Here is a 57,671-nt window from a genome sequence, read left to right on the forward strand (position 1 = left end):
GATGAAATGGTTGAAGCTGTGCCAGATGACCAATTGTTTTCTCATTATAAAGGCGGCGGCAGAAGTTCCTATCATCCGAAAATGATGCTTAAAATTATTCTCTATGCTTATTCCCAAAAGGTTTACTCTTGTCGCGGCTTCGAAAAATTGACAAGAGAAAATATCCCTGCCATGTGGTTGGCGGCGGTGCAGCAACCAGACTTTCGCACGATCAATGAATTCCGTGGCGAACGGATGAAAGTCTTAGTAGTCTTATCATGTACCAAACTATTCCCGCGGAAATAATGATAAAACCACTGATGATTGTAAAAGCTATGATGAATATTTTGCGTTTTTTCATGCTAAATCTCCTATATTACTTTGCATTAACTCTTTTATATTTAGAAAATTAAAGAAAGACTTTTAAATTTATTAAGGGGACCCTAAATTTTACTATTAAGCAGATATATTGCACCTACTGTTAAAAAGGATATTATCAGTCACAAACGTTCTTCATCGCTAGCATTTATACGCAAAGAATTATCTTTATCTAATTTGTGCTTTCTTTATATCCTCTGGCTTATGGTATGGATTAGTTTCTGGACTATCATATTCTATGTCAAAGATTTTATTGTTATTTAGGTACTGTATTCTTAAAAATAAATTTTTGCCAATACCTCTTTTATCAATATCTTTTAATAAGGAAAGTATTTTACCATTTTCCTCCAATTGGCTTTTTTTATCTTCGGGATACTTTTTTTGAAGATGAACTTGTATGTCATTGGATTCAAACTTTTGTCCATATTTTTTCCTTATCTCTTGGATGGTTGGAAATTTACTAACATCAATTGGCAAATTATCTGGTACATCAGCCGTTGCTACAGAAAATTTGATCTTACCAAAACCATTTTCTTTAAACATTTTTTTAACCTCTTGATTAAATTGCTCATCCCATGCCTCATCAATAATGTCATATCTTTCAAGACCGTAAAATGAAGTGCTTGGTCTGCTTAATAAAATAGTTTTATTTATTCCCTCAACCTTCAATTTAACATCGGCATAATAGCCGTTTTCTGTCCAGCGCTGCTCGACACTTGTTACTGTCGTATGACGATGAAATCTGTCCTCAACCTGTTTTGTAACAAGCGATTTGATTTCTTTACTTGATATTGGCGGTTTTATCATGTACCAAACTATTCCCGCGGAAATAATGATGAAAATACAAATGATAATAGAAACTATGATAAAGACCTTGTGTTTTTTCATGGTAATCTCCATTAATTCTAACAATGTCACAAAGAGTTCTATTTACTTCATTAATGCTTTATTTAAATCTTCTGGTTTGTGATATGGGTTTTTCTTTGAACTATCGAATTCTATGTCGTAAATTTGTTCATTGTTCTTGTATTCTATTAATAAAAACAAATTGCGGGCCATTCCCCTCTTTTCCATTTCTTTTAATAGCGCAAAGACCTTTTTATTCTCCTCCATTTGTCCTTCTTTATCTTTAGGATACTTTGCTTGAAGCATTATTTGTATATTGTTAGAGCTAAAATTGTTGCCATATTTCTTTCTTACCTCTTGAAATGATGGGAACTTTGAAAGATTTATAGGTAAATTCTCAGGGACTCCTGAATAAGCTACTATATTATCAACTTTCCCAAAGTCATATTTTTTAATAAACCCTTTACTTCTTGAGCGAATTGTTTACTCCATATATCATCTATCACTTCGTATCTCCAAAGGTTGTAAAACTCCCCAGTATAACCCTCAATTTCAAATGTACCATTTATTCCTTGTAATTTTACTTTAACGTCATACATACTACCATTTTCTGTCCAGCGCTTATCTACGTTTGTCACTGTTACTCGCCTATGAAACCTTTGCTCAAGCTGCTCTTTTGTTGTTTCTTTAATTTCCTTTTCTTCCATATAATCTTTAAGTAAAAACCATCCGATTATCGCTGCAATGATAATTAAGACAGTACCTATGCTTGAAAGAATTATTATCTTTATTTTACGTTTCTTCATGCTTTCTCCATACTTTGTCCGGTCGGTTTTTTATTTTGACCATGTTTTATTTAAATCCTCTGGTCTCTGAAAAGGTATAATGCCGGCTTGTCCAAGGTCACCTAATTGAAAGGCCTATTATCAAAGTGGTATTTTCTTCATTTCTTTTATTACATCTCATTTTCCTAAGAAAATTTTATTTAGTCTTTGCTTTATTTAAATCTTCAGGTTTGTGGTATGGATTTGTCTTTGGATCTTTGACTCCAATTACATAGATTTGCTTAAAATCACTATATTCTATTACTAAATAAAGATTCCTTGCTATTCCTCGTTTCTCCATCTCTTTTAATAAAGTAAATATTTTCTTATTCTCTTCTAATTGACCTTTTTTAGTTTCAGGGTACTTTGTTTGGAGCGTTACTTGGATATCATTTGACACAAATTTTTGTCCGTACTCTTTCCTTACTTCTTGAATAGTTGGTAGTTTCGAAATATCTATAGGTATATTTTCTGGAACTGTAGCATCAGCATCAATATATTTTAATTTAAAACCTTTAGTATTAAACATTTTTTTCATTTCTTTTGTAAATTGTTTATGCCATATATCATCTATTACTTCGTATTTCCAAAGGTTGTAAAACTCTCCTGTATAGCCTCCGATTTCATAGGTACCATTTACTCCTTGTAATTTTACTTTAACGTCATACATACTACCATTTTCTGTCCATTGCTTATCCACATTTGTTACTGTAACAGGCCTATGAAACCTTTGCTCAAGCTGCTCTTTTGTTATATCTTTAATTTCGTTAGCTTCCATTAATTGTTTTAACATAAACCAAACCACCCCTATTATTATAATAAGAACAATAAAACCTAATATAATTAATAGTACTTTATGTTTCTTCATTTCTGACTCCTTTGTAACAATTGTTCAAGTTCATGTTTGTATCCTTTTAATTCATTAAGAATTTTTTCATCATTTGTGTGATAATTGTGTTTTAAATCATCAATTTTAGCTTCTATTTCAGTAATTTCTTTTTCAAATGAATGGATTTTATTAATCTCGAGATTTTTTATATATTCATGATTAATAAAAGGATCCTGATCATAAAGGTTAGAATTAACCTCTTTCTCGAGTTGTTTTTTATTTAACTGAAGCTTTATAAGCTTTTTAGCGTAATTTCCGATTTCCTCCTTATTTAACTCCTCTGGAATGTATCTGTCCCCCATATTTTGGAATTTATCCATTTTTTCTAAATTAGATATCATTTGATTAACTTTTGACAATAAATCATTTGTGTATTTTTCATCAACTCGATTATGATTGCTATAAATTCGGTTATTTATTACCCGATTTTCTATGTTTTCTAATTGTTTTTTTGATATTAAATCATCTTTTACTTTTGCAGTATCGGTAAGTTTAATGTCATTTGATATTTCCCTTTGCTTTGAATCAATTAATATGTTACCCCTTTTATCAAAACGGAAACTTCTATTAATTTCATGCGGTTTTAAACCACTTTCAAGTGCCACGTTTGGAACGGAAATATTTATTCCAGGAGAATATTTCATATTAATAGGCTTTTTGTGCTTTTCGGAAATAAGATCACCTTCAACCCTAAAGTTAACCATTTTTTGATTATTATTTTTAAGAAATTCTTTTTTCGAACCTGGCGTATATCTGGGAGCATTGAAGGTGACTGCTGTTGTATTATATTTATCAGCTTGATTGTCAGCAAGCCACCCACCTAGAGAATGACCAGTAAATGTTAAATTTATATTATCTCCTAATTGTCTTTTTACCTTTTTTATAAATTTATCGGCATCTCTATCCTGTGATGAAGAATATCCTCTTTTTACCCCTGTAATTGCTAAATCAGGTGAACCCCAAACATTTCCTGTCAGTGATAAAGCAGGGATTCCTAAAACTCCAGTAGTATCGTTCTTGACATCCCTATATGCATCTTTAAAAGATGTTATAAAATTACTCTCAGTTCCCCTAAATGCAATAATATAATTATTTGATGTTCCAATTTGAAATATTACCGCATCTAAACCACTCTTATAGTGATGGACAATCTCTCCACTTATTTTTCTCAACCTCACCTTCCCTATTTTAAATTTTTTCAGTTCTTTATTAATTTTATTTTCATCTTGATAAGCCAACGATGATAACTTCGCATATTCCTCCGGCGTCACTTTACCAAATATCTCCGCCATCAGCTTCTCCTGTGATATCTTCTCCGCATCCGCCATCATTTGGAAATCGTTAAATTTACCAAATTTATCATACATATTTAGTATACCTGCGGAAAATCCTGTTAGCAGTGAGATTGGAGCCATATCAGCCATTTCAGCGGTTAGGATAAATCGTGAAAGTTCATCAGCTGCTTCTATATAAGACTTTCCTAATTGTCCTGAAGAAGTGATAATTTGTTCACTTTTCTGATAGACTGAAGAAGTATACGGGGTAGATCCGCAGCGGCTCAAGACCTCATTAATATGGGTATTGAGCGATTCTAAACTTTTATATAATGTTGACATTTCTTTGAAACTATTTTCTAATGAGCAGGCAGCCTTCTTGAGGGGTTCGGGTTCGACTTTAAATAATGGCACGTTCTCTTAGTCTCCTTTCATCATTTTTAGTCTTTCTTTCTTTTCCCTTTGTTCTTTTTCTTCGATTTGATGAGCAAGTTGACTTTCTTTTTGAATTAAATACTGAATGCTGTTTTGAACCAATTGGATTTGTTCATCTATCGTTTGCAACAGTACAGTTCCTTGCTGTGTCGTACGCTCGAATTCGTTCATGAAATGCTCTTTTTTCTTGCCTTGCCAATATTGATCAGATGTCCCTCTATGAACAGCCGATTGAGTTTGGTGTATGACATGATTCGCTTGCTGATTAAGCATTCTTAGCTGGGTTAAGGCTGTTTTTAATTCTTCTATATGATGTTTGAGTTGCTGTAAGGCCTCCCTGGAAACCTCCATATTATCTATCTCCTTACTATATGCCTAGTATGATACTCCTAAAAATAACTCTATATATAAATTATACCATTTTATTGGCATTACTTTTATATATACCAAACAAATCATGAAAAATATAGAAAAAATCCGGTTTACCTTATAAGATAAACCGGATTGTTCAACTATTTATTGAGTTCAGCAAGGAAGTTTCCAATGAGTTCCTCTGAATTATCTTCTTGAGGCTCTTCATTTTTATCTGCTTCTTTAGCTTCATTAAAATCGTCAAGTGTAAAGTCATCAAGATCCATTTTCTGAAGGTCATCGGAGGCAGCTTCTTCAGAGAGATTTAAAGACTTGCCTACAGGCTCTGAATGAACATTAACAGAAGAAATCATAGAAAAAGGATCAGCTAATATTTGATAAACAATCTTTCCAATAATCGCCTCAGATTGTTCGTGTTTCAGCCAGTCCCTTTGCTCCTTATTTAACTTCTTAGGGAGAGGAATGGTGATTGTTTCCTTGTCATCAGATAGTGAAGCTTCTATCCCCTTAAACACATAATTTGCTATTTGACTCGAAAAATTTCTTCTCTCTCTTTGTTTTAATTCATTCAAGTGCTGCAAAATATAGTCCGGGGTATCAGAAGGAATGCGAAAAGCAATGGATTGCCCTCGTGTAATAGCCTTCGGTGCGGCTTTTACCATATCATCACCTTATTTTTTTACTGGTTGCTTTTCTTTTTGTTTTTCTTGATGCTTTTGCTCCGAACCCTTCTTCTGCTTTTGAATGTATTCAGTAATTAATTTATAGTAGGCATTTGCCATCATCCAGATACTTTCTTTTTCATCTTCAAAGAAATCAATATTGTAGCCGTCTAAACTATTATTTAAGTTTTTAATATAATCTTTTAAGATGATCGATCCGCCGCCTATAAAATAAGCAATCTCGGTTTGTGAGTTTTTCTGCCAAACATTGCGTAAATGACGGTATTGCTTTTTAGCCAAGTCCAGTAAAATACGATCCACGATGTCATGAACGCTTGTCCGGCTGCCTTTAACCATAATATGGTTTCGGTCATTTTTCTTAGTAATAATTTCAACCACATCTCTGCGGCTGTCCAATTCAACACCGTGTTTCATTCTAATTTCTTCTCTGATCTGCTCAAGCGCTTCAGAAACGCCAAGATTAAATCCTTGCGCCTTATCATCATCAACATGGCTGTCTTTTACAACAGCGATATCAGTTGAGAGCCCGCCAATATCTTGGATTAGGAGCCGTTTATGAATCAAGTCTTTATTTACAATATTCAAATGGTTGTCCATGACAAGGTTTATAAAGGCAGCGAATCCTTCAGGATAGACTTTCACATCGCTAAATCTTATATTTACTTTTAATCCCCGGTGCTTAGGTGTGACAAGAAATTCAACTTGATGAACAGAACCCAGCAGCTTAGCCCTAAAGCTCACATCTTTTCCTTGTTTTACCTCACGCAAAGGAAGACCGGTGCCCAGCGTATAATTCGCATCAACAATATCGTTTGACCGGTTAAAAACTTTTTTATTTTCGTCACTGACAGCATCCAGAGCCAATGCTGTAAATAGCATAACCAACGTTTGATCTTCTTCAGATTTATTGCTTCCTGGATCCAGTTCAGTCGCATTTGGCACTTTAGAAGCTAATTTCCCAACCCGATAAATAGCATTGTTTTCTTGTAATGCTGGAGAATGCACCTTAACATGGAGTTCATCTATTGGATTTTTACTATCTAAATCTTCTATACCGATAATTGGACGGTCAGCCTTATCTCTCGCAACTACATTTGGTATGTACAATTCTGACTCTAAGCGTCCAAACAGCCCTTTTAATGAATCGTTTCCAACATCTATCGCTGCTGTTCTGCTAAAATTACCCATTTTACACCATTCCTTTCAGTTAATAGGAATTATTTATAAAGAATTTTCTTGATTATATGTTAAGCGTACATTCGCTTACACTTTTCGTCAATAACTTTCATTGAATCTTAATTTTGTTTTCAAATGCGTAAACATATTTACATATTCGAAAACTCGTAAACAAAAACGTGAACATTACTCCCGACATCAAGTAAACAATTATGTTCACTTGAAAACATTTTTGTATACTCGTAAACACTTTTGTATATATTTTTTTCGCTCTTTCTATTAAACTCTTATCTTCGTACACCAAAATATAGCAGGAATCATAAAACGGTTCGTTAAAGTTATTCGTTTTTTGTGTGTTTAGGTGTAAGCGATCTGGAATAAACATTTTACCGCCTTCTTAAAATAAACAAAAACTTGAAGGCCATTTTTTAACAGGAAAAAATGTGAGGTAATTTCCCACTCTAAAATAGCTTTGATGCTGCCGAGTTTCGTTTTCAAAATCGTAAACATGTATACAAATAAGAAAACTTGCAAACAAAAACGCTAACTCGATGAACTCAGGAGGTCATCATCTCTTTGTTTACAAGTATGCTTTTAAGCAAACAAGTAAACTTATTTGTTTACGTTATTTTTGATGAAAATGGGAGCTGTATCATTTATCTGTACATCCTCCTAAGATATTTAAAAATCTCGATTGTTATTTCGATCAACAAAAAACATCTTTAAAAGCATAGGATATATAACATTTAATTAGGATCAAGCGTTTTCTAATCTGTTTACACGTTTACATATATGTATGGACGTAAACAAAAACGCTAACAACTTGACGCGGAATATGTTCACAATATCGTTTACACGAAAACGTTTTTATAAACATGCAAACTTGTTTGTTTGTATTAAAAGCTGTCTGTCATTCAAATGATTTTTTTCCTTTCTTGCCTCCTATTTAAGACTTGAAGTGAACCGGCATCATTTAAACCGATGCAAGCGTTCGACTCTGACATATGCCTTAAATTCCGATAAGCTTTGATTTTGCTTCTTTAAAATCTTATGTTGTATTGGGTCCCCTCCCCTAAGAATTGAAACTTAACTCTCTCATTTCGAAAAAATGCAAAGCAAGTGGAGAAAAAGACTATTTTTCCTCACTTGCTTTATTTATAGGGACTTAGCCAACAGTCACGTTCATATATCAAACATAAAATACGTTTAACCTTTTCCTGGTGACCATGGCTTATCTGTTAATATATTGTTTCAAGTGATGCACATAGCGCGAGCGTATCACGATAAAAAAGATCACCTCAATGACAGTGAATATCGCTAAAACACTGCATACTTCTGTTCTTAAAGAGGTGCCCATCATGCTTTCTAAAACACCAAGGGCAAACATTGTATGAATAGCAGCCAAAACAAAAGGCGCAAATAATAAAATTGCTATTTGAATGGTTGACGTCTTTTTCATTTCTTTCTCTGAAAGGCCAACCTTTGACAGATTATAATATTTTTCTTGTTCTTTATTTAGATCCGTATACAAACGGAAATACAAGAAGCTTGCCGCTGCGATAAAGAATATCACACCGATAAAGAAGCCGATATACAGCATCAAATTTTTCGTCAATTTTTCAGCATGGTACAAATCCGATGAAGCGAAGTAATAGAATGAAGGGGCGGTACTGTTTCGCTCAAACTTTTTTTGAAGATATTGGGCAATTGGATAAGTTTTTTCCCAGTTCTTCACTTGATACCCGTAGTAAGTCATTTTGTCATCAATAGGAGTTATACTATTCATAATCTTATCATTCACGATAATAGTGTTGCCCAAACCGCTAGGCAAAATATTCCCTTCAGCTCTGTCTATCACACTTAGTTTTAAATGCCCCTTGTTCAATGACACTGTCTTTTGACTTAGAAATGGATTTTTATCAACACTTACATTTGGGTAATTTGGAATGAGATAAGCTTCAGTTTTTCCCAAATGAATCGTTTTTCTGTGCAAAATGTGAGCGTTTTTATTATAATCAGATTCGCTCATAACAAAGTAAAAGGAGCCATTAATCTCCTGTTTTATAAAATGTGTAACATGCTTTTTATAAGAAAAATGGTGCTTATTCAGCTGCCGCTCTAACGCCTTAATATGGGTTCCCTCTTGGCGATCCTTGGATGTTGCGATATACGTAAAATGATATGGAAAGACTTTTGTCGTTTGACTCTTCACGTTTTGACTTAAAATATATAGAGAAGAAATCGCTGTAAAGGCTATCGCTGAGAGGATCGTCACGATAAATAGCATACGGGCATTATCCCTTATCCGATAAGCCAAGTCGGAAATCCATAGCATATTCGTTTTCTTCATGTAAAAGCTTTGTTTCTTCTTAAAAAGATCAATCATTAAGATGCTTAGCTGCGAAAAGAAAAAATATGTTCCTATCGACACGATTATGGTTATAACCAGCATGGGATTGCCTAAGTTCTCTGCTAAATCATTTAAAAATGTATTTGCTCCTCCAAAGGATAGCGCCAATCCATAACCGCCGATTAGGCAGACAAAGCCTAGAACAGATAATAACCAGGAAAATTTAATCTCCCTGTTTGGCTCCTTCCCCCTCTTCAGCAATTCAATGATTTTTGTTGACCTTATGAGTATTGGAGTCAAAGCTGAAATAATCATAAATAAAATGAAGAAACCAACAATCGTAAGAATAATGGCTTTAACAGGGAAGTAAAAGTTAAAATGATTAACTGACAAAATCTTTTCTCCGATTAATAAGAAAAACTTAGAGAATACAAGGCCGATAATAATGCCTGCAACAATCGAACAAGATCCAATCATCATATTTTCAAGGAAAATTAGCCGGTTAAACTGTTTTTTTGACATACCCAAAACCATAAGCATGCCGAATTCCTTCATTCTCACTTTCAAAAAGGAGTTAACCGAGTAAAGAATGAACAGGAAAGAGAAACAGAAAATAATGATTTCCGCCGTTTGCATCGTTAACCCCATTGTTGATCCTTCAGCGACAACACTTAAATTAGGATGGAATAAAGTGACTGCAAACGAGAAAAAAATCATCACAGAAAAAGCACTGCTGAGGAAGTACGCTAAATAAGTCCGAGCATTTCTCGTCACATTGTTAAAAGCAAACTGACGAAAATTCACTTTGCTGCTCCCCCAATCAAAGAAAGAACATCAATAATTTGCTGATAAAATTGTTTTCGGCTCTCCCCGCGATGCAATTCGTTATATAATTGTCCGTCTTTAATAAAAATGACACGATGACAATAGCTGGCAGCTTGGGCATCATGCGTTACCATAAGTGTCGTCACTTGCTCATTTTGATTAATGGTTTCAAAAAGTTCCATAACATCGCTTGCTGCTTTGGAATCAAGATTTCCCGTCGGTTCATCGGCCAACAAAAGCGATGGCGAATGAATAATGGCCCGGGCAACAGCAGCACGTTGGGCCTGTCCGCCGGAAACTTCATATGTCCTTTTATTTAAAATCTTTTCAATGCCCAACTTAGACGCAGCTTCCTTTAGCCTCTTATTCATTTTATCGACTGGAACCGCATCTAAAGTTAACGGCAGAACAATATTTTCGCCGATTGTAAGGGTGTCAAGCAAATTAAAGTTTTGAAAAACGAAGCCCAGCTCACGGCGCCTAAATTTTGCAAGCTGCTCCTTTTCCAAAGTATGAGGCATTTGTCCATTTAAAATAACTTCACCGGAGGTAGGAAAATCGATTGTAGAAATAACATTCAACAAAGTAGATTTTCCGCTGCCGGACGGGCCCATAATGGCTGCAAATTCTCCTTTGTCAACGGAAAGGTTAATATCTTTCAGTGCTGTATAAGCAACTTTGCCTTCATATACCTTCGAAACGTCATTTATTTTCAATACTTCCAAGATGATGCCTCCTCAATTTCTGGCGAGATGCTTTATAATTGCACCTTAAATGATCTAAGCATTGACTGCTATCGCTTTTTATTTCATCAACCTTACATTTCTGTAAGATTTGACGGCAAGAAGCTGTTTTTGGCAGCATGAAAGACAATCTTTACTGTTGTACCTTTACCGACGGCTGATTCAATTTGCACCTCGTGGCCAAGTTTGTCACACACCTTTTTTAGGATATACAAGCCCATGCCTGTTGATTCTCTGAATTGCCGGCCGTTTTCCCCTGTATAGAAGGGATCAAATACTCTGCGTATATCTTTCTTCGGGATGCCGACTCCCTCGTCTTTTACCTCTAAAATGGTGTTATGGTTTTGCACATAGCCTGAAATATAAACTCTTTTATTCGGTTCACCGGAGTAGCGAATCGCATTGCTTAATAACTGCTGCAACATAAAGGAAAGCCACTTCTCATCAGATTGAACAATTGCCGCTTTGTCTACATTTACGGCCGGAAAAACGCCTTTGCGTATAAAAAATTCCTTTAAGCTGTTAACGCTTTGATTAACCAATGAATGAAGCTGAATGACTTCCGGACGGAAATCATGCTCGAATGTATCTAATCTAGCCATATACAAAGCCATGTTAAGTCCGCCGTTCAATTTATCTAACTGCTCTTTCATCTTTGGGGCAAACGGTTCATCTTCATAATCTTGAGCCATTAGCTGTAATACAGAAAGCGGTGTTTTCATCTGGTGAACCCATTGATTCATAAATAAAACATGCTCTTTAAGTGCTTTTTCCTTTTTATGCATCTCTTTTTGAAATAGCCGATATTGTTCTTTTAATAACTTTTGGATGCTTCTCGACAGAACGGTATGTTGATCATCAACCATAATCTCTTCCAAATTTTTTGGTTCAGCAGTCAATTTTTTATACAGCATCCGATGACTTAAATATCTATAAACGAGAAAACAAACCAATACGAATAAGCTTATAAAAACAAAATATATTTTATTGCTTTCAAAACCGCCGGCAAAGCTGTACATAAAAAATAAAAAAACAAAGTTAAAAACATATATCAGCAAGAAGGGTAAATGGTCATAGAAAAATACCTTCATCTTATTCCCTCCATGATATGTTCAAACGGTAACCCAGCCCGCGAACTGTCTCAACGGCATTTTTGATGTTCAAATCCTCAAATTTCTTTCTCAGCCTGGCGATATTAACATTTAATGTATTTTCTTCAACGAAGCTTTCATCATCCCACAGCTTTGACAGCATCATTTCCCGGCTGACCGCCTTAGGATGCTTCGACAGCAGCAAATCTGCTAAAATGGATTCTTTTTTGGTTAACGTCACACATTCATCATTAAAGCAAAGCTCCAGCCGTTCAGGATATAGACTAAGCCCCTCTACTTCCAGGATCCTTTCTTCCGCATTCGGCGCATAGCTGCCGTATGCCCGCCTTAATTGCCCTTTAATTTTCGCTTTAACAACATCATAGTAAAACGGCTTTGTAATGTAATCATCAGCACCGCTTTCAATTGCCATAACTTGATCCATCTCTCCCAAACGAGCGGAAATAAAAATAATCGGACAAGTCGATATCTGCCTGATTTTTCGGCACCAATAGTAACCATCAAACATGGGTAAGTTAACATCCATCAAAACAATATGCGGCTTGGATTTCTTAAATAAACTTAAAATATCCTCAAAGTCTTCAGCTATTGTTACTTCATATCCATACTTTTCTATATGGGTGCTTAACAGCTCTGAAATATTTAAATCATCTTCTACGATCATGACCCTATACATTTATATCTTCCCCTTTATAGATAATGTCTGATGATTGCGAAGTTCTTATTATTTATATTAGCAAAAAGTTCATTGATCTCGGGCCGTTTCACTAAATTCATGCCGCTTTAAGATACGACCCACATAGAGTTTAATGTCCACTTCCTGCAAAGTTTGTACTCAGATCATTTTTTAATATCGTACCCGTTTATTTTATAGTTTAGGCAATACTGTTTCTGCTGCTGATACCCTTTTATCCTAATTTCCTCATTATACCTGTAAAAAGTCCCTGCGCATAAAATATAAACGCACCTGTAATCCAGAGGTTACAGATGCGTTTATTATCAAAATATCCCATATTTATTCAACCGAACTTGCTTCATTCAATGTTTGGTTCTTAGTTTCTTCGGCCATAAAGATACAAACAAGTAATCCGGCAAAGGTAACAATGGCTCCGATAATCATGGTTGGTCCAATCCCGAGATCTTGCAGCCCAATCGGGAATAAGTAAGTACCGAAGAACGCCCCGACACGGCTCATAGAAGTAGCTACGCCAACAGCGGTCCCCCGCACTTCCGTAGGGAATAATTCATTTGGCGCAAGCCAGTCCATGACATTGGGCCCTCCGGAAAAGATAGCGTAGAGGACAAAGCCGATAACAATGAAAGCGACTGGTCCGCGCGGGAACAAGCCGAGCAGCAAGATACCTGCCGTCATGCCTGCGAAGCTTGTTATCATCATCGGGCGGCGGCCCATTTTATTAACAAGCAATAATGCCGGCACACAGCCAAGCAGGAATAGGAAGCTGATGATTGCCGATCCTAAGCCGGTAGAACCTTCAAATAGATGATATGACTTCAGCATCTCAGGTCCGAATGTCAACATCGCAAATAACGGGGCCACTTGAAACGTCTCAAAAAGGCCAATATACATAATTCGTTTGAAATAACCAGGAGAAAATAGTTTTTTGAAACTGGTTTCCTCGACTTCAGAACCCGGCGGAACAATTTCGTCAATCGAAGCCTTTTCACCATAAACTTGCTTAACAACTTTATCCGCTTCTTTCTTCCGCCCCTGATTTAATAGCCAGCGAGGAGACTCCGGTGTACCGAGCCTTAAAAGGACAAGAATGATCGCCGGAATGGCACTGCTGGCAAGCATCCAACGCCAAGCATCCGGTCCAAACCGCAGCATCCATTCACCGACAAGATAACTTACTGTCGAACCAACGTAATATCCAAAAAGTGTGACGCCGAGCATAGCTCCGCGGTGTTTACGCGGTGCAAATTCAGCTAACAGCGATGTCGCAATCGGATAGTCAGCACCGACAGCTATACCTAAAATGAGCCTTAAGATGAATAATTCCGCGCCGTTTTGAACCCAGAATTGTAAAATAGAAGCAACGATTAAAACGATAAAGTCGAGGGTGTACATGAGTTGTCTGCCAATTTTATCGGTAAGATACCCGAAAAATCCGCCGATGAATATACCTAATAAAGCAGAAGCGCCGATTAATCCGCTCCATACCGCATTTAAATGGAGCTGAGGTGTAATTTGTGTAAGGGCGATTCCAATGATACTTAAGATATATCCATCTAAAAAAGGACCGCCTGAGGAATATAATGTAAGCCGAGCATGAAAGGGCGTAAACCCGGCGTCCTCAACATAATTCTTTTTCTTTCTTTTTTTCGAATGCAAATGAACCATCTCCTTTCTAGCCATAGGACACGCTGATTAGATGAATAATTCAACGCATTCTTGTCAAAAATTTGCATTCGGCTCCTGCTAAATAACGTTTATTACCTTAACATACTTTTCTTGTCCATGTCATGCGATCAGCATTATTTTTTCTAAAATATCAAATATTCTTTCCTGCAATTTTTTTGCTGCTCATTACACTTCACTGTTTTTATTGCTCCTATAGTTTATCTTATAAATCTCTATCTTATTCTGTGTCTATAAACAGTGAAAGTTTCATTCATATTGAACGCTTTTGCGCCGTATATTGTATGTATTGAAGCCTATGGCGGATGGGCATGCAGGCATAGCCTAAAATGCCATGGAACGGCGTCATAAGATCCCATGGATGTGTTGGCGTGTTTTGGTTTGTTTTCCATTACATATCTCCTGGTGCTGAATTTTCCTACGTACTTCTATACCCTTATCATCACATTAATTAAACTTAATCATTTGGCGGTTATCGAATCCCTATGGGGTTTATGGTCTTAACTTTTCCTTAACACTTCAAATCAGAGGATGTTAAGTATGATTAATCATGTAAAGGAATATATGCATCGTGTTTCGTAAACCTTATGCATTTATTTTCGACCTTGATGGTACACTTTACTTAGGAAACAAGATTAAATTAAATCATTTGGGCATACCTGCGCTGAAGATGAAGCCCTTGCCTCGGCAAACCTTACCGCTGCTTATTTAAAACAATCAACGCATAGGCCTGAAGCAATTTATATCATCGGTGAACAGGAGCCAAAAACGAAGTCCCTTGCCGCCACAGGCAGAAAATTAGAACTCATTTTGGCAAGCCATCCTCTATTCATAAAAAGTGGAGGGCCTGTACCCTCCACCTTTACTTTTTATAAACGATGTTGTTAAAACGGATAAAAAAGGACGTCCCCTTATCGCTCGATTTCAGATCTATATCAGCATGATGCCGATTCGCTACGCTGTAACAGATAGCTAACCCTAACCCCGTCCCCATCTCCTTTGTCGTAAAGAAAGGGGTGCCGATCTTATCAATAATTTCTTGATCTACTCCAGACCCTTGATCACTTACTTCTAATATAACAGACTGTTTTTCCGCATACGTCCTGATCGTCAGCATTCCTCCAGGAGACATCGATTCCAAACCATTCATGGATAAGTTGAGAATTAACTGGCGAATCTCCTTTTCATCCAAATAAAGCTCAGGACAGTCGTTTAAATCAAGAGTGACTGACATGTCGGCAAGAACAGCTTCTGCTTGAATCAATGGGTATAATGCTTTAACAATGTCATTGAGCTGTTTGGGCATTTTATTTGTCGCCTTATTTTTAGCCAAATTAAGAAACTCTGAAATAATGGCATTGGCCCTTTTTAACTCGTCTAACATCAAATCAATATATTGTATAGATATATTTTCGGGGTCGCCTTTTGATAATTCCAAAAAACCTTGAACTGTTGTCATAGGATTTCTTATTTCATGGGCAATGCCGGCAGCCATTTCTCCGATTAAATTCAGACGATCCAGGCGCGCCATTTCTTTTTCCAATTGCATACGCTCTGTTATATCCGTTATCGTACTCAGTATGCACCTTTCGCCGTCTATGTCGATAGCTTCTGTGGACAGAAGCCCTTCCTTTAATTCACCGGATTTGGTCAGATAATGAATCTTTTTATTATGAATAGACTCCTCTGTATCTAAGCTACGGTTCCCATGCGGCCTGCCGCTCTGATCTTCTTCTTCAATCTTCAAAATATGGGATGTTTGATTTTTGACTTCGCTGTAATCATAGCCTGTATATTGAAGCCAGCTCTTATTAACATCTATGTATCTGCCGTCTTCTTTTGAACGGATGGCGATCATACAAGGACTAGACTGAAATATCTTATAAAATAGTTCCCGGGAAATACGGAGATGCTCTGCTGTTTTCTTTCTTTCTAGAATTTCACTCTGAAGCTTTTTATTAGTTCGCATAAGTTCCCGAGTTCGCTCTTCTACCAGCCCTTCCAAAATCTTATATTGGTGTTTCCGTTCCTTTTCTAATTCTTTCCGTTCAGTGATGTCTCGAATAGAACATACAAAAATATGCTCATCCTCTACCGTTGCTTCTCCGATCTGAATATCGACGGGAAATCTTTGCCCGGCTTTGCTAAGGGCTTCAGTCTCAATCACTTTATTCTTCATATTTTTAAAACGGTCTTTCATGATTAAGCGCTGATCTCCATTAATATCCTTGATATCCGGAAGAAGGTTAATCACATGGTGCCCCGGCAATTCATTCATTTTATAGCCGAACATATGCTTTACAGAAGGGTTAACAGATAAAATATAACCTTGGCTGTCAAAGGTGACAATGGCATCTAACAGCGTTTCGCCAATAACCTTTGATAAAACCTCATTCTTGCGCAAATCAAAATTTTTCCGATTTAACTCTTCATTGATTTCCTTAATCTTAAGAAGGCTGTTCTGTTTTTCCCGCTTCATGCTTTGGTGGATTTTCACAAACTCTTGAACCTTTAATTTTAATTCTTCGGGATGAAACGGCTTGAAAATATAGTCAATAGCGCCAACGTTATAACCTTGCAAAACAGACTCTATTGTTTGGTTAATAGCTGTGATGAATATAATAGGTATGTGCTTTGACTTTTCCCTTTTCTTAATGAGCCGGGCTGTTTCAAACCCATTGAGGCCCGGCATTTGCACATCTAATAAAATCACGGCAAATTCTTGTTTCAAAACGTATTTTAATGCTTCTTCCCCAGAATAAGCCTTGACTAAACGATAATTTTCAGATTTAAGCACAGCTTCTAAAGCTAACAGATTTTCCGGATGATCATCAACAATTAAAATATTATTTTCTTCATGATTGGCCTCTGACCGTGTGGCTCCCTTAGCGGAAATATGTTCATTGATTTGACTTGAAATATATTCATTTGATTTTTCTGTAAATTTTTTCAACTGAATCAACTTCCTCATAATAATTTGCAATGCCGCTGAATTGTATGCTTTCTTTGCTTCCCAAGCCAAGAATCCCCGATAAGGATAAGCTGTCATAGAGCAGCTGATGGACACGGCTTTGCAATAACTTATTAAAATAAATCAAGGCGTTTCTGCAGATGATCACATGAAATTCATTAAAGGATTGATCCGAAACCAAATTATGCTGGGCAAAGGCAATATTTTTTGCTAAAAATGGATGAAACGAAGCGTGCTCATGTTTGACAATATAATATTCTGAGAAGGACCTTGTTCCGCCCGCTTCAAGGTAATTTTTCGTATATTTTTTCATTCTGTTTAAAGGGAATAGCCCTTTTTGAGCGCTTTTTATGACGCTTCCATTTATATCGGTCGCGTATATTCTTGTTTTTTCGTATAGCCCCTCTTCATATAAGAGAATGGCCATTGAATAAACTTCTTCTCCTGTCGAACAGCCTGCATGCCAAATTCTTATAAAAGGATAGTCTCTAAGAATCGGAACAACTTTGGTTCTAAATGAAGAAAAAAAGCTCGGATCCCGGAACATCTCAGTCACATTAATAGAAAGGTCAGACAGCAATTTTTCCATCATTTTGGGATCATGAAACACCCTTTCCTGCAATCCTGAAATGTTTTCTATATTGTCCGTACGCATGCGATGCCAAATTCTTCTTTTTATAAACTGAATGGAATAGTTTCTAAAATCAAATCCGTAATAGCGGTATATCCCTTCAAGCAGCAATGCAATTTCAATATTTTCTAAGTTGTCGACAGGTCTTAAGAAACTGGTATATTCATTACCTAAATACTCCATAACCATAACACCTATTTCTGCTGGTAAAGCCATACCCGGATGATAGATAACAGCTGTTCTATATTTACTGGCTTGCTGATATAATCAGAGGCTCCAGCCTCAATGCAATGCTGTTTGTCATGCTTCATAGCCTTCGCAGTTAAGGCAATGATCGGGATATTGCAGCATTCAGGAATTTGACGTATGATGCGCATGGCCTCAAATCCATCCATTTCAGGCATCATAATATCCATTAGAATCAGGTCAATATCCGGATGTTCTTTCAGTACGTCGATGCCGCCCTTGCCATTTTCTGCGAAAACAACTTTTACTTGATAATTCTCAAGCACTGTTGTTAAGGCAAATATATTGCGCATATCATCATCAACGATCAATATTTTTTTATCTTTAAGCAGGTTTTTCTCTTCTTTAGGATAATGTGATATTTCATCCACTTGTACTGGCGCTTCCGGCGATTGGCTGGCATCCGGCAAAAGTGTTGCAGCCGCTTCATGCTTGGATATTGATAATTCTGTCACGGCTTTATCATGTATAGAGTCTGGAAGATATAGAGTGAAAGTGCTTCCCTTTCCTTCAATGCTTTTAACGTCAATATATCCCCCCAATAACCGGGCAATCTCTAAACTGATAGACAGGCCCAAACCTGTCCCGCCGTATTTTCGGCTGGTTGTTCCATCTGCTTGCTTAAATGCCTCAAAAATAATCCGCTGCTTGTCTTTTGGAATCCCGATGCCTGTATCGTTTACAGAAAAGGCGAGCAGCGGGCTTGAAGCATAGTCATCGTCTTTCCTAATACTCAATTGATTGTCGGCCCTTTTAATCCGCAAAGTTATTTCACCCTCTTCAGTAAATTTAAAAGCATTTGACAGCAGATTATTCAAAATTTGGCACAAACGCTGGCTGTCCGTATACATCACTTTTGGCAAATCAGACGCCAGCTCCACGTAAAATCGGATACCTTTCTTTTTGGCATAATGAATAAAGCGCCTCTCCGCAAATGCCTTTATTTCTGTTAACTCAAACGCCTCTGGATTAACCTCAATTTTTCCTTGTTGAACTTTTGTTAAATCTAAAATGTCATTGATTAAATGCAAAAGGTCGTTGCCGGATGAAAGAATCGTTTTCGCGTATTCTACTTGTTTCTCAGTTAAGTTCTTCTCAGGATTATCAGCGAGCATTTGAGCCAGAATTAATAGACTGTTAAGCGGCGTTCTTAACTCGTGGGACATATTAGCCAAAAATTCCGACTTGTATTGCGAGCTCAGTGACAGCTGCTTTGCCTTATCCTCAAGGATCTCTCTTACTTCTTCCAGTTCCTTCGTCTTTTGTTCAGATTGCCTAAATTGCTCTTCCAATTGCTCATTAACGGTTCTTAATTCTTCGTGCTGCATCTGCAATTCTTCCGACTGAGTCTGCAATTCTTCTGTTAAAGCTTGTGAGTCTTGCAATAATTGCTCTACCTGCATTTGCCTCAAAATACTTTTGATTGTTATGCCAATATTGCCCATAACCTCTTCGAGCAGCATTTTTTGCAATGGCGTAAATTGTTTTAGCGAGGCTAATTCAACAACGGCCAGCACTTCACCTTCAAATTCCGCAGGCATAACAATAATAGTTTTCGGGGATGCCATGCCTAAACCGGTAGTGACTTTCATATAATTTTCAGGAATATCATTAAGAACAAGCATTTTTTTATCAATAGCGCATTGTCCGATAATCCCTTCTCCGAGGCGAAATTTCTCTATACCGATATCATGGGGCTTATTTGAGGCATAGGCGGCTGCCTTTTTAAGATATTGTTCGTCCCCGCTGCCTTCCTTAATATAAAAAACGCCGTAGCTTGCTTCTACCATTGGAGCGATCTTCATAATAAAACGATGAGCCAGAGTATCTAAATGATCTATGCCGGGGTACATGTTGGAAACTTCTGAGACCTTTGTTTTTAACCAGCTTTGTTCCTCGGCAGAATGTTTAAGTTTCTTTTCCTGCATCGCCTGCATTTCAATAGACTCCGCCATTTTATTAAAAGCCTCTCCTATGATCCCGATCTCATCTTTTGTATTAACCTTAATGCGCGGAAGCCTGCCGCTTTCGCCTAAGCTGACTCTTGACATAACAGAAGTCACTTTATTAAGGTTGAACGTTATGCTTCTTAGAATCCAGACAGCTATGAAAAGCCCTGCCAGCAAACCGGCGATGATATAGATAGATACCATCTTCAGAGCAAGATTGTATGTTTTTTTTGACTGATCGATCTTATTGTTCACTGCTTTCACTTGAATATTTTGCAGTTCATCGGCCTTTTCAGTCATTTGCTCTCTGACTTTGCTGCTTTTATACCAGTATAATTTGGTCAGCTCCTCTGTATCGCCAGTCGCAAAAAGTTCATCGGATTTTTTTTCCATTTTGGTTAAAGTCTTATTCATCATTCTTAAGTCTTTAATGAGCTTTTGGGACTTTTCCTCTCTATCCAGTTTTCTCAGAGATTCTATGGCTGAATTTGCCCTTTTTAAAGCATTATATTTCCCATTCATTAACTCCGATCTGAATTTTTCAGGGGGATTGGCAATCAAACCTCTGGAATCCATGCTGAAAATGCTCAATTCCTCCTGAATCGTGTTTGCCAGCTTCACCATTTGATAATTCTTAGAAATCCCATCCATATTTTCATCAAGCTTATCCAGCATCATGGTTAAAATAACCTGTAGGATAATAAATAACCCGAATAAAATGCCAAATCCTAAGTATAATTTTGTTTTGAATGTCATAGTCTTTTTATCCTGCCTATTTTGTTTTACTTTAAATATAGAATAAAACTATAAAGTTATCAAACTATTTTAAACAAATAACTTTTCAGTTCCCCTGAAATAAAAGTTAAGGCCGCAGCACTTCATGCTGAACGGCCCTATCAATCATTCATCATTCAACTTTCGCATCTAAAAATCAAAACACCTAGCATCGGCTGTTCTCAATCTCTTCCACTAGCAGAGACAGTTCTGCCCAACGTTCCATCGCTTGTTCCAATTCTTGTTCTGCGTCCTGCTGTTTTTGATAAAGTTCTTGGACCTTATCAAAATCATTGCCCGCCTCTTCAATTTGCTTCTGCAAAGCGGCAAGCTGTTCCTCAAGCCCTGCAATGCGATCTTCAATTTGCTGCCATTCCTGCTGATCTTTATACGATAATTTCTTAGGGCGATCTTTCTTGTCTTTCGATTTCTGCGGTTCTTCTTTTGCTTTAGAACGTTCCGCTTTCAAAGCCTTTTCCTTTTCTCTGTTTCTAACTTGCAAATACTCCGTATAATTCCCTTCAAAGCGGCGGATAACGCCATTGCCTTCAAAAGCAATCAGATGATCAACGACCCGATCCAAGAAATAGCGGTCGTGGGAAACGGTAATCACGACGCCTGGAAAATGATCTAAATAATCTTCAAGAATGGTTAGTGTTTGTGTATCTAAATCATTTGTCGGCTCATCTAAAAACAGGACATTCGGTTCTCCCATTAACGTTCTTAATAGATACAGACGGCGCCGTTCTCCGCCTGACAGCTTTCTTATATATGTCCATTGCGCCTCTCTAGGGAATAGAAAGCGTTCCAGCATTTGTTCTGCCGTAATGACTTGGCCATCAGCTGTTCGAATCACTTCTGCAGCTTCTTTAATATATTCTATGACCCGCAAGTCCTCATTCATATTATCATTATCTTGGGTATAATAGCCGAGTTTCACGGTCTGGCCGATTTCAACGGACCCTGAATCAGGCTCGGTGCGGCCCGCTAGTATATTTAACAGCGTTGACTTCCCGCTGCCGTTTGGCCCAATGATTCCAAGCCGTTCGCCTGGCGTGACAATATAGCTGAAATGGTCAATGAGCGGCTTTCCTTCATAATACGCCGTTACATCTTCTATCTCCAGCACCTTGTTGCCAAGGCGTGACGATCCAATGGCGATATCTATCTGCCCTTCGGTTACACGGCTTTTTTGCTGCTGTAATTTTTCTACTCGACCGATTCGCGCCTTTTGCTTTGTAGACCGCGCTTTAGCGCCTCTCCGAAGCCATGCAAGTTCCCTTCGCAAGAGATTTTGGCGTTTTCTTTCATCGGAAATTGCTTTTTCTTCCCTTTCCGCCTTTTTCTCCAGAAACAACTCATAATTTCCATCGTAGGTATAAAGCTTTCCTTTATCCAATTCAAAAATCCTGTTCGTCACGCGATTTAGGAAATAACGGTCATGCGTAACGAGAAGAAGCGCCCCCGGATATTGCCCTAAGTATTCTTCAAGCCACTCAATGGTTTCATTATCCAGATGGTTTGTCGGTTCATCTAAAATTAATAAATCAGCTGGCTGAATCAGCGCCTTGGCAATCGCAACCCTCTTTTTCTGTCCGCCTGATAAATGCTTTACTGATTGTGAAAAATCAGTGATATTAAGTTTGGTTAATATCGTTTTAGCTAATGTATTGGCATCCCATGCATCACTTTCGTCCATCTTTTGCTGCATCGCTAAAAACTTTTCTTGTTTTTTCGCATTCTCCGGATCAGCTTCAAGATCAGCCAATGCCTGTTCATAGTCCCTCAACACTTGCATTAACGGGGAGCCGCCCTTAAAGATTTGTTCAAGAACGGTTAACTCTTCGGTAAATTCCGGGTTCTGGGGCAAGTATTCAATGCTAAACTGGTTCGCGTGAAGAATCTCGCCCTCATCTGGAGATTCGATGCCGGCAATAACTTTTAATAAAGTCGATTTTCCCGTGCCATTAACACCGATCAGGCCAATGCGCTGCTGTTCTGAGACAACAAATGATATATGGTCAAATAATACCTTCTCACCATATGTTTTATATAAATTTTCTGCTGATAAAAGACTCATTTTTATGATCATCCCTTGTTTCCATAACTTTTTGCAATCATTGTCTGCCGGCTGATTTAGACCGTTTCGATTGCTTAAATTTGATGATTAATTGATTGAGGACTTCGGAAAAAACAAGACCAACAGCAATAGCGCCTGATATCATAAAAGCTCTTGTTGCCAGCTGAATCGCTGTATTATATTGATTTTCAACAATATGCCTCATAGCATCATATGCCGTACCGCCCGGAACTAATGGAATGATGCCGGCAACGCTGAATACAATCATCGGCGTCTTATAACGTCTCGCAAAAACTTGGCTGATCGCTGCGACAAGGAAAGCCGCTGCAAATGAAGCCATCACGTTATTGACATGATGATTAAACAATAAATAGTAAACCATCCAGCCTATCATACCTACAAGGCCGCACTTGACTAAGCTTTTTTGCGGCATATTAAAAATAATGCCAAAGGCGCCCGATGCAATAAAACTTGTGATAATCTGTTCTACGATCATGTTATACGAGCTCCTCTCATTTTAATAAAGCGCCAAAACAACAGCGACGCCCGCTCCAATCGCAAATGCCGTCAAAAAAGCCTCTGCCCCCTTGGCTAATCCCGATACCAAGTGGCCCGCCATAAGATCGCGCACCGCATTCGTAATTAATAGGCCGGGAACAAGGGGCATGACTGAGGCAATAATAATTTTATCCAACTGATGAACGATGCCGGTGATAACAAATAAAAAGGACACTAAACCAATGATTAGAGAGGCTAAAATTTCAGCAAAAAATTTCAGCTCTACCAGCCGATGAAAATAGATAAGGCCGGAAAAACCTAATCCCCCCGCTATGCAGGCAGGTATAAAATCATGCCAGCCGCCCAGAAACATAATTAAGAAGCAGCCGCTTGACAGTGCGGCTGCGGCAATTTGCACTGGAACCGGGTAAGCAAGATTAGCCGTTTCTACTTGTTTCAGAGCATGATAAGCTTCTTCTACCGATAAATCGCCGCTGCTGATTTTCCTCGAAATGCTATTAACTATCGTCACTTTCTTTAAATCTGTTGAACGCGCTGGTATACCGATAATTTTCGTTCCTGCTCCGTCGATCGAAAATACAATGCCTGTCGGTGTTACATAGCTGTGCGACGGATGATTGCCTAAGGCATCGGCAATGCGCCTCATCGTATCTTCAACCCGATAAGTTTCTGCACCGGATTGCATCATGATCTTGCCGGCAAGGAGACAAACTTCCATAACTTCATTGTGGTTAATTTTTTTTTCCATAACTTCTCTCCAAAGATTAGCGTTATGTAAAACTTTTTTCAAATCTACCTTTATTATATAATAACTTTTTTACTTGAAAATAACGGGAATATATTTAGAAATATATAAAAAAATATGCCTCAAAATAATCTTGAGACATATTTATTATATATTATTCGTTATTTTCATTAATATATTCGTTAGGCCGGCCTTTCCCTTTGGAATTATGATTCTTAAATTGACTGAGGCGCCCATTTCTATGTTCGCCGGTGTGTCCTCTCGATTTAAATTGATGATCAAATTGTTCTTTATTAGCCATATCATAGCTCCTCCCTTATCACCGATTAAAATTAGTATTTGAGATTCGGCGCTTTTTATGCATTATCCATTGGCCCGATCAACGATTGCTCCAAAGCCCTTCACTGACATGCCAGGAGAAATTCTAATACGATGCAATGCAAACATCCCTTGATCACGCGACGCGCCGCCGGGTTCTGTCGTAACAGCCATCTTATAGCCCGTTTCTTTGGCTAATCTCAGTGTTTCATCGTTATAGCGGCCGACAGGATAGCTTAGCATTATCGTATTTTGGCCAAACATTTTATCGCAGAGCGCTTTTGATTCTGACATTTCGTGCCGCTGTTGTTCCGGCGTTAAGGTATTTAGCTCCAGGTGGCTTATCGTATGGCTCTCAATGGAAATGCCGTTCCGATTCATTTCTTTCATTTGCTCTCTTGTCAGATGGTTCTTTTTGTCAATGGACCTGCCAATCATAAAAATGGTCGCTTTCATGCCGTATTTCTTTAAAATAGGATAAGCTTCCGTGTAATTATCAGAATATCCGTCATCAAAAGTAATTAATACCGTTTTTTGACGAGGCTTTTTGTCTTGAGTTAAAACAGCGTAGGCCTCTTCGGGCGACAGCGTGTAATAGCCATTGTCCTTAAGCCATTTCATTTCCGCACGGAATTCTTCTTTAGGCACACGCAAACTGTTTCCCTTAGAGATGCTGTGGTACATCAGAATAGGAATATGCGCCGGCTTTTTCACGCTGATCCATCCTTTTGTGTCAACAGTATGCGGACTTTTTAGCGACTCACTTTTCGCTCCTTTAACAGCCTGATTTTTTTGCTCAATCTTTTTTACGCTTTCTTTTTTCTGGCTGCCATGAGAATCTGCCCCAAACGAACAGCCGGACAGAACCGTTAATACAAGCACTAATAAAACAACGATCTTTTTTTTCATTGCGTTCTCCCGTATTAGTTTTTATTTTTAATAAAGCTGAAACTCAGATTATATGATTCGATCCGATAGCGGAACATCCTGCTAAAATCACTTGAATAACTAGCCACCAAATGATGAGGCTGTTTTCTCGATCACAGTCCCGCTTCTTTTTAAGAAAGTTTCTTTTTATGTTTGCCCCTCATATGCCTTTTTAATCTCTATTTACTCTTTTCAGGATTGCCGAGCGGCAAGTTTTCTTTTATGCCGCACATCTTTTTACATGATAATATAAACATATAACGCCTAAAGGAGATGAGGATATGAAGGAAGAAATCATCAAAAGATTCACTTCATATGTAAAGGTTGACACACAATCTAATGAAGAAAGCGAATCATGCCCGTCTACACCTGGACAATTGACGCTTGCCAATATGCTCGTTGATGAGTTAAAAGAAATTGGATTAGAAGAAGTAACTATTGATGAAAACGGATACGTAATGGCAACATTGCCTTCTAACACTAATAAGCAGGTGCCGACAATCGGATTTTTGGCTCATTTGGATACAGCCACAGATTTTACAGGCGCTAACGTCAATCCGCAAATTGTAGATCATTATGATGGCAGTGATATTGTATTGAATAAAGATTTACATATCGTTCTGTCGCCGAAACAGTTTCCTGAATTAACTAATTATAAAGGACAAACGTTAATTACGACAGACGGGACGACACTTCTCGGCGCAGATGATAAAGCCGGCATTGCTGAAATCATGACGGCAATGGCTTATTTGGTTAAACATCCGGAAATCAAACATGGAAAAATTAGAGTTGCCTTTACGCCTGATGAAGAAATTGGCAAAGGCCCTTATAAGTTTGATGTCAAAGCTTTCAATGCTGATTATGCTTATACAATGGACGGCGGGCCGATTGGCGAACTTGAGTATGAGAACTTTAATGCCGCAGCAGCCAAACTGACATTTAAAGGAAACAGTGTTCATCCAGGGACAGCAAAAGGAAAAATGGTTAATGCGGCTAAAATCGCCATGGCATTTCACAATAAGCTTCCTGCCGATGAAGCCCCTGAACTTACAGAGGGCTATGAAGGTTTCTATCACTTGGTTTCAATCAGCGGCGATGTTGAAGAAACAAAAATGAACTACATTATTAGGGATTTTGACAGAGATCAATTTAACGCACGAAAAGAAACGATGGAAAAAATCGCTGAAGAACTTAGGGAAACCTATGGAAAAGACAGCATTATTTTAGACATAAAAGACCAATATTACAACATGAAAGAAAAAATTGAACCGGTAAAAGAAATCGTTGATATTGCTTATCAAGCAATGGAAAACCTCGATATTAAACCTCATATTGCGCCTATTCGCGGCGGTACGGATGGTGCACAGATTTCGTACATGGGGCTTCCTACTCCGAACATTTTTGCCGGAGGGGAAAATTTCCACGGCAAGTTCGAATATGTTTCAGCAGAATCGATGGTCAAAGCAACAGAAGTGATCATTGAAATTGCAAAACTCTTCGAACAGCGAGCTTAAGCATCATCCTTGCCGATACAAGCTAACCTTTTTCAAAAGTAAGAATGCCTAAACTTGCAAATTATGTTGTTAAATTGATAAAGACCTATAAAAAGATTCATTCGATCTTTTTATAGGTCCTTAATCTTAACTAAATGGCTCTAGCCTTTTTAATTTGTTTACTTCTTAACTGTCCGCAGGCTGCATCAATATCTGTGCCTTGTTCCTGGCGAACGCCGCAGTTGATGCCGTGTTTCTTCAATATATCATAAAACGCCTGCACGGATTCTTGATCACTTCGTTGATACTGATTATGTTCATCAACAGGATTATACGGGATAAGGTTCACGTAAGAAAGGTGACGTTTATCCTTTAGAAGCTTGACAAGCTGCGCCGCTTCTTCCTTATGATCATTAACGTCTTTCAGCAAAATATATTCAAACGTGACTCTCCGGTTGGTTTTTTCTAAATAATAATCGACAGCTTTCATTAATTTGTCTATAGGGAAAGCGCGGTTGATTTTCATGATTCGTGTCCTGAGCTCATCATTTGGCGCATGCAATGAAATCGCTAAGTTCACCTGCAGATTAATATCCGCAAATTCATAAATTTTGTGCGCAAGACCGCTCGTTGACACCGTAATATGTCTTGCACCAATCGCCAGACCTTTTTGGTGATTGATAATACGCAGGAAGTCGACCGTGTTCTCAAAGTTATCAAAAGGCTCACCGATTCCCATCACAACAACGTGGCTGATCCTTTCGCCTTGACCTGCTTCATCCAGATGGCGCTGAACATACATTATCTGTTCCACAATTTCTCCGCTGGATAAGTCACGGTTTTTCTTTAATAAACCGCTGGCGCAAAAAGTACAGCCGATGTTGCAGCCGACTTGCGTTGTTACACAAACGGATAAGCCGTAATGATGCCTCATCAGCACCGTTTCAATTAGATTGCCGTCCTTTAATTTAAACAGAAATTTTGTCGTGCCATCCGACGATTTTTGTTTTATTTTTTGCTGCAACGTGTGCATGTCGAAGTGATCTTCTAATAATTGAATGCACGCTTTGTTCACATTTTTCATCTCAGAAAAATGTGAGACCCGCTTTTTATACAGCCAATCCCAGACTTGCTGGGCTCGGAACTTCTTTTGTCCATGTTCTTCAAGCCACGATGTTAATTGATCTATTGTCAATCCATAAATGGATGATTTGCTCATTGGTTACCCTCTTTTCAAATCTTTACAATCATTACTATAGTACTGAAAATTTCATGATGCTGCAACCAATGGTTCTATTAAAAATAGACATCTTATTCCAATTATATTCCCTGAAATGTCCAATCAGTTATTTTTGAAAGAATGGGCAAATCTGTTTTTTGAGCGATAGCTCCCGTTCTTCCGTACCGATACTAGGCTTCACCATCAATCATTCATCACCATTAATAGATTGGTATCATAGCTTATTTTGTATTCTCTCTGCGGCTTAAAGTTTCCTCTTTAAATACTTTTCCTGATTCAACACGATAGATTTCATCACTTATCCGCTCCAAGAATAATTTATCATGACTCGAAACAAGAATTAATTTATCTTTCGTTTTATAGCTTTTTAAATAGTTTTCCAAATCTTTGATGGCTTTTTCATCTAAGGCATTCGTTGGTTCATCCAAAATCAGTATATCAGGAGATTCCATAATCGCTTGGGCAATCGCAAGTCTCTGCTTCATTCCTAAAGAATATTTTCTATATTTAAGTGCGCTGTTTTTATCTAAGCCAACAATCTCTAATGCATGATCAATTTCAGCAGAACCTATTTTATTTTTTATTGAAGCAAGTATTTGTAAATTTTTTCCTCCATTGTAAAAAGGCAAAAACTCAGGATTCTCAATCAGAAGACCTAAACTTTCAGGAAAGGAAATATCTTTATGCAGGATTTTATCGTTAACTTTAACCTCTCCTTTATCAGGAATTAACAATCCCGACATCATTCTAAAAAGCATTGACTTTCCGGAACCATTAATGCCTCTAAACCCATAAATATTTCCCGAATACAATTCTAAATTTACATTCGACAGAACCATTTGAGATTTAATTGTCTTACTTGCATCGCTAATCATAAGTGAAGTAAACATCATTCATTCTCCTTGCAAAATTATAAGATATCTTTCTTTTTTACGTATTGTAAGGATAAAATCACCGACAAACTAATAAATAAAAGTGAAATCATAAAAAATGGCGCTTGTTTTAATGTTTGTCCCTTAACCAAATGAATATGATCTGCCATTAAATAGTAGCCTGGCAAGTACATATTTTTATAAAATATAGATATGGAAATCATTGTAAACAAAATGATAAATGCTAAGACCGAGTTGAGGACTAATATGAGGCACCCTTGAAGAATGCTTAATAAAATAAAAACAAAAAGAACCGTAAAAAAAGAATATAAGGTGTCATAAGAATAATTAAATGCGCCCCCCGATAAAAAAACAAAAACATGAATGACTGTTAATAAGAGCAAGACATAGATCCAGCTCAAATTCAAACTAAAAAGGGCTTTGCTTAAAAACCGCTTCGTTCGTGATGAACCCCTTATCATTATTATTGAAGCAGCATTTATTCTTTGTTCGCCGTATAAATAAATGCCATTCATAAACAATAAATAACTAAAAATAAAGGCAAAAGGGAAAGGGAAAACAAAATTCCCTTTCCCCATGGAAGCCTGCCATAAAGTATTGATGCTTATCTTTGTTTGACCTTTCATAACAAGAATATTCAGCAACTCCAAACAAGCGATCGCAAATAACCATATAAACCAATGCCTCTTAAGTTTGCGCCATATATTGCAAATATCATACAGATACATCCTATCACCTGCCCAAAAACTCATACCTATCCACTAGACTGATAAAAATAAAATACAAAACGGCTGTTATTGAAATCAGATAAAAGATATTTATAAATAGATGAAAATAAGGAACAAAAAGAAATGACTTAGGTATAGCCTGGTTTATCAACAAAGAAAACGAAAAAGTACGATCAGAAATATAAATAAACATTAACAAAAAAGCACCAAACCAAACACCGTTTTTACGAAACCATAAATCAAAAATAAGCAATACAAACTTTGAAATAGTTAATAATAAAAACCAGCCTAACAGAAGACAAAGGAAATGCACTAAATGATATAAAGCAATATGATGCATGCTATCAGGCAATTTGACAGCATTCATATAACCTTGGCTTAAAGATAAAGACAGTCTAGGGCTCAATATCATTGTACTGATCAAAGTCACTGCTATAACACATGTGATAAAAATGATGATCTGCAAAAACGATTGTTTCAAAAGAAATAAAGCATAAGATAATCTATGATTGAATCTATAAACAAAGTGATGAGACAAACCAACATTGCCGCTGAAAAAAAGAAATATTCCCAAAGTAATGATGTGTGTAGGCGGCTCCAAAAGATATGAAAAGATATCTAAAATGTTAGGTGTAATACTTTTGCCTTCTATGAATACCGCAGAATTATTATGATAGGTGACAAAGCTGACAAAAAATAAGGCAGCGAAACTTATAAAAAGTCTATTTCGTTCAATTAAAATACTATTAAACAAGAAATTAGATCTTAACATATTTTTTTATTCCTTTATAACTGCCAATGAGTGAAATGATTAACATAACAGCAGGAACCAAAACTAAATGAAACACTGATACATCCGCAATTGGCTGAATTGGATTTGCAAGATACATAGGCGAAAGTTGAGGATATACAATCTCAAAAAATGGCTGAAGTATAAGCAAAATAAAAAAAGGCGCCAAATAAGCGACATAAATATTCTTAACAAATGTAGATATCCAAAGCCCGAAAACAGCTATAGCACCAGCGTAACTAAACATAATCATCAGGTATATAACCATATAGGTGATGCCATGGCTGGGAAAAAGATGATGAAACAGATAAAGATTATCATAAAAAGATTTCTCTAAAACTTTATTTTTAAACATCAAGATGGCAGCACAAAAAGAGATGATAAAAGGAAAAGTAAATAACAATCCCCCGCTAATAAAAGTTACAATAGCTTTTGAAGAAAAATACGTTTTTAAAGAACTGCGATAAACAATAAAGATATGGTAACCCTTACTCTTTTCTTCTAAAAACCTTATTGAATAAGGCATGCAGCTAATAATTGCTATAGTAAAAAACAACAAAGTAGATATACTGGAACCGCTCGTCCCCAGCCAGAAGTATAAAGAAAATCCTAAATGCTCTTTATCGAAACCTTCAATCTTTAAAGGGGCATATACACTGATATATAAATCAACAAAGAATAAAAGTGTTAAAACTAATAAACATAGCCAAAAGTTTTTGGAAGAAAATACGTTTTTAAAGTCCATTCTTAGCAATGAAATAAACATAAAGAGCCTCCTATTAAAACCACAAGCGCATTGTTTTATCCTTTCCCAATCCACCCGCTTTTCTGATAAACGGAATAGTCATGATATTTAGTTCTTGCTTATATCCCTTATGAAAAATAAGATTATACTGGGTATCTGCTGCATTTCCCTTTGCAAAAGCATTTGCAGATACAACACCAATGAGTGCCATTGAAATGCATAATACCAGATAAACACTCCATATATAATAGATATATTTTCCTATATAGTCAATATCATTTTCGGATAAAGTTGTTTTAATTGCTACATAATGGCATGAAAATAAAATTCCCAGGAAATATACGTTTTTAAAATGGCACGTTAAAATTAATCTTACTTTCAGCATTTAAATATAATATGTATAATAATGGTGTAATAACTAAAAAGAGGGCTTCCTCTTGTCCAAAAAACAGCGTTAACTGCTAAAAAATCTTATAATAATATTCATAGGATTAATGTTCATTCTAATCTCATATTATCCGTATCAACCGACTCGTTCTCATACTGAATGGTTGATAGCAGGCATTCTTATCATCAGAATAGCTGGAGACAGTCTATTAATTGGACGATCGAAAAGAGATATATGATCCAAAAGATTTCTTTTAGGAGGCTTCTGGTTTGTTGAAGGCAATCAGAAAATACATGAGTTCACACAAAAAGGTCTCTCACTCTATTAATGGAATGGATTGTATGATTGTTCGTTATAAAATTACCTGATCTATTTATGGATCATTGGCAGGGATTTATCATCTGATGGCCATTGTATCAGAGGATAATTTCAGCTGAACTTGCGATGTGCCCGGCATATCGGCGTCCATGCACGAGCACTTAGATTAAATCACTCTCGTTAGAGACGACCACATAAAAAAAGCAGGACGATACCTGCCTTTTGCAAAAATATATCATTCTGCCGCAGCTTTTTTCGTAAATGTACTTGGCATCACAACAGCAATAACTTCCCCCCGGACAACAAGCGAATCATCAGCAAATACTTTAGTGTCAACTTTCCATTTCTTTGGATGTATTTCATGCACGGTTCCAACCGCTTTTAACTGAACGCCTTGAGGGGTTGGCCTTAGGAAGTCTACTTTCAATGAAGCTGTCACAAAGCGCGGAGGCTCAGAGCCATCTCCCGGTTCATGGCCATTTTTACGGTGCAGGGCCAAGGCTGCCGAACCCGTGCCATGGCAATCGATCAGTGAAGCCATAATGCCGCCGTAGACGAAACCGGGAAGGGCTGTATGTTCTGGCTTCGGTGTATAAATCGTCACCGTCTGTTCCCCTTGCCAACCAGTTCGAAAATGATGGCCGTCTTCATTCATCCGCCCGCAGCCGTAACACCAGGCAAAGTCATCCGGATAATCATCTTGAATAGCTTTTATTGCCCTTTCTTCCATTATTATTTGCCTCCTTTTTTTAGAATAGTATAACACATAAGGGTCAGAAAAGGGCGAATAGTCTTGTTAAATCAGCATCAAAAGAAAATCATTTTTTCAATAAAGGTACCTTTGTCAGCGAAAAACAAGAACTGGCCAGCCTGATTGCCAACCAGTTGCAATGATCCAGCGGTAACTGTTTTGCTCTTCTTTATCTCATCATAGCCAGTGAACCTATTGGATCCCATGGTTTAAGCTGAATAGGTTCTTGATCCCATGCTTTCTTTAGATCTTCTGAAAGGTGCTTTTTATGAACAACCACTTGATAAGTGTACTCATCCATCCATTTGTCACTCATGACAAAGTAGCCTTTGTCTCCTGCCTTTTCACCCCAGCTGTTCTCTACTTTCCATCTGTTTGGATTTCCGTCTACCAAATTTACGCCTGTAAGCACCATCGCATGGGTCAAGCAGCTTTCCAGATAGTCCAACCTTTCTCCTTTTGTCATTTGAAACGGCATACCGAAAGCCTTCTCATAATCATAGAGTTCCGTGTCCATTATACCGTGATCCCTATTGGATAATTTGCCGACATCGCACCCGAACCAGACAGTTTCATTATCTTTGATTTGTCTGATGGCCAGCTGCTTCAGCGTTTCCATATCAACATTCAAATATTTGATCCTATTGCCTCCGATGACATTGCCGAGGTATTGGACTGTATAAGTTTTTCCATAAGGTTTATCCTTCGTCGGCGCGTTAATAATACTTACATACTCATCCAGATTTAAACCGACATATTTTTTATAAAATTCATGAGGCGTTATCCCCTGATCTCTATGAAACACGTTGTCTTTATCTCTGTATTCAAAATCAAACGTTTTTGGCGGTTCACCTAAACAAAAGGCAAGGATTTTATAGATTTCAGACAGCATATCATCTTTTGCTTGGTCCAATTCTCCCCTTGATTTCCCTTCATCGTGCAGATTTCTTAATTTAATCGCATCTTCTCTGAGTTTAGCATTCAAAACAGCATTGAGTTTCCTAGAATTGCTGCTTTGGAAAGTTTCCGGCATAACCTGCTTAGGAACGATACCATATTTTTCGATAAGGGATGTCAGCATATCCCACTGCCCGCCGTCTTGCTGCGGCGTTGACAAAAGCCAAGCGACTAACCTGCTGTCTAATGGCTGATCCGCCGTTTCAAGCACACTTTCAAGGAAAAAATTAGCTTTCTCGAATTTATCCCAGAAATTTGTATAGTTTTGCGACAACTCAAAGTCATTAAGTTTAAAAACATGGTTCATTTTATGGCGGAATGTATTTAGTGCGGCGAACATCCAGCATCTGCCGCTCTGTTTTTGATTAGTCACTTTTCCGGTTTGGATCTCTTCGGAGAACACTTGGATCATCGTACTCGTTACCTCACTATTTACGGTCGCTGCGTCAATGCCATTTTTCATTATTGCGTTTCTAATGACTTGATGCTGTTCTTGTCCATTTAGCTGATCTGAGTATTTTCCAGCCATTACCGCCGATATCTCTTTCGCCACGTGAGTCCCTCCCATTGGTTTATAACTGCTATTGTATTCCTATTTTCAATTGTGGGCAAAAATTACGAATATTTATTATCGTGATTTTTTTACTATTCGAATGATTTCAATAATCATTTAATCCTTGTTATGATAATAATAAGTTTGAAAAGGAGATGATTGATAAAGTGGTTGAAAAAAACCGGCTTGGCAGAACAGATTTATACGTGACGCCAATTGGACTTGGTGCAAATGCTGTCGGCGGCCATAACCTTTTTCCGAACCTCAGTGATGAAACAGGAAGGGAAATCGTGCGTACCGCTTTACAGAATGGCATTAACTTTTTAGATACGGCCTTTATCTATGGCCCCGAGCGTTCAGAAGAATTGGTCGGTCAAGTTGTCAAGGAAAGCGGAAGCCGAAGCGATGTGGTGATAGCTACAAAAGGAGCGCATCAATTCGTCAATGGTGAAGTTTCCATTGATAATTCCCCTTCTTTTTTAAGAGAAGCTGTCGAGGGCAGTTTAAAACGGCTGAAAACCGATTATATCGATTTATTTTATATTCACTATCCTGATGAAAAAACGCCAAAGGACGAAGCTATTGGTGTCCTGAAAGAAATGAAAGACGAAGGTAAAATTAGGGCCATCGGCGTGTCAAACTTTTCTATCGATCAATTAAAAGAGGCAAACAAAGACGGCTATGTCGATGTGGTACAATCTGAATATAATCTGTTAAGACGCGGTGCGGAAAAAGACCTGCTGCCGTATGCAGCTGAAAACCGCATATCATTTATCCCTTATTTTCCGCTTGCATCAGGGCTCTTAAGCGGAAAATACACAAAGGACTCAACATTTACTGACAGGCGCAAGGATAAACCGCTATTTCAAGGAGAAACATACCTCCGCAGCATAGAAAAAGTCGAGCAAATACGAACAATGGCTGATGAAAAAAATACAGCGGCTGCAAATATAGTGCTCGCATGGTATTTAACACGGGAGGCCATAGATGCCGTCATCCCTGGGGCCAAGCGGCCGGAACAAGTTGCCGGTAACATAAAAACATTAGATGTTAAGTTGACAGATGAAGAAATTGAAAGGATTGACCAGATATTTCAGGCTTAAAAAAACGGGGACGGAGAAGGCCGGTTATCACTAAGTTCTAAAATTGCTTTCACTGGCGCAATAAAAATTTTAATAATCTATATTTTTCAAACTTATGTGCTATAATAGTAAGAACAATAGATCGACTTCGCATGAGGGGTTGGGCACACTGTAACCTTCTGACGTGTCTCTTGATTGGAGATTTCCAAGGAAGGGAGGTGTTGCCTCTGGATATTTATCAAACGTTAACGCTTATGATTTCGTTTGGAGCGCTGATAGCGGCGATAATGTCCAGTAAAAATAAATAATCCCCTCATGTGCTTGCCGGCGAATGGGGGATTATTATTCCTCAGTATAGCCTAGCCCACCTTGATGGGGTTCGGTCTATTGTATGCCAACAGTGTTCGCGCGCTGTTGGCTTTATTTATTTTATTCAATATTTCATATTCTATGTTTATTATATCACACTAATATTGTTTGTACATACCTGGCGCTTTTCCGCTTTTCATTTTTCAGTCCAAGCTTTTGTTTCTCAGTCCAGATCCCAAATGATGCCTTTTGTATTATTTCTAATGATGCTTAACAAGGATAGTTCAGAATCAAGCAGGACGGCTTGCTCGTTATTTGAAGAAATCGCTTAAAGATTTAAAAAAGGTTTATCGCCATATAATGACAATAAACCTCTTCAAAATAATTATGTCAAATGAAAAGCAATATGCCTATAACGCTGAAGTCCTCGTCAGCCGTACTGAACGCTTTGTCGTTCAGACCATTTATCTAGGCAGGCAAAATGAAAGACATTCCGAACCCTTCATCACACCATTACTTTACAAATATCGTTCGTAAACTCAACCGGGTCGCTGATTGGCAGGCCTTCAATCAGAAGCGCTTGATTGTACAAGAGATTTGTATATAATTTAACCTTTTCTTTATCTTGTTCAAATGCCGTTTTTAACGATTGGAACACTTCATGGTTAACATTCACTTCTAATATTTTATCCGCTTTAATATTTTGGTTATTTGGCATCGCATTGAGCACTTTTTCCATTTCAATCGAAACATCGCCGCCAGCTGTTAAACAAACAGGGTGCGTTTTTAACCGTTTTGATGCTTTAACATCCTTAACTTTCCCGGACAATACGTCTTTCATATAGGCGAAGAGATCTTTATTTTCCTTTTCAACAGACTCCGTTTGCTTTTCTTTTTCTTCATCAATGCCAAGATCCCCGCTTGATACCGATTTGAATTCTTTATCTTTATAGGACATCAGCATTTTAATCGCAAATTCGTCGACATCATCAGTGAAATATAAAATTTCATAGCCTTTCTCGGCAACAAGTTCAGTTTGCGGCAGCTTTTCAATTTTTTCATTCGTTTCCCCAGTCGCATAATAAATATACTTTTGATCTTCAGCCATTCTTGACACATATTCATCCAGAGTGACAAGTTTCTTCTCTTTAGATGAATAGAACATGAGCAAATTCTTCAATACGTCCTTGTCTTGTCCAAAGTTATTATAAACGCCGAATTTTAACTGTCTGCCAAATGATTCATAGAAAGTTTCATATTTTTCTCTATCGTTCTTTATGAGGTTTTCTAATTCTTTTTTAATCTTATTTTTAATATTTTTAGCGATTAACTTTAACTGTCTGTCTTGTTGAAGCATTTCTCTTGAGATATTAAGAGACAAGTCTTCCGAATCAACCATGCCTTTGACAAAGCTGAAATAATCAGGCAGCAAATCCGGGCATTTTTCCATAATTAAAACACCGTTAGAATAAAGCTCTAAACCCTTTTCAAATTCTTTCGTATAATAATCAAACGGCATTTTCTCCGGAATAAATAAAATCGCGTTATATCTTATTGTACCGTCGGCCTTAATGTGGACATGTTTGATCGGCTTGTCAAAACCGTAATGCTTCTCTTGATAAAAATTCTCATAGTCTTCATCAGTCAGTTCATTTTTATTTTTTCTCCAAATTGGAACCATGCTGTTAATGGTCTTTTCCTCTTTATATTCTTCGTACTCTGTTTCGCTGCCTTCTTTCAGCCTGCTTTGTGTAACTTCCATCTTGATTGGGTAGCGAATAAAGTCTGAGTGCTTCTTGATAATGGCTTTTAAGCGGTATTCTTCGAGATACTCATCATACTTCTCGTCTTCTGTATTTTCTTTTATTTTCAGAATAATTTCTGTACCGACTGTATCTTTTTCACACGGTTCTATCGTGTAACCGTCGGCACCCTTAGATTTCCATTTATACGCTTCATCGCTGCCTAAAGCCTTCGTGATGACCGTAATCTCATCGCTTACCATGAAAGCTGAATAAAATCCGACCCCGAATTGTCCGATAATATCATGACCGTCTTTAATTTCATTTTCATTTTTAAATGCTAAAGAACCGCTTTTGGCAATTGTTCCAAGGTTATTTTCAAGCTCTTCCCTTGTCATGCCAATCCCGGTATCTATAATTTTCAATGTGCGATTTTCTTTATCAGGTTCTATTTTTATATAGTAGCTGTCTTTGTCAAAAGTTAATGCATCATCGGTTAACGCTTTATAATAGATTTTGTCAATCGCATCGCTGGCATTGGAAATCAGCTCGCGCAAAAATATTTCGCGATTTGAATAAATAGAGTTAATCATCATATCCAGCAAGCGTTTGGACTCAGCTTTAAACTGTATTTTTTCCATTTATATTTCCCCTTTCATAAAATAGTTCTAGTCCTATTTTATAACAATCCCTGCACATTAGCACTCTAAACACTTGAGTGCTAAACACTTTTTAAATAACATACGTTTTCTTTTGTGTCAATAGGATTGGAGACGGCTCCTGCTTTTAAAGAATTTCAGCTAATGCACCGATAAAAAGCGGCTCTACTTTCCAAAGCATAAAAAAGAGAAAGCAATGCTCGCCGCATCGCCTTCCCTTAACATTCATTTAATTAGCCGCTGATAGCTTGTTTATGCTTTGCTTCCCGGCGTTTTTCCTTAATCAGAATGCCGCCGGCTAAACCAAGCATTGAGAATATAACTGAAATAATAAATCCGTAATGATAACCGACACTGCTTGGGGCCGATTGAAAATGGTCCAGCACCTTGCCAAAAAGGCTTGGCAATAGAACAGCGCTTAGAAATCCCCCTGTATTGGCAAACCCAGACACGACACCAACCTCTTTAATGTCAAAGGATTTGCGAACAACGGCAAACGTTAAAGCACTTGCCCCGTTCCCGAAACCAATGATTAAGAAAAGAATAATCAGCATAAAAAACGGCGGCTTCCCGTTAAATAATAGAAAAGCAGCCCAGCACAAAAACGTCAGTAAATGGACGAGCGTATAAGGCCGCTTTATCGATCCTAACCGGTTAGAAATCCAACTGCCTAGAGGCGCACCAATGATCGCTCCAAAAAGGCCGATCATTATCAACTGGCTCGCTCCCGAACGTGTCATGCCGTACACATGCATTCCATACGGCACGGCCCAAGAACCGATAAATCCTACATACGTACCGACAAGACCAAAGTGGCATAAGAAGGTTGCCCAAGCTTGACGATTTGAGAATATCCGGACTAGCATGACAAGCAGTTTTTCACGCTTAGCATTGCCTTTCGACGAAGATTTGCCGGCTGGTGAACAATCTCTAAATATTTGTTTTGGTTTCTTGACCAGAACAAAATAAAGAAGAACACCACAAAGAAAAATGATAAGACCTACAACGAAAAACGGCTGCCTCCAACCCGCTAAAGCAATCCATGCCGAAAAAGGCACCGTCGCCGTCAAAAAGCCTAGGCTCCCGGTCATTCCCGCCAGGCCAAGCAATGAAACAAATTCCGTGGATTTAAACCATTGGCTTAATATCAAGACAATATTCACCCAAATTGTCGCATCGCCTATGCCCACCAATAGCCTGGCAGCAGGAAGAACAAACTCATTCGCTGCAAGGCTATAAATTAAAGTGCCTAAACCATCAAGAAGCGCTCCTATAATAAGAAAAAAGTTTGGTCCGAACCGGTCAGATAATATCCCAATCGGAATTTGCAAACCAGCGTACGCCAAAAACTGAATACTCGCCATTAACCCGATTGCAGCCGCCGACACGTGAAAGTCTTTCATCAACTGGTCAGATATTAATCCGGGCGCTGTCCTCTGACTGACAATTAAAAGATATGTAAACAACACCGACACAAAAACAACCCATCTATACTTGCTGTTTTGTCTGTCCAATAGCCTCTCTCCTGTAGTTCATATTCCTTTACTATTATAAACTATTTTTGTATGTATGGATTTCCCCTTTTAAATAGATACGCTTTCTTTAAAGATATGTTTCACGTGGAACACAGACGTTTCATCATTTTAAAATTAATATGGAACAACAGAATGGCCCCCTCTATTAATGGAAGAGACCATTGTGATTATTTTATCTGTATGTATTGGGATTTGCTTTTATTAGAATGCTTCACCTTTTGGTATAAAGTTTTAAAATTGGCCTTTTTCTTTTTGTGTATTTTTTATGCTTTCATGTTTTTTTGAATGAGCGGCATCTTTTCCGAGGTATTTGCTTCCGGCAGCAACGAAGAGAAAAAGGTAAGAACGCCATCAAATGAGCATTCTTACCTTTTTTATAAATATCCAAACTTTATGATCCTAATTGAAAATGATAAACAACCTTTAAAATGCTTTGTTGAAAGTTTTAAACGGGCACGGTTTCTTTTTCAAAATAACGCAGCTCATTCGTTTCATCCTGAATCGGCAAGTTTTCGCTTAAGCCAAGCGCCCGTGCTGTAGAAGCATGAATGTCTTGGATAAGTTCTGGATTTTCCATTAATGACAAACCATAGGAAGGAAGCATTTTTTTTATTTTCGGTTCCCACTCTTTTATATGTTGCGGGAAACACCTTTTAACTACGTCAAGCATGACGTGAACGGCAGTGGAAGCACCTGGTGAGGCACCGAGCAATGCGGCGATCGAACCGTCCGCGGCGCTGACAACTTCTGTGCCAAATTGAAGTGTTCCTTTGCCGCCGGTTTCAGTATCTTTAATCACTTGTACCCGTTGGCCTGCTACGACGATATCCCAATCTTCGCTTTTAGCATTCGGAACAAATTCTCTCAACTCTTCAATACGTTGTTCTTTCGATAGCATAAGCTGTTGAATGAGATATTTTGTCAAAGGAATGTTTTTTGTGCCTGCCGCTAACATCGTTAAGACATTATTCAGTTTTACAGAACGTATCAGATCCATGTTTGAGCCAGTTTTTAAAAATTTTGGCGAGAAGCCGGCAAACGGTCCGAAAAGCAATGATTTTTTGTTGTCGATATATCGTGTATCAAGATGCGGGACCGACATTGGAGGGGCACCGACTTTTGCTTTGCCGTATACTTTTGCATGATGCTGTTTGACTACCTCTGGATTATTGCATACGAGGAACAGTCCGCTTACCGGAAATCCTCCAATATGTTTGCTTTCAGGAATACCTGTCTTTTGCAATAAAAGAAGACTTCCGCCCCCGGCGCCGATAAAGACGAATTTTGCAGAATGATATTCGGTGTCTCCGCTGTCATTCCGCACTTTCAATTCCCATGAGCCGTCTTCAGTACGTTTAATATCATCCACCCTATGTTTGAATTTTATATCGACGTTTTTGCTTTTTAAGTGGTCAAACAGCATGCGCGTTAAAGCCCCAAAGTTGACATCAGTTCCAGAGTCGATTTTTGTTGCCGCTATGGGTTCCTTCGATGTGCGCCCTTCCATAATAAGCGGCAGCCATTCCTTCAGTTTTTTCGGATTATCGGAAAATTCCATCCCTTGAAACAGAGGATTTTTTGAAAGCGCTTCAAATCGTTTTTTCAAGAAAGCTACATTTGTTTCTCCTTGAACCAAACTCATATGAGGCAACGGCATAATAAAGTCCTCTGGATGACGGATAAGGTTGTTGTTTACAAGATAAGACCAAAACTGCTTTGACACCTGAAACTGTTCATTAATTCTGATCGCTTTACTGATATCTATCGAGCCGTCCGGTTTTTCGACGGTATAGTTAAGTTCGCACAGTGCAGAATGCCCAGTTCCCGCATTATTCCACTCGTTGGAACTTTCTTCTCCCGCATTTTCGAGCTTCTCAAACACTGTAATTTCCCAGTCTGGTGCCAGCTCTTTCAAGATTGTCCCCAAAGTCGCACTCATAATGCCGGCACCAATTAAAATAACGTCTGTTTTAGTTCGTCTGCTGCTCATTTTTTTCATCCCTATACACTAAGATTTGCAGAAAAGATGCCTGTGCTCCTGTTTGACTTTTACAAGCAAATCAGGATGCCGCAAAGTCTCACATCTTTCCCGAATCAAATATGTCCTACTAATAGTCTACCACTATTGTCAATAGATTTAAATATTTAAAAACTATATGTACAGTTGTAAACTATGAGGAAGTTTATGAGTTTTCGCTCTATTGTTTATGAATGGTATAAAATCATAGGTTTTAAAAGAGATTAAAAGAGCTAGAAAATTTAACTTTAAGATTGTTGAGGTGCATTAATGGATCTTTTACGAATAAATTGGATGATTAATTTATAACGTGAGGGGCAAGGTTTGGCGATATGAATGGATTTTGTCCTTCAAATTGCTGATTAGGGTAAGACTGATAAATACTTTACTTTTGTTTAGTTCAGGCTTTTTAAAAGGGAGACACCGCTCACTTATGATACGGCTCCCCCCGATTAATCTTAAAAGCCCGATACACTTGCTCTACCAAAATCAATCTCATCAACTGGTGCGGAAAAGTCATTTTAGAAAAAGATAAATGCATATCCGCGCGCTGCAGCACGGCATCGCTTAGTCCATGTGATCCGCCAATCACAAAGGCAATCTTGCTTTTTCCGTAAGTGGCCAGCTCGTCTATCTTCTTCGCTAATTGTTCAGAAGTCATCTGTTTGCCTTGAATAGCGAGGGCTATCACGTATGTGTCGGAATTGATTTTGGCAAGGAGTTTCTCGCCTTCGACCCGTTTGACTTCTTCAACTTCGGCGTCGCTTAATTGATCGGGAGCTTTTTCATCTGGCACTTCAGCAATGGCGACTTTGGCATAAGGACCCAGCCGTTTAACGTATTCACCGATGCCTTGTTTTAGATATTTTTCTTTTAGTTTGCCAACTGTTAATATACTGATATTCACAAGTTATCCCTCTCTATAAACAAGTTATACACAGAAGTTATCCACATATCCACATAAGTGGTCCATATAGTGTATGGGCACATTAGTTTGTTACTATATATTCCGCGGTTTTTTTGCAGTATTCACATGTTGTGGATAAATCTTTCTCATTGTTTATCTTTTCAATGACAGGTGCGGTTTGATAGTTGTCAACAACCTCTTCTAATGCTAGTTCGACATGCTCTAAGCAGACAAATCGCTTCAAGCTTTTCATCCTTTCTTTATTTATTAATCTGTTCTAGAATAGCAATTTCCAAAAAACGCAGGAAAGCAGGAGAGTCCCAGCTCTCCTGCTCCCGTTTTTGATTATGAGAATTCTTTGCCGCCGAGTTTGAATGATACATTCTTTTCTTTGCCGAAGCGGTATACTTTCATGTTCACTGTATCACCTGGTTTCAGCTTCGTATAGAGGTAAGTTGAGAAGTCAATATAGCTTGTGATTTTCTTGCCGTTGACTTCTGTGATAACGTCGCCGGCTTCAAGGCCGCCTTTATCGGCTGGTGAGCCATTGGATACCTTAGCTACGATAAGGCCGCTCTTCACATTAGCTGGAACTTTAAGTTTTTGCAATTCTCCAGCCGGTATCATGCTTAAATCTATAATTTGAAGGCCAAGGTAGGCGCGTTCAACTTTTCCGTTTGTTTCAAGCTGTTGAATAACTGGTTTTGCGACATTGATTGGAATAGCGAAGCCGATGCCTTCAACATCTTGCTCCGAAATCTTCGATGAGTTAATGCCGATGACTTGCCCTTCAATATTAACAAGGGCGCCGCCGCTGTTACCAGGGTTGATGGCTGCATCGGTTTGAATAACCGGCGCCTGATAAGAAACATTGCCGTGTGTTGACGGAATCACGCGGTTATTCGAGCTGACAATCCCTTCTGTAACTGTACCGGAGAAACCGAGCGGATTGCCGATAGCAACAACCGGTTCGCCGCGTTTTAAGTCAGATGAATCGCCGAATTGAGCGACTTTTTTCACTTTGTCAGCCGGAATTCTTAGGACAGCAAGATCGTATAGAGCATCTTTGCCTAGAATTTGTGCATTGACTTTCGTATTGTTATCCAGCTGTACTTGAACTTTGCTGGCGCCTTCAACAACATGGTTGTTTGTGACAACATAGGCATAGTTATTATCTTTCTTGTAAACAATGCCTGAGCCTAAAGCTGCTTCGCTGTATTGGTCATTAAGGGCGCTGAAGAAGTCTTGGCCCTTCTGTTCATTAATAACGCCGACAACCGCTGGCGAAACATCGGAAACAGCCTTTGTAACGGCTGAATTGACATCAACCTTAACATTCTTCGTTGTTGTCGGGCCAGTAACATCCGTTTGACCTTGTGTATTAACATTATAAGGAAGGAAGCCTAAATTAGATAAAACAGGTGTTAAAACTAGCATAACGACAACGCCGACAATGGCCCCGACAAGGCCTGCGAGAAACCATCCGCCTCGACGGGGTCCGCTGCGGCGAGGTTCTTCTGAAGAGGAATGCTCACTATCATAGAATCCCATTTGAAATAATCACCTTACCCTTCTGTTATGCGTCATTTGATCTATATTTATTATAACTCTAGGTACCCATTTTCATTTAAATATGGGACATTTTTGATAACTTACGCAAAATTTTCACGCTTTTATTCTTTAACCAAAATCGTTGTTTTTTAAACCTTAAATTGCAGCCAAAGCTGTAGGCGTTTCCGGATCTGTATCGTAAATTGACATATGTTCGCCTATTTTTATTCCGTATTGCTCGAGCTTTTGCTGGACACTCATTCTAGCAAGCTCCTTCATATTGTTATCTTTGCTAAGATGCGCTAAGTATATGCTTTTTGTTTCATTGCCAACGACTTCAGATAAAGCCAACCCGGCATCTTCGTTTGAAATATGCCCGGAATCCCCTAAAATGCGGCGCTTGATATTCCAAGGGTATCTTCCCATCATCAGCATCTGAATATCGTGATTCGACTCTATGATATATGCGTTAGAGTGCTTGATAATTCCTTTAATGCGGTCCGACACATACCCCAGATCCGTTAATAATGTTAATTTCTTGCCGCCAGCATGAAAAACGAAAAACATAGGATCGGCCGCATCATGGGATACGCCAAAAGATTCTGCTTCTATATCACCGAAAGCCTTCGTTGTTCCCGTTTCGAAGGTAAACTTCTGATCAACAGAAATATCGCCAATAATTGAAGACATGGCTTGCCATGTCTTCGCATTGGCATAAATAGGCGTCTTATAGCGCCTCGCAAATACTCCGAGTCCTTTGATATGATCGCTGTGCTCATGGGTAACAAGAATGGCGTCCAAATCTTGAGGATCTTTGCCGATTTTATTAAATAAATGGGTCATTTTACGCCCGCTTAATCCGCAGTCAATTAACAGCTTTTTCTGTTCAGTTTCTATATATATCGCATTGCCTGTACTTCCGCTGGCGAGAACACTATACTTTAAAGTCATCGTGTCACTCCGTATCTTGTTTATCGTCTGTAGGCTGGACCGATCCTGAGACAGCGTTGACGAAGTATTCATGCTGTCCGGAGTCGGTTTTCACTTTAAAATACCACACTGGAACAAATATTAATGGCTGATTGGTGTTAACATCACCGACGAGATTATAATAGCCTAATTGGATTTTCTTAATCTTTGGATGTTCGCTGACAGGCAAAACGTTCTTGCTCCATAAGTTATTAATCGCTGTCGTCGGATTAATAATATCCAGTTGATTCGTCTTTTTAAATTTAAAATAGGTTTGACGGTAGCCTGTCACCTTGCCGTCAGAAATTAATAACTGAAGGATATTAATGTCTTTCCTGTCTTTAATAAAAACAGGTTTGTCCTCATATTTTTGTACAAATAGCATCATGTGGTTTTCTTCGTCTAGCTTCCAATAAGAATAGTCGCTGCCTTTATAAATATACTGATTCAAAAAGTCCTCTCGTTCAGATTTATTTTTTGGAACCGGGACAGGCTTGGAAAGGGTTCCCTCTATCAGCGTCCCATTCTTGAAGGCTGTAATTTTTTCCTTCGGGTTATCCTTAGAGCCTTCAAGTGTCTTCAAATCATCAATTAAATCTCCCGAGCTGTCGACAAATTTTAAGCTTCTTCCCTTTAAAAATGTTATATTTTTATTTTCCACATCAGGAATGGGAACGTCTATTTTGATATTATTTTTTTGTAAAATATCCTCAGCGCTATTCTGGACGAGATTATCATAGTTTTCATTTCTTACTTGCCGCTCATAAAGCTGATAGCCCAGGAAAAGATCGAGAAGCAAGAAACAAATGATAAAGATTGTTTTTGTTTTGCTCCAATTCATGACGCACTCGACTCCCCTTCTAAAGGCTTTTTGGGTTGCGCGGCATCATAAATTGAATGCCATTTTCCTTTTTGTTTGTAAAACCATTCCGGTACTAAATTAATGGATGAATTAGAATCAGAGACTGTTTTCATCCGGTAACCGATCCGTAAATCATCAATGTCCTTAGGCATGATAGACGCCTTTGTTTTGAGCATCTGGAGCACTTCTTGTCCAGATTCTAACGTTACAGACTCCCTTTGGTCAATAGGATTAAGATTTAATAATGTCCTATTTAACTTTTGCAGTTCATTGTCTTTCCAAGCAAGGTTAATCAGGCATAAGTATTGGTTAGGATACGCTTCTGTACTAATGATAGGGTAATTGCCGATCTTTATACGGAAGTTAACCTCCTGATGTTCTGAAAACGAATTGCCCGTGATGCCGTCGTAAATATAATCATCGGTCCAGCCTTTATGGCCGTTAACGAACTCATAGCTGTGAATAATAGGATCTTCAATATCAGCTGAGTTGTCGCTGATTGCCGGATTAACATATTGCAAGACATTCCCCGACTTCTCGAGCTGATGGCTGCCATCCGAATAAGAGCCTTTGCTATAAACCGCATTATCCGGATCGTTGAACAAAATGGGGACAAAGTCAGTAAAAGATACTGTATCGTAAAAGCTCAGAATAGATCTGACTTTTGTTTTAACTGCTGGCAGATAAACTGTTTTCGCCTTTAGCTGCTGTTTATAATAAGACACTAAATTTGAATTGCTGAATAGCGAATACAGATGATTCATATTTAAATCTTTGACCGTTGCGTAAAAGGCTGATTTGTCCTTTTGCGTTTTAAAAAGCGCCATGGCTTGATTATTGTTTGTCGATGAATTAAAAATCTCAACTCTGTCAATCATTAAGTTATTCTGCACAGACAGATCTTCTGAATCGAAATTAAAAAGCTTTTGCAGAGCAGCAATAGTGACAGGCGCAGGAAATACGATTTCATACCCGTTGTTTCCGCCGCGCTGCGGTATATTATGCTGCCCGTATATTGGATAAACATTTGTGAATTTAGCTTTTCGGAAAAGCGAGTAAATCTTGCCGACTGAATCACTTTTTGTTATGCCGTACATGCCATTGCCGCGATAAAAGATCGCTAAGCTTGGTTTAACGACGTCTTTTAAACTTTTCGAATCGGCAATCGCTATATTTTTAACAGAATCAGAAGGACCTTTAGAAGATTTGTATGATGTTTGATAAAACCATATATTCCAGGTCAGTACAACACTCAGCAGAACCAATAGGGTCAGCAGGATAGTTTTCCCTGTTTCGCGTGTCATACCTTTTCTCCCTCCTTATGAACCGGGAGGGTGAACGAGATCGTGGATCCTTTGTTCCATTCACTGTCAGCCCAAATCTCTCCGCCATGCGCTTCGATCAATTCTTTGGCTATAGCCAGCCCTAACCCTGTGCCGCCAAGTTTCCGCGAACGGGCCCGATCGACTCGGTAAAAGCGCATAAAAATTTTGGTTAAATGATCCTTAGGAATGCCGACACCTTGGTCACTGATGCTTATTCTAATAAAACGCCCCAGATGGACAACATTAAATGTAACCGCGCCGCCCTCAGGAGAATACTTAAGAGCATTTGAGATAATATTATCAATGACCTGAGTGAGTTTATCCCGATCGATATCAACATAGACCGGATTTTTAGGCAATTTCCGTATAAAACGGATATTTTGCTTTTTGGACATTTCAAACCGGTCAATAATTTTATGGAAAAACTCTACAAAATCCGTTCTTGCCCGGTTAATGGTATAGTCCTTAGCGTCCATTTTTGAAAGCTGAAGCAAATCATTAACAAGCCGGATCATTCGTTCCGTTTCCATTTGGGTCACATCTAAAAATTTCGTTGCTAAAGCTTCTTCCTTAATGGCGCCGTCCTGGAGAGCTTCCAGATAGCTTTTCATAGTTGTCAGCGGCGTCCTTAGCTCATGCGAAACATTGGCCACAAATTCCCGCCGTTCCGCTTCTATTTGTTCTTGTTCTGTAACATCATGAAGAACGGCAATCAGACCGTTTAATTCGCCGTTTTCCTTTTTAATGACAGAAAAATGAGCCCTTAAAAGAAAAACTTGGTCATCTGAACTAAAATCAAGAATAACGGAATCATCTAGATGATAAAGATCATAAGTTGTAAATTCTCCTTGAAGCTTTAACAAATCAATAACGGATGATCCCAGCACATTTTGTTTATAGACGCCGAGGAGTTCCTCTGAGCGCTTATTCATAAGAATCACATGTCCATTTTTATCCGTTGCAATAACGCCGTCCGTCATATAGGCAAGCACTGATTTGAGTTTTCTTCTTTCAGCTTCTGTTGTCTCATTGGCCTCATGCAGCCGTTCAGTCATGTTGTTAAAAGAAACGGCTAACCGGCCGATTTCATCCTCATCAAACTGCCGGACTTTCCTTGTAAAATCCCCTTGGGCAACAGCAACAGCTTGCCTTTGCAATTGGGCAAGCGGCTTCGTGATCGTTCTTGCCAAAAAGACGCCGAGAAGCGCGGTGACAATCAAGGCAAACAGTGTGGCTGTTGCTAAAATTTGGTTAATCGACCTCAAATCTTTATATACGCCTTCAAGCGATTTCTCAACATAAAGAATCCCGTAATGCTGATTGTCAACTTCAATCGGATCGGTCAATACCCTGACTCTCTCTCCTGAAGAAGCATCTCTTTTCGTATAAAGCTTCATGCCGTTTGATGTTAATACATCGCGCATCACAGTATTGTTCGTTGTCCGCTTGCCAACGATATCTGAATGAGCCGGATCAGATGTGGCTATAATTTTGCCTGATTGATCAATAACTTGGGCGACTTTCAGTCCTCCGCCTGTTTCAGAAAGCTGGTCCCGGATCTTATCAATGACATCATTAGGGTTGTTGCCCTCTCCGCTTTCCCTTGCTTCCTTAACGGCTTCTCCAATATTATAAGAAAGCATGCTCGCTTGAGACTTAAGCGAGTTATTAAAGTTATTCAGAAAGTTTTTCTCCAACTGGTCGGTAAAGTAAACACCGATCAGCTGCATTGCCAAAAGAATAAGCAATGTATAAACTAATAGAAATTTAAATTGAATCGATTTAAAAAAACCGACTTTCTTCATGTTAGACTACTCCTGGTCTGGATTTCTTAAATAATATCCTACACCGCGCCTTGTAATAATCCATGCTGGACGGCTTGGGTTGTCCTCTACTTTCTCCCGCAGCCTGCGCACCGTCACGTCGACTGTACGCACATCGCCGAAGTAATCGTAGCCCCATACCGTTTGCAGCAAATGCTCACGGGTCATAACTTGTCCTAAATGCTTCGCTAAGTAATGAAGCAATTCAAATTCACGGTGCGTCAATTCAATCGCTTCACCGCGCTTAGTGACAAGGTAGGCATCTGGATGAATGACAAGAGCGCCGATTGTGATTTCACTTGTCTGTTCCTCTGGTTCTGTGTCGTTTTGATGGCGGCGGAGATTGGCCTTTACCCGGGCAATCAATTCGCGATTGCTAAAAGGTTTAGTCACATAATCATCCGCGCCAAGCTCCAGTCCAAGCACCTTGTCAATTTCAGAGTCTTTGGCTGTCAGCATAATGATCGGCGTATTATACTTCTTGCGGATTTCTCTGCACACTTCCATGCCGTCTTTGACCGGAAGCATAACATCCAGGAGAATCATATCCGGCTTTTCCTCTTCAACTTTTTGCAAAGCTTCTTCGCCGTCATAAGCGCAAATAACTTCATATCCTTCTTTTTCTAAATTAAATTGCAGGATGTCAGCAATAGGCTGCTCATCATCAACAACTAATATTTTCTTATCCATTAAAGGTCTACCCCTTCTGGCTTTAATCTTCATTTTAATGAGTGTTTGTTCAAAAAGAGCAGGAAAACAAACGATTGTTTCTCCTATCTTTTTTGAACGTTATCTTATAAAATCATAGTTTCTCATTCCTTCTATTTTACCATACATTCACCATATTGTGGTCTGGTTATATTTAGACAAGGCATAAAAAAGAAGGTGATTCACCGCTGCTTTCATCAATTACATTCTCTGACACTCCAGAAAAAAGTCAGATATTCATAGACACCTGTATAAATCTTGACAAGCCCTTTAAAAAAATTGAATAACTCCTTGTGTAAATCTCCTTTTGTATTCGTCCCGTTGCGGTTGATGCTGCTTTTAAGCCTTTAGCGAAAATATTGCGCAGCCGATTGAAGTTTCAATGAAAGGCATTATCTTATGTATTAGATATTTTTTTGGAAACACCTTTCATTTAAGAAAACTTCATTATAAATTAATTTCTTTACTAAGAAATAGAAAACAGAAGGACAATTTTTGATGTTGTCATTCTTGTGTAAATATCCATGAAACGCGAAAAAGATATACATCTTGAAAAATACTTTTGGCAAGGAGCGGTGAGTGCCATATGTTATATGAACACAAAAATACATCCCTGCCTTTGATGACAGGGGTTATTTCCGGAAAACGCCATAGATCTTGCCGTCTTTATAAACCGTTATATAAAAACTCTAATTTCTGATTGGCAAATAACTAAAAAGCACCCTGCCTGACACAGCGTGCTGAATTTGCTATAAATGGTGGCTCGAGACGGAATCGAACCGCCGACACGAGGATTTTCAGTCCTCTGCTCTACCGACTGAGCTATCGAGCCGTTATTCTTCATCGTTCTATGTATGGCGGTCCCGACCGGATTTGAACCGGCGATCTCCTGCGTGACAGGCAGGCATGTTAACCACTACACCACGGGACCTATTTCATTCAGTATTATGTATTTCAAGCAAATCAGTGCAATACATTTGATAAATAGTGGTTGCGGGGGTAGGATTTGAACCTACGACCTTCGGGTTATGAGCCCGACGAGCTGCCAGACTGCTCCACCCCGCGACGATATAAAAAATAAATTTACTTCGAGGAATAAAATTGGAGAACTGTTTCTTCCTCTGCAATGTTTGCCGTTATTTAATAACTTATCGCGACAACATAATTAATTATAGCATCATTTAAAATAAATGCAAGGGTTTTTTAAATTTTTTTGTTAGGCACCAAAACAACTATTGGTGCCCAACAAAGTCAATATTTATGCAAAGACGCCGCGGACAAGACGTGTTTGTTCACGGTCCGGACCTACAGAGAAAATGGATAAAGGAATGCCTGTCAGCTGAGATACGCGTTCTACATAATGTCTAGCGTTTTCTGGAAGATCAGATAGCGTTTTTGCGTTTGTAATGTCTTCTTTCCAGCCAGGCATTTCCTCATAAACAGGTTCGCATTGGCTGAGGACATTAAGGCTGGCAGGAAATTCTTCAATGATCTTGCCGTTATATTTATAGGCGACACAGATTTTTACTGTATCTAGACCGGAAAGAACATCTATGCAGTTTAATGACAAATCAGTCATTCCGCTGACACGGCGGGCATGGCGGACAACCACACTATCAAACCAGCCGACTCGGCGAGGACGGCCTGTTGTCGTACCGTACTCATTGCCAATATCGCGAATGCGGTCACCGATTTCGTTATTCAATTCTGTAGGGAATGGACCGTCGCCAACTCTAGTTGTATAGGCTTTGGCAACACCGACAACGTGCTGTATTTTTGATGGACCCACACCAGAACCGATGGTAACGCCGCCCGCAACAGGATTTGAAGAAGTTACAAAAGGATACGTGCCTTGGTCGATATCCAGCATGACACCTTGCGCACCTTCAAACAATACTCTTTTTCCTTGGTCAAGCGCATCATTTAATACGACGGATGTGTCGCACACATAAGACTTAATTTCTTCGCCGTAGCCCAAATATTCGTCAAGAATATCCTCTAAGCGCAGACCGTCTGTTTCATAGACCTTTTCTAACAGCCGGTTCTTTTCTTCTAAGTTTTTCTCAAGCTTTTCTTTGAAAGTATCCGGCTCCAGAAGATCTGCCATGCGGATGCCGACACGAGCTGCTTTATCCATATAAGCAGGGCCGATACCTTTTCTTGTAGTGCCGATTTTATTTGAACCTTTGCTTTCTTCTGCCGCAATATCAAGCTTAATATGATAAGGCAGAATTAAATGAGCACGGTTGCTGATTCGGAGATTATCCGTTGAAATGCCGTTGTCATGCAGATATTTAATTTCTTTGACTAACGCTTTCGGATCAACAACAACACCATTGCCGATCACACAAATCTTTTCTTTATAAAAAATACCTGATGGGATTAAATGCAATTTATATTTTTTTCCGTTAAAAACGATGGTATGTCCGGCATTGTTGCCGCCTTGATAACGTGAAACAACTTCAGCATGGCCTGAAAGATAGTCTGTGATTTTACCTTTTCCTTCGTCGCCCCACTGAGCTCCTACAACTACTACAGAAGACATTGTAACGCCCCCAAATTTATCAAAATAAAAATAAAAGTAAATGTCATATTTACAACATACTAAGTTTATCAATTACCAGTATTAAAAGTCAATGTAAAAACGAACATTAAATTATATAATTAATAAAATCGTTCGATATTTTGTTGCTTTTAAATATTTATTATGTATGTTTAACATTATTTATCTAAGGAGCAAAAAACATACATAAAATTGGCGCAAACTTACGCCTTGTTGCGGCCTTCCCAGTATGCCTTTTCTATTGTTCTTCCTGAAAAATAAAATCCCCCGCACAATAGGCGGGAGATCATTTAAGCACCAGGCGGCATATCGCTTTCGCTATGTTTCCGATCAAGGTTAACAAATTTGTTATATTCTTTAATAAAAGCTAATTCAACAGTGCCGACTGGACCGTTACGCTGTTTGGCAATAATGATTTCTATAATATTCTGTTTCTCGGATTCTTTGTCGTAATAGTCATCACGATATAAGAAAGCGACGATATCCGCGTCTTGTTCAATACTTCCTGATTCACGTATGTCAGACATCATTGGACGCTTGTCCTGCCTTGCTTCAACACCCCGCGACAACTGGGACAGGGCAATGACTGGGACATTTAATTCCCGGGCAATAGCCTTTAATGTCCGTGATATTTCTGAGACTTCTTGCTGACGGCTTTCTGAACGTGAGTTGCCTTGAATGAGCTGCAAGTAGTCTATTAAAATCATGCCTAGCCCTTTTTCTTGCTGCAGACGGCGGCATTTAGCCCTTATATCATTCACCCGGATACCAGGGGTGTCATCAATATAAATGCTGGCATTTGACAAGCTGCCCATTGCCATCGTCAGTTTTTGCCAATCCTCTTCTTCCAAACGGCCCGTTCTGAGCCTTTGGGCATCAATGTTGCCCTCCGCACAAAGCATACGCATCACAAGCTGCTGCGCACCCATTTCAAGACTGAAAATGGCTACAGTATTGTCAGTCTTTGTTGCAACATTTTGTGCAATATTTAAGGCAAAAGCGGTTTTACCGACCGACGGACGCGCCGCAACAATAATCAGGTCATTTTTTTGGAAACCGGCCGTCATCTTGTCCAATTCAATAAATCCTGTTGGAACGCCGGTAATATCCTCGTTGCGATTTTGCAGCATCTCAATATTATCATAAGCATCTATTAAAATATCCTTAATAGATTGGAAGGCGCTTGCTCTTTTTCGTTGAGCAACTTCAAGAATTGTTTTTTCCGCATCATCTAAGATACTATCTACTTCGTCTTCACGTGTGTACCCGTCAGAAACAATGCTTGTTGCTGTACGAATCAATCTTCTCAGCAACGATTTTTCTTCAACGATTTCACTGTAATATTCAATGTTTGCGGCTGTCGGCGCTGAATCCGCCAACTCGCTTAAATAAGATACACCCCCGACTTCTTCAAGCCTTTTTTGGTTGCGAAGTTCGGAGGTTACCGTAATAACATCGACAGGCTCTCCTCGTTCAGCTAATTCTAGCATCACGGCATAGATGCTTTGATGTGCTGCCCGGTAAAAATCTTCTGGTATGAGCACTTCAGAAGCCGTAACAATGGCTTGCGGCTCTAAGAATATTGCCCCCAATACAGCCTGCTCAGCTTCAATGCTATGCGGAGGTGTTCTGTCCGCAAATAAGTCACTCATATATAAATCTCCTCTTATAGAAGTTAAATCATTCTCTTCTCATGTCTCTCAAGATTTTTAGTTAAAAAAAGACAAAAAAGCCGAGAAGTTCATGGACGCCGCCTTCGGTTAGGCGGAAGCTGGCGCGGATCCGCCAGCTTTTTTCCCGGCTTATTGAGCTTCTTACTATTGTTCAGTGACATGAACCTTTAAAGTCGCTGTCACATTTTGATGGAGTTTGACAGGCACGTCAGTATACCCCAATGTTCTAATCGGTTCACTCAATTCTATTTTCCTTTTATCCACTTTAATGTTTTGAGCTTTTAAGGCTTCGGCAATTTGTTTGCTTGTAATAGACCCGAATAAACGTCCGCCTTCCCCTGACTTTGCCTTTAATTCAAGGTCTAATTTTTCAATGCGATTTTTGAGTTCTTCAGCTTGCTTTTGTTCTTCTGCCGCACGTTTTGCTTCGCCCTTTTTCTTTATCTCAAGCTGTTTCATATTGCCTTTATTAGCTTCGACAGCTAATCCTTTTGGGAAAAGAAAATTGCGTGCATAGCCTTCTGAAACATCCTTTACCTCTCCAGCTTTTCCTTTGCCTTTCACATTCTCTAAAAAAATCACCTTCATGATTCTTCTTCTCCCCCTTCTATATATTCATTAATAGTGGATTTTAGCTTTTCCTTTGCTTCTTCTAAACTTATATCTTCAAACTGGGTAGCAGCATTTGTTAAATGACCGCCGCCTCCCAGGTTCTCCATTATTAATTGTACATTGATTTCTCCCAAGGAACGAGCGCTGATGCTTATCTTTCCGTCTAACCGAACGGCAATCACGAACGAAGCGCTGATGCCATCCATTGATAATAAGGTATCAGCTGCTTGGGCGATAAGCACTTGATCAAACTTTTCATCTTCTTTGCCCATGGCAATAGCAATGTTGTCCTTATATATTTCGCTCGACTTGATCAGCTTCGCACGTCGTTTGTATTGAGTTAAATCCTCACGCAGCAATTTTTGAACCAAGATGGTGTCAGCCCCGTGGCTGCGCAAATAAGAAGCTGCATCAAACGTTCTTGACCCTGTTCTGAATGTAAAGCTTTTCGTATCGACGGTAATTCCCGCAAGCATCGACGTCGCTTCTATCGGATCGAGGCTTAAATGCTTCGGCTGATACTCGAGAAGTTCAGTAATTAATTCCGATGCCGATGAAGCATAAGGCTCCATGTAGACAAGAACCGGATCATCTATAAATTCTTCGCCCCTGCGGTGATGGTCAATCACGACAATACGTTCAGCTTTGGATAAAAGCTTAGGTTCCATCACCATCGACGGCTTGCTCGTATCAACAACAACAACAAGCGTACGAGCAGTCACTTGATCAATGGCATCATCAGGCGAAATAAATTTGTCCCATAACTCTTCTCTCTCTCGTATCTCTTCAATGAGCTTAATGACACCTGAACCGTAATTTTCAGGATCAATGACAATACTCGCTTGTTTATCATTGGATTCCGCAATCTTCATAATCCCGATACAAGCGCCGATTGAATCCATATCCGGGTGTTTGTGGCCCATAATAAGCACTTGGTCACTTTCATGGACCAACTCTGATAAAGCATGTGAAATGACTCTCGCCCTCACCCGAGTTCTCTTTTCAATAGGATTAGACTTTCCGCCGTAAAATTTCACTTTGCCGTGCGGCTCTTTAATGACAACTTGATCTCCGCCGCGTCCTAGTGCAAGGTCCAAGGCTGACTGCGCAAGCTGGCCCAGTTCCGGCAATGAATGCATGCCTAAACCGATGCCTATACTTAATGTAAATGGAATATGGCTTTGCGTCTTTAATTCACGGACATTATCTAAAATGCTGAACCTTGTTTTTTCCAGATCTTTTAATATTTTTTGGTTTAAGACAGCAAAGAATTTGTCTGAGGAGAAACGTTTTAAATAAATATCATAATTGGCTCCCCAATCCTTGATCATGCCGGTCAGCTCGTTATTGATATTGCTTTTGACTTGGTCCTCCATTCCCTGCGTCACTTCATCATAGTTATCAAGATATATAATTGCAAAAACGGATTGTTCGTTATTATAGCGTTCTTCAATATCTTTGAGCTCTGTAACATCAGAGAAATAAAGGAGCCGGTCTTCGCGCCTGATCGTGACTAGATAGTTCCGTTTCTGGATTTTTACGATTTCTTCCTCAGAATCTCCTTTTATAATCGGAATAAGGGCTTCAGAAATCAAATTCAAGGAATGAGCCAGAAAAGAATCACCGCCGGTTAAAGAAATCATATAAGGATTCATCCACTCAATGTTATGATCGTTATCATACAGGATGATTCCAATCGGCATGTGTAATAATGCCTCATCGCCGACTTTTTTTATACGATGAGACAATGTGCTAATATAAGCTTCTAAATCTTTCTTATAAACGGCATCGTTGCGAAGAACCCAATAGAAAATAACAGCTAATAAAATAATCCCTATTAAACCCATCATCCAATTAAAAATGGCTGTAAATGCGATATATATAACACATAATATGCCAAGGACTATTAGCTGATCTTTACGCCAACGATGTTTAAGTTGATTCGGCATACTGTCAGCTCCTACTGTTTTATGAGCATTTATCTTTTTTTCAGCCGCGCTCTTAAATCAAACCCTAAATCAATTATACCTAATACACGAATAATATAAAGTAAGATTGGCCCAGACAAAATGCTGAATATGACTACAATAATTGGTACAGCCGCGGGGATATTTTTTACATAGCAAAAGTAAAAAATGAAGGCAAATCCTTGAATAATCATGACAATTTCCAGGATTGCATAAACATTAATGACAACTGTAAATAACCATTGATTTGTATCGACATGCCCAAAGAGCTCAATAATTAAGGCGGCTAGGTAATACCAAATAAGACTTCTTGGAAAACGGCATTCTCTGAACGGCGGCCACTTTGGAAAATCGACGCGCAGCCTTCTGAGAATAGGCGTGCTTACTAATTCCGTGATTAAAGCATGAAATACCCCGAATGTAACGATGGTAGTCGGTATTGTATAAACCATCATATTCACGCCTTGCCGTAAAATATCTATTTCTTTTTTCGCATCTTGCTGAAAAGAACCGCTTAGTTTTTGCGCTGCATTAAGGGAATTTTCAATTGTATCTTTCATTATTCCCATGACGTCTATATGAAGAGCCTGAGTGACAAACCCGTAAAGTAAAACGAGAAAAATGATATTCGTTAAGCTTCCGCCCACCAATATCGCCAATGCGGATTTTTTGGAATGCAATAAATATCCCATAACCAACCCAGACAACAAGAAATATAAAGCAGAAAGAGTCGGCAAAACCCCGGCAAGCATAAGGGATATAAGCAAAGATATAATTAATACCATAATGCCGGGCTTCAGGCTGTTTTTCGCTGTATAATAAATCAGCGGCAGCGGCAAAAACCAAAACGTAATAATACCCATAAATGGAATATAAAATGTTATCAATAGGATACATACAAAAATTGCTGTAGACAATGATCCTTCGACCAGGACCCTTGTTTGTTTCATTTAAGCCACCTCTAATGTCTGTGATGCCATTACTGAAATAATGGATATGTTTCACTTTATTAAGTTTATTAGGATCAAGCCTTTTCTTCAACGTTAAAAAAATACGCTTTATCATCTACTATACAAAAATCTAAA

General features: G+C 38.6%; 48 protein-coding genes, 3 tRNA genes and 1 pseudogene. 6 read left to right on the forward strand and 46 right to left on the reverse strand.

Features of this window, described 5'->3' with window-relative positions; translation table 11 throughout:
- Nucleotides 1-240 (forward strand): annotated as a pseudogene (locus JOD45_RS08160) (transposase); the annotation flags it as partial.
- A gap of 285 nt (nt 241-525) precedes the next feature.
- Here JOD45_RS08160 and JOD45_RS08165 read toward each other — a convergent pair.
- The 13 genes from JOD45_RS08165 to JOD45_RS08225 all read right to left on the reverse strand — a co-directional run bounded on the left by JOD45_RS08165 (nt 526) and on the right by JOD45_RS08225 (nt 14,263).
- Complete coding sequence (locus JOD45_RS08165) at nt 526-1,164, reverse strand: hypothetical protein (protein ID WP_205003407.1); 639 nt, start codon at nt 1,162-1,164, stop codon at nt 526-528.
- Between the two features lie 123 nt (nt 1,165-1,287).
- A complete protein-coding gene (locus JOD45_RS08170) occupies nt 1,288-1,509 on the reverse strand; it encodes a hypothetical protein (RefSeq protein ID WP_205003408.1) in 222 nt (73 codons plus the stop codon).
- A 113-nt stretch (nt 1,510-1,622) separates the two neighbouring features.
- Nucleotides 1,623-2,009, reverse strand: coding sequence for a hypothetical protein (locus JOD45_RS08175; RefSeq protein ID WP_205003409.1), 387 nt, complete (start codon nt 2,007-2,009; stop codon nt 1,623-1,625).
- 175 nt (nt 2,010-2,184) lie between these two features.
- Nucleotides 2,185-2,895: a hypothetical protein gene (locus JOD45_RS08180; RefSeq protein WP_205003410.1), complete on the reverse strand. Its 711-nt coding sequence runs from the start codon at nt 2,893-2,895 to the stop codon at nt 2,185-2,187.
- Nucleotides 2,892-4,604 (reverse strand): Tle-like phospholipase domain-containing protein, encoded by a 1,713-nt coding sequence (locus tag JOD45_RS08185; RefSeq protein WP_205003411.1) that lies wholly within the window; start codon nt 4,602-4,604, stop codon nt 2,892-2,894. The genes JOD45_RS08180 and JOD45_RS08185 overlap by 4 nt, the downstream gene beginning before the upstream one ends.
- 6 nt (nt 4,605-4,610) lie before the next feature.
- Complete coding sequence (locus JOD45_RS08190) at nt 4,611-4,976, reverse strand: hypothetical protein (protein WP_205003412.1); 366 nt, start codon at nt 4,974-4,976, stop codon at nt 4,611-4,613.
- Nucleotides 4,977-5,137: 161 nt separating this feature from the next.
- Complete coding sequence (locus tag JOD45_RS08195; RefSeq protein ID WP_205003413.1) at nt 5,138-5,659, reverse strand: hypothetical protein; 522 nt, start codon at nt 5,657-5,659, stop codon at nt 5,138-5,140.
- Nucleotides 5,660-5,668: 9 nt separating this feature from the next.
- Entirely contained in the window at nt 5,669-6,868 is a 1,200-nt protein-coding gene (locus JOD45_RS08200; RefSeq protein ID WP_205003414.1) for a ParM/StbA family protein, read from the reverse strand.
- Nucleotides 6,869-8,087: 1,219 nt separating this feature from the next.
- A complete protein-coding gene (locus JOD45_RS08205; protein ID WP_205003415.1) occupies nt 8,088-10,010 on the reverse strand; it encodes an FtsX-like permease family protein in 1,923 nt (640 codons plus the stop codon).
- Nucleotides 10,007-10,759, reverse strand: a complete 753-nt coding sequence (locus JOD45_RS08210) for an ATP-binding cassette domain-containing protein (protein WP_205003490.1) — start codon at nt 10,757-10,759, stop codon at nt 10,007-10,009. The genes JOD45_RS08205 and JOD45_RS08210 overlap by 4 nt, the downstream gene beginning before the upstream one ends.
- 89 nt (nt 10,760-10,848) lie before the next feature.
- Nucleotides 10,849-11,865: a sensor histidine kinase gene (locus tag JOD45_RS08215; protein ID WP_205003416.1), complete on the reverse strand. Its 1,017-nt coding sequence runs from the start codon at nt 11,863-11,865 to the stop codon at nt 10,849-10,851.
- Between the two features lies 1 nt (nt 11,866).
- Nucleotides 11,867-12,562, reverse strand: a complete 696-nt coding sequence (locus JOD45_RS08220) for a response regulator transcription factor (RefSeq protein ID WP_205003417.1) — start codon at nt 12,560-12,562, stop codon at nt 11,867-11,869.
- Between the two features lie 339 nt (nt 12,563-12,901).
- Nucleotides 12,902-14,263, reverse strand: a complete 1,362-nt coding sequence (locus tag JOD45_RS08225) for an MFS transporter (protein WP_239549162.1) — start codon at nt 14,261-14,263, stop codon at nt 12,902-12,904.
- A 574-nt stretch (nt 14,264-14,837) separates the two neighbouring features.
- Here JOD45_RS08225 and JOD45_RS08230 point away from each other — a divergent pair.
- Complete coding sequence (locus JOD45_RS08230; protein WP_205003418.1) at nt 14,838-14,978, forward strand: hypothetical protein; 141 nt, start codon at nt 14,838-14,840, stop codon at nt 14,976-14,978.
- A 150-nt stretch (nt 14,979-15,128) separates the two neighbouring features.
- Here the strand turns inward: JOD45_RS08230 and JOD45_RS08235 are convergent, their stop codons facing one another.
- The 8 genes from JOD45_RS08235 to JOD45_RS08270 all read right to left on the reverse strand — a co-directional run bounded on the left by JOD45_RS08235 (nt 15,129) and on the right by JOD45_RS08270 (nt 25,408).
- A complete protein-coding gene (locus JOD45_RS08235; protein ID WP_205003419.1) occupies nt 15,129-17,219 on the reverse strand; it encodes a PAS domain S-box protein in 2,091 nt (696 codons plus the stop codon).
- A complete protein-coding gene (locus JOD45_RS08240; RefSeq protein WP_380896894.1) occupies nt 17,191-18,051 on the reverse strand; it encodes a CheR family methyltransferase in 861 nt (286 codons plus the stop codon). Before JOD45_RS08240 ends, JOD45_RS08235 begins: the two co-directional genes overlap by 29 nt.
- Nucleotides 18,052-18,062: 11 nt before the next feature.
- Nucleotides 18,063-20,819 carry a hybrid sensor histidine kinase/response regulator gene (locus JOD45_RS08245; protein ID WP_205003420.1) on the reverse strand — a complete coding sequence of 919 codons (2,757 nt, stop codon included), beginning with the start codon at nt 20,817-20,819 and terminating at the stop codon, nt 18,063-18,065.
- A 184-nt stretch (nt 20,820-21,003) separates the two neighbouring features.
- Complete coding sequence (locus JOD45_RS08250) at nt 21,004-22,917, reverse strand: ABC-F family ATP-binding cassette domain-containing protein (RefSeq protein ID WP_205003421.1); 1,914 nt, start codon at nt 22,915-22,917, stop codon at nt 21,004-21,006.
- A gap of 37 nt (nt 22,918-22,954) precedes the next feature.
- Nucleotides 22,955-23,413 (reverse strand): threonine/serine exporter family protein, encoded by a 459-nt coding sequence (locus JOD45_RS08255; protein ID WP_205003422.1) that lies wholly within the window; start codon nt 23,411-23,413, stop codon nt 22,955-22,957.
- Nucleotides 23,414-23,434: 21 nt separating this feature from the next.
- Nucleotides 23,435-24,184: a threonine/serine exporter family protein gene (locus JOD45_RS08260; protein WP_205003423.1), complete on the reverse strand. Its 750-nt coding sequence runs from the start codon at nt 24,182-24,184 to the stop codon at nt 23,435-23,437.
- Between the two features lie 151 nt (nt 24,185-24,335).
- Nucleotides 24,336-24,482, reverse strand: coding sequence for a hypothetical protein (locus JOD45_RS08265; protein ID WP_205003424.1), 147 nt, complete (start codon nt 24,480-24,482; stop codon nt 24,336-24,338).
- Nucleotides 24,483-24,544: 62 nt separating this feature from the next.
- A complete protein-coding gene (locus JOD45_RS08270; protein ID WP_205003425.1) occupies nt 24,545-25,408 on the reverse strand; it encodes a polysaccharide deacetylase family protein in 864 nt (287 codons plus the stop codon).
- Nucleotides 25,409-25,707: 299 nt separating this feature from the next.
- Here JOD45_RS08270 and pepT point away from each other — a divergent pair, with 299 nt between their 5' ends.
- The gene (gene pepT, locus JOD45_RS08275; RefSeq protein WP_205003426.1) at nt 25,708-26,940 is read left to right on the forward strand and encodes a peptidase T; all 1,233 of its coding nucleotides are present in this window, start codon (nt 25,708-25,710) and stop codon (nt 26,938-26,940) included.
- A 130-nt stretch (nt 26,941-27,070) separates the two neighbouring features.
- On the opposite strand, the gene rlmN is transcribed toward pepT, so the two are convergent.
- The 6 genes from rlmN to JOD45_RS08305 form a co-directional block, all read right to left on the reverse strand.
- Nucleotides 27,071-28,138: a dual-specificity RNA methyltransferase RlmN gene (gene rlmN, locus JOD45_RS08280; protein ID WP_205003427.1), complete on the reverse strand. Its 1,068-nt coding sequence runs from the start codon at nt 28,136-28,138 to the stop codon at nt 27,071-27,073.
- A gap of 242 nt (nt 28,139-28,380) precedes the next feature.
- On the reverse strand, nt 28,381-29,049 hold the full coding sequence (locus JOD45_RS08285) for an ATP-binding cassette domain-containing protein (RefSeq protein WP_205003428.1): 669 nt from the start codon (nt 29,047-29,049) through the stop codon (nt 28,381-28,383).
- A 1,489-nt stretch (nt 29,050-30,538) separates the two neighbouring features.
- Complete coding sequence (locus JOD45_RS08290) at nt 30,539-31,336, reverse strand: ABC transporter permease (protein ID WP_205003429.1); 798 nt, start codon at nt 31,334-31,336, stop codon at nt 30,539-30,541.
- Between the two features lie 13 nt (nt 31,337-31,349).
- Nucleotides 31,350-31,700, reverse strand: a complete 351-nt coding sequence (locus JOD45_RS08295; RefSeq protein WP_205003430.1) for a hypothetical protein — start codon at nt 31,698-31,700, stop codon at nt 31,350-31,352.
- 556 nt (nt 31,701-32,256) lie between these two features.
- A complete protein-coding gene (locus JOD45_RS08300; RefSeq protein WP_205003431.1) occupies nt 32,257-32,751 on the reverse strand; it encodes a PaaI family thioesterase in 495 nt (164 codons plus the stop codon).
- Nucleotides 32,752-32,941: 190 nt separating this feature from the next.
- Nucleotides 32,942-34,282: a C1 family peptidase gene (locus JOD45_RS08305; protein WP_380896908.1), complete on the reverse strand. Its 1,341-nt coding sequence runs from the start codon at nt 34,280-34,282 to the stop codon at nt 32,942-32,944.
- 155 nt (nt 34,283-34,437) lie between these two features.
- On the opposite strand from JOD45_RS08305, the gene JOD45_RS08310 reads away from it, so the two are divergent.
- The 3 genes from JOD45_RS08310 to JOD45_RS08315 all read left to right on the forward strand — a co-directional run bounded on the left by JOD45_RS08310 (nt 34,438) and on the right by JOD45_RS08315 (nt 36,210).
- Nucleotides 34,438-35,385 carry an aldo/keto reductase gene (locus JOD45_RS08310; RefSeq protein ID WP_239549163.1) on the forward strand — a complete coding sequence of 316 codons (948 nt, stop codon included), beginning with the start codon at nt 34,438-34,440 and terminating at the stop codon, nt 35,383-35,385.
- A gap of 131 nt (nt 35,386-35,516) precedes the next feature.
- Nucleotides 35,517-35,672: a putative holin-like toxin gene (locus JOD45_RS16955; protein ID WP_380896911.1), complete on the forward strand. Its 156-nt coding sequence runs from the start codon at nt 35,517-35,519 to the stop codon at nt 35,670-35,672.
- Nucleotides 35,673-36,060: 388 nt separating this feature from the next.
- Nucleotides 36,061-36,210, forward strand: a complete 150-nt coding sequence (locus JOD45_RS08315; protein ID WP_205003432.1) for a hypothetical protein — start codon at nt 36,061-36,063, stop codon at nt 36,208-36,210.
- Here the strand turns inward: JOD45_RS08315 and htpG are convergent.
- From htpG to JOD45_RS08410, 19 genes are all read right to left on the reverse strand, one after another.
- Nucleotides 36,179-38,056 (reverse strand): molecular chaperone HtpG, encoded by a 1,878-nt coding sequence (htpG, locus tag JOD45_RS08320; protein ID WP_205003433.1) that lies wholly within the window; start codon nt 38,054-38,056, stop codon nt 36,179-36,181. The genes JOD45_RS08315 and htpG overlap by 32 nt on opposite strands.
- A gap of 251 nt (nt 38,057-38,307) precedes the next feature.
- Nucleotides 38,308-39,588, reverse strand: coding sequence for an MFS transporter (locus JOD45_RS08325; protein WP_205003434.1), 1,281 nt, complete (start codon nt 39,586-39,588; stop codon nt 38,308-38,310).
- A gap of 466 nt (nt 39,589-40,054) precedes the next feature.
- The gene (locus tag JOD45_RS08330) at nt 40,055-41,599 is read right to left on the reverse strand and encodes a malate:quinone oxidoreductase (RefSeq protein WP_205003435.1); all 1,545 of its coding nucleotides are present in this window, start codon (nt 41,597-41,599) and stop codon (nt 40,055-40,057) included.
- Between the two features lie 454 nt (nt 41,600-42,053).
- Nucleotides 42,054-42,533 carry a 23S rRNA (pseudouridine(1915)-N(3))-methyltransferase RlmH gene (gene rlmH, locus JOD45_RS08335; protein WP_205003436.1) on the reverse strand — a complete coding sequence of 160 codons (480 nt, stop codon included), beginning with the start codon at nt 42,531-42,533 and terminating at the stop codon, nt 42,054-42,056.
- Nucleotides 42,534-42,615: 82 nt separating this feature from the next.
- A complete protein-coding gene (locus tag JOD45_RS08340; protein WP_380896917.1) occupies nt 42,616-42,777 on the reverse strand; it encodes a CxxH/CxxC protein in 162 nt (53 codons plus the stop codon).
- A gap of 101 nt (nt 42,778-42,878) precedes the next feature.
- Nucleotides 42,879-44,084 carry a S1C family serine protease gene (locus tag JOD45_RS08345; protein WP_205003438.1) on the reverse strand — a complete coding sequence of 402 codons (1,206 nt, stop codon included), beginning with the start codon at nt 44,082-44,084 and terminating at the stop codon, nt 42,879-42,881.
- A gap of 156 nt (nt 44,085-44,240) precedes the next feature.
- Nucleotides 44,241-45,035: an MBL fold metallo-hydrolase gene (locus JOD45_RS08350; protein ID WP_205003439.1), complete on the reverse strand. Its 795-nt coding sequence runs from the start codon at nt 45,033-45,035 to the stop codon at nt 44,241-44,243.
- A 4-nt stretch (nt 45,036-45,039) separates the two neighbouring features.
- Entirely contained in the window at nt 45,040-45,894 is an 855-nt protein-coding gene (locus JOD45_RS08355) for a two-component system regulatory protein YycI (protein ID WP_205003440.1), read from the reverse strand.
- Nucleotides 45,891-47,219: a YycH family regulatory protein gene (locus JOD45_RS08360; RefSeq protein ID WP_205003441.1), complete on the reverse strand. Its 1,329-nt coding sequence runs from the start codon at nt 47,217-47,219 to the stop codon at nt 45,891-45,893. Before JOD45_RS08360 ends, JOD45_RS08355 begins: the two co-directional genes overlap by 4 nt.
- Nucleotides 47,216-49,045, reverse strand: coding sequence for a cell wall metabolism sensor histidine kinase WalK (gene walK / locus JOD45_RS08365; protein ID WP_205003442.1), 1,830 nt, complete (start codon nt 49,043-49,045; stop codon nt 47,216-47,218). The genes JOD45_RS08360 and walK overlap by 4 nt, the downstream gene beginning before the upstream one ends.
- A gap of 6 nt (nt 49,046-49,051) precedes the next feature.
- A complete protein-coding gene (yycF, locus tag JOD45_RS08370; protein WP_205003443.1) occupies nt 49,052-49,753 on the reverse strand; it encodes a response regulator YycF in 702 nt (233 codons plus the stop codon).
- 774 nt (nt 49,754-50,527) lie between these two features.
- Nucleotides 50,528-50,603: transfer RNA gene (locus tag JOD45_RS08375), tRNA-Phe, on the reverse strand.
- A gap of 23 nt (nt 50,604-50,626) precedes the next feature.
- Nucleotides 50,627-50,702 (reverse strand) — tRNA-Asp (locus JOD45_RS08380).
- Between the two features lie 57 nt (nt 50,703-50,759).
- Nucleotides 50,760-50,836 (reverse strand) — tRNA-Met (locus tag JOD45_RS08385).
- A 193-nt stretch (nt 50,837-51,029) separates the two neighbouring features.
- Nucleotides 51,030-52,316: an adenylosuccinate synthase gene (locus JOD45_RS08390; protein ID WP_205003444.1), complete on the reverse strand. Its 1,287-nt coding sequence runs from the start codon at nt 52,314-52,316 to the stop codon at nt 51,030-51,032.
- A gap of 308 nt (nt 52,317-52,624) precedes the next feature.
- Nucleotides 52,625-53,986 carry a replicative DNA helicase gene (gene dnaB, locus JOD45_RS08395; protein WP_205003445.1) on the reverse strand — a complete coding sequence of 454 codons (1,362 nt, stop codon included), beginning with the start codon at nt 53,984-53,986 and terminating at the stop codon, nt 52,625-52,627.
- Between the two features lie 165 nt (nt 53,987-54,151).
- Complete coding sequence (gene rplI, locus JOD45_RS08400; RefSeq protein ID WP_205003446.1) at nt 54,152-54,595, reverse strand: 50S ribosomal protein L9; 444 nt, start codon at nt 54,593-54,595, stop codon at nt 54,152-54,154.
- Nucleotides 54,592-56,568: a DHH family phosphoesterase gene (locus tag JOD45_RS08405; protein WP_205003447.1), complete on the reverse strand. Its 1,977-nt coding sequence runs from the start codon at nt 56,566-56,568 to the stop codon at nt 54,592-54,594. The genes rplI and JOD45_RS08405 overlap by 4 nt, the downstream gene beginning before the upstream one ends.
- Before the next feature lie 29 nt (nt 56,569-56,597).
- On the reverse strand, nt 56,598-57,536 hold the full coding sequence (locus JOD45_RS08410) for a YybS family protein (RefSeq protein ID WP_205003448.1): 939 nt from the start codon (nt 57,534-57,536) through the stop codon (nt 56,598-56,600).
- Between the last annotated feature and the right edge of the window lie 135 nt (nt 57,537-57,671).

Source organism: Scopulibacillus daqui, assembly GCF_016908855.1.
Classification (GTDB): domain Bacteria; phylum Bacillota; class Bacilli; order Bacillales; family Sporolactobacillaceae; genus Scopulibacillus_A; species Scopulibacillus_A daqui.

What these genes read in the sequence shown, in the direction of transcription:
- JOD45_RS08165 (WP_205003407.1), bottom strand. Translation starts at nt 1,164, where the DNA reads ATGATAAAACCGCCAATATCAAGTAAAGAAATCAAATCGCTTGTTACA.
- JOD45_RS08170 (WP_205003408.1), bottom strand. Translation starts at nt 1,509, where the DNA reads ATGCTTCAAGCAAAGTATCCTAAAGATAAAGAAGGACAAATGGAGGAG.
- JOD45_RS08175 (WP_205003409.1), bottom strand. Translation starts at nt 2,009, where the DNA reads ATGAAGAAACGTAAAATAAAGATAATAATTCTTTCAAGCATAGGTACT.
- JOD45_RS08180 (WP_205003410.1), bottom strand. Translation starts at nt 2,895, where the DNA reads ATGAAGAAACATAAAGTACTATTAATTATATTAGGTTTTATTGTTCTT.
- JOD45_RS08190 (WP_205003412.1), bottom strand. Translation starts at nt 4,976, where the DNA reads ATGGAGGTTTCCAGGGAGGCCTTACAGCAACTCAAACATCATATAGAA.
- JOD45_RS08195 (WP_205003413.1), bottom strand. Translation starts at nt 5,659, where the DNA reads ATGGTAAAAGCCGCACCGAAGGCTATTACACGAGGGCAATCCATTGCT.
- JOD45_RS08200 (WP_205003414.1), bottom strand. Translation starts at nt 6,868, where the DNA reads ATGGGTAATTTTAGCAGAACAGCAGCGATAGATGTTGGAAACGATTCA.
- JOD45_RS08215 (WP_205003416.1), bottom strand. Translation starts at nt 11,865, where the DNA reads ATGAAGGTATTTTTCTATGACCATTTACCCTTCTTGCTGATATATGTT.
- JOD45_RS08220 (WP_205003417.1), bottom strand. Translation starts at nt 12,562, where the DNA reads ATGTATAGGGTCATGATCGTAGAAGATGATTTAAATATTTCAGAGCTG.
- JOD45_RS08225 (WP_239549162.1), bottom strand. Translation starts at nt 14,263, where the DNA reads ATGGCTAGAAAGGAGATGGTTCATTTGCATTCGAAAAAAAGAAAGAAA.
- JOD45_RS08240 (WP_380896894.1), bottom strand. Translation starts at nt 18,051, where the DNA reads ATGGAGTATTTAGGTAATGAATATACCAGTTTCTTAAGACCTGTCGAC.
- JOD45_RS08245 (WP_205003420.1), bottom strand. Translation starts at nt 20,819, where the DNA reads ATGACATTCAAAACAAAATTATACTTAGGATTTGGCATTTTATTCGGG.
- JOD45_RS08250 (WP_205003421.1), bottom strand. Translation starts at nt 22,917, where the DNA reads ATGAGTCTTTTATCAGCAGAAAATTTATATAAAACATATGGTGAGAAG.
- JOD45_RS08255 (WP_205003422.1), bottom strand. Translation starts at nt 23,413, where the DNA reads ATGATCGTAGAACAGATTATCACAAGTTTTATTGCATCGGGCGCCTTT.
- JOD45_RS08260 (WP_205003423.1), bottom strand. Translation starts at nt 24,184, where the DNA reads ATGGAAAAAAAAATTAACCACAATGAAGTTATGGAAGTTTGTCTCCTT.
- JOD45_RS08265 (WP_205003424.1), bottom strand. Translation starts at nt 24,482, where the DNA reads ATGGCTAATAAAGAACAATTTGATCATCAATTTAAATCGAGAGGACAC.
- JOD45_RS08270 (WP_205003425.1), bottom strand. Translation starts at nt 25,408, where the DNA reads ATGAAAAAAAAGATCGTTGTTTTATTAGTGCTTGTATTAACGGTTCTG.
- pepT (WP_205003426.1), top strand. Translation starts at nt 25,708, where the DNA reads ATGAAGGAAGAAATCATCAAAAGATTCACTTCATATGTAAAGGTTGAC.
- rlmN (WP_205003427.1), bottom strand. Translation starts at nt 28,138, where the DNA reads ATGAGCAAATCATCCATTTATGGATTGACAATAGATCAATTAACATCG.
- JOD45_RS08285 (WP_205003428.1), bottom strand. Translation starts at nt 29,049, where the DNA reads ATGTTTACTTCACTTATGATTAGCGATGCAAGTAAGACAATTAAATCT.
- JOD45_RS08290 (WP_205003429.1), bottom strand. Translation starts at nt 31,336, where the DNA reads ATGTTTATTTCATTGCTAAGAATGGACTTTAAAAACGTATTTTCTTCC.
- JOD45_RS08295 (WP_205003430.1), bottom strand. Translation starts at nt 31,700, where the DNA reads ATGCTGAAAGTAAGATTAATTTTAACGTGCCATTTTAAAAACGTATAT.
- JOD45_RS08300 (WP_205003431.1), bottom strand. Translation starts at nt 32,751, where the DNA reads ATGGAAGAAAGGGCAATAAAAGCTATTCAAGATGATTATCCGGATGAC.
- JOD45_RS08310 (WP_239549163.1), top strand. Translation starts at nt 34,438, where the DNA reads ATGATTGATAAAGTGGTTGAAAAAAACCGGCTTGGCAGAACAGATTTA.
- JOD45_RS16955 (WP_380896911.1), top strand. Translation starts at nt 35,517, where the DNA reads ATGAGGGGTTGGGCACACTGTAACCTTCTGACGTGTCTCTTGATTGGA.
- JOD45_RS08315 (WP_205003432.1), top strand. Translation starts at nt 36,061, where the DNA reads ATGTCAAATGAAAAGCAATATGCCTATAACGCTGAAGTCCTCGTCAGC.
- htpG (WP_205003433.1), bottom strand. Translation starts at nt 38,056, where the DNA reads ATGGAAAAAATACAGTTTAAAGCTGAGTCCAAACGCTTGCTGGATATG.
- JOD45_RS08330 (WP_205003435.1), bottom strand. Translation starts at nt 41,599, where the DNA reads ATGAGCAGCAGACGAACTAAAACAGACGTTATTTTAATTGGTGCCGGC.
- JOD45_RS08345 (WP_205003438.1), bottom strand. Translation starts at nt 44,084, where the DNA reads ATGGGATTCTATGATAGTGAGCATTCCTCTTCAGAAGAACCTCGCCGC.
- JOD45_RS08350 (WP_205003439.1), bottom strand. Translation starts at nt 45,035, where the DNA reads ATGACTTTAAAGTATAGTGTTCTCGCCAGCGGAAGTACAGGCAATGCG.
- JOD45_RS08355 (WP_205003440.1), bottom strand. Translation starts at nt 45,894, where the DNA reads ATGAATTGGAGCAAAACAAAAACAATCTTTATCATTTGTTTCTTGCTT.
- JOD45_RS08360 (WP_205003441.1), bottom strand. Translation starts at nt 47,219, where the DNA reads ATGACACGCGAAACAGGGAAAACTATCCTGCTGACCCTATTGGTTCTG.
- walK (WP_205003442.1), bottom strand. Translation starts at nt 49,045, where the DNA reads ATGAAGAAAGTCGGTTTTTTTAAATCGATTCAATTTAAATTTCTATTA.
- yycF (WP_205003443.1), bottom strand. Translation starts at nt 49,753, where the DNA reads ATGGATAAGAAAATATTAGTTGTTGATGATGAGCAGCCTATTGCTGAC.
- JOD45_RS08390 (WP_205003444.1), bottom strand. Translation starts at nt 52,316, where the DNA reads ATGTCTTCTGTAGTAGTTGTAGGAGCTCAGTGGGGCGACGAAGGAAAA.
- dnaB (WP_205003445.1), bottom strand. Translation starts at nt 53,986, where the DNA reads ATGAGTGACTTATTTGCGGACAGAACACCTCCGCATAGCATTGAAGCT.
- rplI (WP_205003446.1), bottom strand. Translation starts at nt 54,595, where the DNA reads ATGAAGGTGATTTTTTTAGAGAATGTGAAAGGCAAAGGAAAAGCTGGA.
- JOD45_RS08405 (WP_205003447.1), bottom strand. Translation starts at nt 56,568, where the DNA reads ATGCCGAATCAACTTAAACATCGTTGGCGTAAAGATCAGCTAATAGTC.
- JOD45_RS08410 (WP_205003448.1), bottom strand. Translation starts at nt 57,536, where the DNA reads ATGAAACAAACAAGGGTCCTGGTCGAAGGATCATTGTCTACAGCAATT.